The sequence below is a fragment of the Actinophytocola algeriensis genome (assembly GCF_014203735.1).
Classification (GTDB): Bacteria; Actinomycetota; Actinomycetes; order Mycobacteriales; family Pseudonocardiaceae; genus Actinophytocola; species Actinophytocola algeriensis.
Genome location: NZ_JACHJQ010000008.1, coordinates 229,168 through 286,838 on the forward strand (window position 1 = coordinate 229,168; position 57,671 = coordinate 286,838).

Below are 57,671 nucleotides of genomic sequence, written 5' to 3' on the forward strand. Positions count from 1 at the left end.
ATGCTGATGACGCCGGTGTCCCCGGCGTGGCTGACGGCGGTCGTCGAGGCGCACGGCGGGGTCGTGGTCGGTTGCGCCACCGCACCGGAACCGGACACGCACTGGGCGTCCGCCCGCTACGTGATCCACAAACCGGCCGGGGAGAGCTGACATCAGGGTCCTCCGCTCCCCCACCACGTGGATCGCCGCCGGGCTGGCACTGTTGTCGTTCCTCCAACTGCCCGGCCGCACCACCTTCGACACCAAGCTGGACCTGGTCGTCGACCCGGTCGCGTTCCTCGGCCGCGCGCTGCACCTGTGGAACCCGGCCGCGAACGGCGGCGAACTGCAGAACCAGGCGTACGGCTACCTGTTCCCGATGGGCCCGTTCTTCGTCGCGGGCGACGTCGCGGGGTTGCCGCCGTGGGTGACGCAGCGGCTGTGGTGCGCGCTCCTGCTGGTGCTCGCCTACACGGGTGCGCTGCTGCTGGCGCGCGCACTGCGGATCGGGTCCGAGCCCGCGCGGCACGTCAGTGCGCTCGCGTACGCGCTCGCGCCGAGGATGCTCACCGAGATCGGCCCGCTGTCCGCCGAGGTGCTGGCCGCGGTGATGCTGCCGTGGGTGCTGCTCCCGCTGGTGCGGGCGAGGGAGCTGGGGGCGCGGCGGGCCGCGGCGCTGTCCGGCGTGGCGGTGCTGTGCATGGGCGGGGTCAACGGCGCCGTGGTCGTGATGGCCATGGTCCTGCCGGTGCTGTGGCTGCTCACCCGGCAGTGGACGTGGCCGCACGTGCGGCTGGTCGCGTGGTGGTCCGGGGCGGTCGCCGCCGCCGTGCTGTGGTGGGTGCTGCCGCTGGTGCTGCTCGGCCGGTACAGCCTGCCGTTCGTCGACTACGTCGAGTCGGCCACCAACACCACCTCGCCGACCTCCCTGTTCCAGGTGCTGCGCGGCACGAACCAGTGGGTCGCCTACGTCGTGCAGGGCACGCCGTGGTGGCCGTCCGGGTTCCTGCTGGTGGACAACCCCGTGCTGATGGTCGCGACCGGGCTTCTCGCGGCGGTGGCGCTCGCCGGGCTCGCCCGCAGCGGTCTGCCGGAGCGGCTGTTCCTCACCCTCGGCGTAATCACCGGCGCCGTGCTGCTGACGATCGGGTACGTCGGCGCCCTCGACAGCCCGCTGTCCGAGGTCGTGCGCGGGCTGCTGGATGGACCGCTCGCACCGCTGCGCAACGTGCACAAACTCGAACCGGGGCTGCGGCTGCCGCTCGCGCTGGCCCTGACCTACGCGATCACCGCGCGGAAGCGGGCACCGGCGCCCGCACGGTCGTTCCCCGCGCTGAACCGGCGCCTCGCGGCCGGGACGCTGCTGGTGCTCGTCGCCGCAGCGCCCGCGTGGCTGCTGACGCTGCGCCCGGGACCGGGCTGGGACGAGATCCCCGGCTACTGGCGTGAGGCGAGCGCGTGGCTGGCGCGCCAGGACCCGGCGGCACGCACGTTGCTGGTGCCGGGCACCGGGTTCGCCGAGTACACGTGGGGCCGCCCGGTCGACGAGCCCATGCAGGCGCTGGCGGACGCGCCGTGGGCGATCCGCAGCCAGATCCCGCTCGGCTCCGAGGGCAACACCCGGCTGATGGACGCGGTCGAGGACGCGCTCGCCGACGGGCGCGGCGCACCCGGCCTCGCCGACTTCCTGGCCCGCTCCGGACACCGGTTCCTGTTGCTGCGCAACGACATCGACCGCGCCGACGCGCCGCCCGCCGCGGTGCTGCGCGCGGCCATGGCCCGGTCCCCCGGGCTGACCAGGGTGGCCGGGTTCGGGCCGGACGTGCGGCTGCCCGGTGCGGTCGACGCGGCGCTCGGCCCGGTGGCGTCGCTCGAGGTGTACCGGGCCGACCGGGACGTGCCAAGAGCGGTGGCCGTCGCGACCGCCGACCTCGCCACGGTGAGCGGCGGGCCGGAGTCGCTGCTGCCGCTGCTGGACGCAGGCCTGCTCGACCCGGGCCGCCCGGCGGTGCTGGCCGGGGACGGCGGCGCACCCGGCGCGCGGGACTGGTACGTCACCGACGGGCTGCGGAACCGGGAACGCAACGTGGGCCGGATGCGCGACAACCTGGGCCAGACCCTCACGGCCGGCGAGCGGCCGAGGCAGAACCGGCCCGCGCTCGACGTCCTGCCGTTCGACGACCCCGTGCACCGCACGGTCGCCGCCTACCAGGGGGTCCGGGAGGTCACCGCGTCGTCGTCCGCGAGCTTCGCCGACTCGGTGCGCGGCACGGACCTGACCGCGATGCCCTACGCCGCCCTCGACGGCGACCCGTACACCGCGTGGCAGTCCTCGTCGCTGCGCGACCCGGCCGGGCAGTGGCTGGAGGTCACGCTCGACACGCCCCGCGTCCTGACCGAGGTGCGCCTGCGGGTGGTGGACGACCGGCGGGTCGGCTGGCCGGTCACCCGCGTGCGGCTCACCACCGACGCGGGTTCGGTCGAGCACGAGGTGGCCAGGGGCGCGCAGGAACAGCGGTTCACCGTCGCCACCGGGCTCACCGGGCGGCTGCGGGTGACCGTGGTGGCGATGGCGGCGAACCGCGACACCGGCAACGTGGGCATCGCGGAGCTCGCGATCCCGGGCGTCGAGGCACAGCGCGCGATGCGGGTGCCCACGGACGTCCGACCTGATGACCGGCAGCGCACCGCGTTCAGCTTCACGAGGGGACCGCAGCCCCGGTACGCGTGCCTGCGCCTCACCGACGTCGTGCGCTGCGATGCGAGCCTGACCCGGTTCGGTGAGGAACCCGCGGGCGTGCACCGCCTGTTCACCACCACCGCGCGGACCACCTACGACGTGGGCGGCACCGTCCTGCCCGCTGGTGGCGCCACGCCGCCGCTGATCCTGCCGGGGATGGGGGTGTCCGCGTCCACCCAGCTCGCTGGTGATCCCGGCGCCGCGGCGCTCGGTGCGGTCGACGGCGACCCGGCCACCACGTGGATCGCCGACCACACCGACCAGCGGCCCGTGCTGCGGCTGGCGTGGGACGGGCCACGCGACATCCGCGGCCTGCGCCTGGTGACGACCGAGGGCGCAGGCGCGAGCGCACCCGCCGAGGTGCTGATCACCTCGGCGGCGGGCACGGTCCGGCGCGCCGTCGGCCCGGCCGGCTCGGTCGACTTCTCCGGGCGCACCGACCAGGTGGAGATCGAGGTGATCCGCGTCGCGCCCGGCGTGGCGGGGCCACCGGGGATCAGCACCGTCGAGGTCGACGGCGTGCCGTTCCCCGAGATCCGGCCGGACACGCCGGTGCGGATGCCGTGTGGTGCGGGTCCGGTGCTGCGGGTCGACGGCCGCGAGTACGACACCGCGGTGTCCGGCACGGTCGCGGACGTCCGGGAGCACCGGCCTCTGCCGCTGGTCCCGTGCCCCGACCTGGCCGAGGGGCTGGACCTGACCGCGGGCGACCACGAGCTGCGCACGACGCGCACGGCCGACTTCGTGGTGCAGGACGTGTGGCTGCGGCCCTCGGGCACCGCCCCGGTGGAACCGAGGGCGCGGACGGTCACGGAGGTGTCCTGGGACGCGGCGCACCGCGAGCTGCGGATCGCCGACGGACCGGCCGCCGTGCTCGCGGTGCGGGAGAACGCCAACGACGGCTGGGTCGCGAAGGCCGACGGGAAGGTGCTCGCCGGCACGAGGATCGACGGCTGGCAGCAGGCGTGGCTCGTGCCGGCCGGCGCGACGACGGTGGTCCTCGAGTTCACGCCGGACGGGTCGTACCGGACCAGGCTGCTTGCCGGCGCGGTGGCGGCGCTGGCGCTGCTCGTCGTGGCCGTCGTGCCGGGACGGCGCGGGCAGGGACCGCGCGGTCCATCGACGCGGCCCGCGCGGGGTGCGTGGGTGCCGTGGGCGCTGGCCGTGCTGCTGGTGGTGCTGGGCGGGATGGCGGGGCTGGTCGCGCTGCTGGCGTGCCTGTTCGTGCGCAGCGTCGTGCCGAGGTACCGGCGGGCGGTGTCGATGGGGCTGGCGTTCGGCGGGATGGCCTGCGCGACGCTGATCAGCGTGGCGGGCCGGCTGCTCGAGCACGGGCAGGACTGGGCGTACGGCACGGCCGCGCAGGCGTCGGTGCTGGTCGCGCTCGCCGCCGTGGTGTCGGTGCGGGTCAGGTGGTTCGACCGTGCCTGACCTCCACGAGCACGCCCGCCACGACGAGCAGCCCCGTGGCGGCCACGGCCGCGCCGACCACCTGTGCCGGCGAGTCGTTCAGCCACCCCATTACGAGACCGGTCTCGACGGCGACCGCCAGCCAGGTCAGCACGCTCGCCCGCCGGTCGCCGTCGGCGATCCGGGCGAACAGCAGGATCTGCGCCGCCGCGAGGAACGAACCCGTGACCGCGAAGGGCCACAACGGCAGCGCGCTATCCACATAGGACTGTCCACCGACGAGCGCGGTCAGCTCCGGTCCGAACAGGACGGACGCGAGCACGACCACGCCGTCGAGCGCCGCGCACACCGCGAGACCGGCCGCCACCGCCTTCGTGCGGCCTGCGCCGGTGAGCCTCGGCAGCACCAGCACGGCGACCGCGTGGGGCAGCCAGTAGGCGATCTTCGCCAGTACCGCGCCGACCGCGTACTCCCCCGACGCGGCGGGCAGGACGTGCCGCGCGAGCACCAGGTCCAGGTTGACCAGCACGACGACGGCCAGCAGCGCCTGCGCCGCGTGCGCGACCTCGGCCAGCCGGGCAGTGCCGAACCGCGCGGGCACCGGGCGCCCGCAGACCACCCAGCCCGCGCACGTGGACACCGTCACCCCGACCGCGATCCCCGCCATCGCACCGCCGCTCGTGCCGGTCACGGCCAGGCCGACGAGCGCGCCGCCCACCCGCCCCGCCGCCTCACCGGCCACCAGCACGCCGTACCGCGCGAACCGCTGCCGCCCCTGCGACAGGCCGAGCCACAGGCCGTTGACGGTGAGCGGCGCGACCGACACCGCGAGCCACACGACCGCGCCGACGTCGGACACGTGCAGCACGTGCGCGACGAGCGGCATGGCGGCGCCGAACACCACGGTCATGCCCGCGGCGACCGCGATACCGAGACCGGTGAGCGGTCCGCGTGGCTCGCCGGGGTGCGCGGCCACCCGCAGCGCCACCGCGGTCTGCACGCCCATCGCGGGGACGGCGCCGATCAGCAGCACCGCGAGCAGGGCGCTCAGCTCGCCGAACGCCACCGGGGCGAGCACCCGCGCCGCGATGACCGTCAGCAGGTAGCCCGAGGCGTTGGACGCCATGACCCCGGCCGTCACCGCCAGCGCGTGCCACCCCGTGCGCTGCTGGACCGGCATCGGGCTCCTCCACAGGACGAGAGTCCCCGCACTGTAACCGGACCACCGCACTGATGAAACCCTTGAACGCCAAGGTTTTCGCGCTCCCCGCACTGTCCGCCGCGCTCGCGCTGGCGGTGCTCGCGCCTGTCCTGACGCCAGGTTTCACGCTGGTCGGCGACATGGTGTTCTCGCCGGACCAGCCGCTGCTGCCCGCCGCCGTGGGACTGGGCACCACGCCGCCGCGCTCGGTACCCGCGGACGCGGTCGTCGCCGTCCTCACGTGGCTGCTGCCGGGTGACCTGGTGCAGAAACTCCTGTTGCTGGCCGCGCTTTCGCTGGGTGCGTGGGGCGCGGGGCGGCTCGCGCCCGCACGGTCGCTCGGCCCTCGGCTGGTGGCGGCGACCGCGTACGGGTGGACACCGTTCGTCGCCGAGCGGTTGTTCATGGGCCACTGGCCGTACCTGCTCGCGTACGCGTGCCTGCCGTGGGTCGCGGCGGCCGGTCTCGCGCACCGGCGCGGTGAGCCGAAGTCGTTGGCACGTCTGGTGTTGTGGTCGCTGCCTGCCGCGCTGACCCCGACCGGCGGGCTGCTCGCGGCCGGTACCGCGCTGGCGACGGCGGGGTGGCGGGCGCTGCCGGCGCTCGCGCTGCTCAACGCGCCGTGGTGGGTGCCGTCGGTGTTGCGGCCGGGGTCCGTCCTGTCCGCACCGGAGGCCGTCGACTGGTTCTCCGCGCGGGCGGAGAACTGGGGCGGCACCGTGGTTTCCGTGCTGGGCACTGGCGGGTTCTGGAACTCCTCGGTGACCCCGGTGAGCCGGGAGCTGCCGGTCACGCCGGTGCTGACGCTGCTCGTCGTCGCGGTCGCCGCGGCCGGGTGGCCGGTGCTGGTGCGCCGCCTGCCGGAGGCGACCCGCCTGTTGTGGCTCGGTGCGGCCGGGTTGCTGCTCGCGCTGGCGGCGCACCTGCCGTTCGGTGCGGCCGCGATGCGGTGGCTGGTGAGCGAGGTGCCGGGGGCCGCGCTGCTGCGGGACGCGCAGAAATGGGTGGCGTGGTGGGCGTTGCCGCTCGCACTGGGGTTCGCGCTCGCGGTGGAGGCGGCACGCAGGCGGGCCGTCGTGGCCGTGGCGGTGTTGCTGCCGCTCGTGGTGACACCCGACCTCGCGTGGGGCGGCATGGGCAGGCTGGACACCGTTCAGTACCCGGCGGACTGGGCCGTCGTGCGGGACGTCCTCGCCCGTGACGAGCACCCCGGCGACGTGGTGTCCCTGCCGTTGGGCGCTTTCCGCCGGTTCGGGTGGAACGAGAACCGGACACAGCTCGACCCCGCGCCGCGCTTCCTCCCGCGCACGACCGTCGTCGACGACACCGTCCACGTCGACGGGCGACCGCTGCCTGGCGAGGACACCCGGCTCCCGGCGATCCGGGAGGCGTTGCGCCACAACGCGGACCTGGGCCCGCTGGGCATCGGCTGGGTCCTGGTCGAGCACGGCACCCCCGGCCGGGTCGACCCGCGCACCCTCGAAGGCCTCGTGCCGGTGCACCGCGGGGAGTGGCTCGACCTGTACCGCGTCCCTGGCCGGATCACTCCACCGCGTGACACCGGACCACCCCGCGTGCCCGTACTCGCCGCCGACGCGGCGGCCGCCCTTTTCGTGGCCGGATGCCTGTTGTGGCAAGTGATACCGGCCGGTAGATTCACCCGCAACCGACGTCGAGGAGTCACACCGTGAGCAGCAGGATCATCGCCGCCGCAGTCGCCGTGGCGGCGGGTCTCGCCCTGGCCGTCGGCGGCGCGGCCACCCTGGTCAGCCTCGCGCGGCCCGACCGCGGCATCGACCTCCAGAACGCCCCGGCAGGCAACGGCGTCGACGGCGGCGTCGTCGACTACGGCACCAAGTAACGCCCAGCGTCGTTCACCGTGCACACAGCGACACTGTCGCGTTCGGTGCGGCTGTTCCGCGCGTTCCGCCACGAACAGACCGACCGGGACACCTTCTACCGCGTGCTGGCCGCGGATTCCGCCGAACAGGTCGCGGCGTCCACACCGCTGCGGGACCGGGTGCTGCTCGACGTCGGCGGCGGCCCCGGCTACTTCTCCGACGCCTTCGAGGCCAGGGGCGCGACGTACGTCGGCGTCGACCCGGATGTCGGCGAGCTGTCCGCGCGCGGTGAACCGGGCCGGAACATGGTGCGCGCCAACGGAACCCGGCTCCCCGTCCGCACCGGCTCGGTCGACGTCTGCTACTCGTCGAACGTCCTCGAGCACGTGTCCGCGCCGCACGCGATGCTGGCGGAGATGGTGCGGGTGACCAAGCCCGGTGGCACGGTGTTCGTGTCGTTCACACCGTGGTGGTCACCGTGGGGCGGGCACGAAACCTCGCCGTGGCACTACCTCGGCGGGCACTACGCCGCCCGCCGGTACACCGGGCGCCACGGTCACGAACCCAAGAACCGTTACGGCAGCAGCCTTTTTTCCTTCTCGGTCGGCGCCGCGCTGCGGTGGGCCGCCGCGTGCGAGGACGCCACGCTCGTGCGCGCGTTCCCGCGTTACCACCCGTGGTGGGCGAACTGGGTGGTGCGGGTGCCCGCGCTGCGCGAAGTGGTGTCGTGGAACGCGGTTCTGGTGCTGCGCAAGGACGGGGACGCCTGAGGCGGGGCGTCCCCGTCCTGTGTGGTCACACTGGTTGCTTCACCCGCGTGGGTGCCTGCGCGGACGCGTTGTGCCTGCCGCGACCGCCCGCCATCATCATCACGACGGACACCACGATCAGGACACCGCCCACGACGTACAGGATCACCGGCAGCACGGTGATGACCCACAGGCTGCCGATGTTCTCCTCCGCGGCCTGGACGTTCGCGGTGACCGTCTCGTCGGTGATGCTGAGATCGCCCTCGAACACCGTCGTCGCCTGCCCGTCGGCACGCAGTTCCTGTTTGCCGTCCTCGCCACCCCTGATCACCGCACCGGTGAGTGGCTCGACGTACAGCGTCCGGGTCGCCTCGTAGTACAGCTCGGCGCGGACCGTCGGCACGTCCGGCTGTCCCACCAGCGCACCAGGGACGTCCCGCTCCTCCACCTTGGTCGGCGAGATCACCTGCGTGAACTTGTAGGTCGTGAGGCCCTGGATCTCCTCCTCGCCGGAGTACTTGACCGGCAGTGCCTTCTTCAGGTTCGTGTCGAACCAGCGGTAGTCGCGCTGCTCGGTGTCGAACGGGAACTTGAAGTTCAGTCCCGGCTGCAGCAGCGAGCCGCGCACTCCGGTGATGCGCTCACCCTCGGCGTCCTCGTAGAACTGGTTCTCGCACGGCGTGACGGCCTCGCCGGTGTGGCGGTCGAGGCACAGTGAGCGCAGGCTGCCGTTCACGGTGGTGTCGGGCTCGCCGTCGACGGTGACGATGGACGCCTCGACCCAGACGGTCACGTCACCGTCCTCGGTGACCTCCTCGGCCCGCATGTTGCCGGTGACGTGCGTGGTGGAGGTGAGGCTCAGGTCCTCGCGGATCTCCGGGGTGTAGGTGTCCCCGTTCTTCATGTACACCAGCGCCGTGATGCCGTCCCCGTGCGCCACCGACACTTCGTCGACGTTGTGCGGGATCTTGGCCAGCCTTGGGTAGGCGAACAGCTGCAGCATCAGACCGGCGACCACCGCGAACACCCCCAGCCCGAGGATGATGAACGTGACGTAGCGATGCAAGGGTTTCTCCTCAGAGGGTCACGGCCGCGCGTGCGGCCGGGCGGGGGTGTCGGCCGGGATGGCTCGACCCAGCAGGCGTTCGGTCGCGCTCGCGGCGCGGACTTCTGCGTGCCGCGAGCCCGCGGCACGCAGTTCGGTGAGCAGGTCGGCGGGCGCGCACTGTTCGACGAGGAGCGGCCCGCCGGGGACGTGCTCGGCGACGGTCGCCTCCGGCATGCCGGGGAGCCACCCCGGTTGCCCGCCCTCGGCGAGGTGGCGCTCGAGCACGGCGGCGAACCGCGCACCCGTGGCCTCCCAGTCGAAGCACGCCCCCCACGCGCGGCAGTCCCGCGCGACCCGCGCGGCGAGTTCTGCGTCGGTCAGGTCCTTCAGCGCCCGGTGCAGGGCGTCGGCCATCGGCAGGTCCGGCGGCACGTGCCATCCCGTCTCACCGTGCCGCACCGAATCCCGCAGGCCGGGCACGTCCCGGCACAGGGTCGGCACACCGTGCGCCGCCGCCTCCAGCACGGCGAGGCCCCAGCCCTCGCCGTCGGACAGCGTGACGTTGAGCCACGCCCGGCCCAGCAGCCGCGACTTCTCCGTCTCGCTCACACGTCCGTGTACGACGACCGCGCCGCCAGCGCGTGCCGCGAGCGCGCGCAGCGCGGTCTCCTCCGGTCCGCCGCCGATGACGTCCAGCCTCAGGTCCGGGACGCGGTCCAGCAGTTCGGTGACCGTCTCGATCAGCCGGTCGACGCGTTTCTGCGGCACCAGCCTGCCCAGGCACACGATCGTGGGAGTGGCGGCGCGGGGCGGGAGGTCGTCCGGTGCCACCGTGTTGCCGTTGGGCACGACGTGGACGGCACCCCGCCAGCGCAGCCGGTGCCGCATCGCTTCCACAGTGGACGGTGACACCGCCACCGTGGCCGCGCCGCGGTAGACGCGGCGCGCGGCCGGTCCCTCCAGCCAGCGGCCGAGCGCGGCGAGCCACGCCGGGAAGTGCACGCCGAACTGGTCGGTGTGCACGTGGTGCACCACCTGCACGACACGGGCGCCGCCCACGGCGAGCGGGGTGAAGAACGGGATGCCGTTCTGGCAGTCCACGACGGCGCCGATCCGCCGCCTGCGGGCCAGCAACCACAGCAGCGCCAACGGGTACACCGTCCAGCGGCCGCCAAGGCGGCGCACCGCCACCGTGGCGTCGAGGTCCCTGGCGCGCTGCCCGGCGTCGCGCGCGGTCAGATAGGTGACCTCGTGGCCGCGCGCGGCCATGGCGTTGGCGACCCGGGTCGCGTAGGTCTCCGCCCCGCCGGCGTACCGGTGCCCGAGGTCGCGCCAGTTCACCACCACCACGCGCATCTACGCGGCCTCCGGCACGAGCAGGGCCGCCCGCCGCGGCTCGGCGTCGAGGACGGCGCGGATGCGGTTCAGGTCGGTGAAGCTGCGCAGGCCGTGGCGCCACAGGGCGAACGTGGAGCCCGCGACGTCGATCCACCGCACGGGCACCTCCTCGATGACCGCGCCGAGCCGCTGCACCCTGGCCAGCACCTCCACGTCGAAGGTGAACCCGGTGGTCTGGAGCGGTTCGAACGCCGCCACCGCGACGTCGTGGGTGAAGAACTTGAAGCCGCACTGGGTGTCGCCGACCCCGGGCACGAGCGAGCGGACGGAGCGGCGGAACGCCCACGCGCCCAGTTCCCGCAGCACGCTGTGCCTGGCCCGCACCTGTGAGCCGGGGTGGGCGCGGGAGCCGACCACGACGTCCGTGCCGTGCCGCAGCCGCCGCAGCACGGCGGGCAGCGCGTCGACGCTCGCCGCGAGGTCCGCGTCGCAGAACCCGACGAACCTGCCGTGCGCGGCGAGCACACCCGCGCGGACGGCGGCTCCCTTGCCCCGGTCCTGGCAGTCCAGGAGCCGGACCGGAAAACCCTGGTCGCGTATGACGTCCGCGGTGCGGTCGGTGCTGCCGTTGTCCACGACGATGACCTCGGCGGCCAGTCCGCGCAGCGCGAGACCCAGGCCGACGAGGCTGCCGGGCAGGCGCCGCTCCTCGTTGTAGACAGGCACCACCACGGACAGCTCCACACCCGCACGGCGCATCAACGAGCCTCCAACGCTGAGACACAGGTCACACGGGCCTGAAGGCGCTTACCGTAGAGGAAAGATGTGCCGCCACACGGCACACCTCCGACCCGGACTCCGAATTGCCGGTGTGAGGCCTAGTCCGTGCACCTGCTTGGCCTAGTCGCCGTGCATATCCCCGGCGCACCGGCACAACCAACATTGTCCGCGAGCACAAACCGGTCCTCAGCCGCCGAGCCGCACGCTTTCGACCGCGAGGTACAGCTCGGCGATTCCCCTGGGATCGCCGAGGTCGCGCCCGGTCAGCTCCTGCACCCGGCGAATGCGGTACCGGACCGTGTTGGGGTGCACGAAAAGGCGCTCGGCCGCGTCGCGGGCCGAGCCGTGCTCGGTGAACCACGCCCGCAGGGTGGCGAGCAGGACGTCGCGTTCCGCGGCGGGCAGGGCGAGCAGGTCGGTGAGCACGTCTCTGGCCAGTTCCCGCGCGAGTTTCGGCGCGCCGGCGACGAGGGTGCTCACGGGCCGTTCACCGAACCCGATCACGCCGGTCTCCCCTGCGGCGAGGCAGGCGCGGGCGATGCGTGCCCTGCTCAGCGCGGCCGGGATCAGCGGCAGGCCGGACACCGGCGGGCTGACGCCGACCGCGGACGCGGTGCCTTCCAGGGATTTCCGGAGTGCGCGCAGGTCGGCGGTGCGCCCGACGGCGACCACTCCCACCTCGCCGTCGGGCAGCCGCCGCCACACCGCGCGCAGGTCGCCGACCATGCGGGACAGCCCGGGCGCGGCGTCCGAGTCGCCGTAGACCACGACGAACGGGCCCGCGACCGGGAGCCGCAGCACCCGCGCGGCGTCCTCGAACTCCTCCGGCTTGGTGTACCGGCCCTCGATCAGGCTGTCGACGACCGCGAGCCGCGCCTTCTCGTCGTACCGCGCCGACTCCGTGGCCACCTCGGTGTAGGCGTCGGCGATCACGTCGGAGAACGAGTCGATGATCTGCCACACCATGGCGTTCACCGGGATCAGCTGTTCCGGTGTGAGCACCCGGGGCGGTGCGACGCGGTCGATGATGCCCTCGTAGGCGAACGTGCCCGCGATCCGGAACGCGCGCAGCACCGCGGAAAGCGGGATGCCGAGCCGGGCCTGCGCGCGCCCGGTCTTGCGGACCATCTCCAGGTCCACGGCGCGGGCCTCGATGAACGCGTCGAACGCGCGGCTGAGGTTCACCTCGCACACTTTGCGCAGCTCCCGGGGCGACGACGCGTCCAGCCTCCGGTAGAACTCGTCCTTCTCACCGAGGAGGCTGGCCAGTTGGTCGGCGAGCTCGGGCAGCCGGTGCAGTTGGCCGCGCACGATCTCGACCAGCTCGGCGGGGAGTGGCACCGTCGCCACGGGGGTGACCATCCGAGCAAGTTAGCTCTCGCGGCCGCCCCCGCGTGCCGCGACGCGGTCTGGACCGATGTAGAGAACGCGCAGCGCGGGTTTGATCACCAGTCGCTGTCGCGGTCCAGCGCGTTGTGGGCCGTCTCCAGCGGCGCCCAGCCGTTCACGGTGTCGTGCGACTCGCCCTCACTGGCGTGCCAGTACCGCAGGTTGAACTTCGCGCGGCCGGGGCCGAACAGGCGGATGTTCGTGTGGGAGATGTCGTAGTCCGCGTCGGGCAGGTAACCGAACTTGTGGTCGGCGTGGTGGACCTTGTCGATCCCGGAGTCGTAGTCGACGGTCTTGTCCTCCTTCGAGCCGACGAAGCTCCAGTCCGTGCTCGCGGCCCAGTCCTGGTCCAGGCGGTTCTCCGGTTCGTGGAGCACGTCCATGAACGTGGAGCCGGGGACCATCGAGTCCCACTGGGTGCTGTCGTACTTGTCTTCGTCGACGATCCCCTTGTGCGGCGTCGAGAGCGTGACGATGTCGCTGACTTTCAGCTTGCCTTTGGGGAAGCCCTCCCACCCCTTGGCCGAGCCGAGCATCGCGACCCGCGTCACCAGCCCGCCCATAGAGTGCGCGACGATCTCGATGGACTCGCCCTTGCTGGTGTGGTGGTCGTACACGTAGTTCGCGAACGCGGCCGCCACGTGCTTGATGCGCGTGTCGGTGGTGGCGTTCGCGACGTCGACGTCGCAGTTCTCGTCACCCTTGTAGTAGGCGACGGTCCTGAGCGACTCGCGGCCCTGCCGCGTGAAGTAGTCGACCGCGTTCGCCCAGATCGACTCGCAGTCCGAGCCCCCGCTGTCGTTGTACCCGTGCACGAAGTACACGGTCGGCGCGGCCGCCGCACTCGCCTGCGCGGGCACGACCAGGCCCGCGGCCACGAGTGCTGTGGTGAGCAGTGCTGTGCGCAGCTTCATGTCCCCTCCTGGAGGACGGGCGCATGGCTGCCACGAACCGACCGGCTCTGCCGTTGATGGCGAACACTGACGCAGACACTGCCGTTGACACCGACACACATCAGCCGCGGCAGGACTCCACACGGAACCCGTCCTCGGTCTTCGGTTGTCAAGGCGATCGTCTACGCCGCCTCCGATGATGGCACAGCCCACGCACGCCTCGTGCCACAACGACGAAGGTCGCCACCGCGCCCCCTCCCGAAGGTTCATCGACCCGACGGTGCGGGACTCGCTCACGACCGGGACCGGATGTCAGGATGATCGCGTGCGTGCTGATCACCGCGGGTGGTGGCGGGTGCCGGTCGTGGTGGCCGTGCTGCTCGGGTTGGGCGGTGTGGTCGCCTGGCAGGTGAACGACGCGCTCGGACTGTCGGTGCGGGACGTCGACGTGCCGGCCGAGCACCTGACCGCCGCGCCGCCACGGGCCATGGCGCCGCCGCCCGCCGTGACGGGCATCGTCGTGCCCGAAGACCGGCGGGCGCGGAAGGCGGCCGAGGCGGTGGCGGACGCGTACGTCACCCGTGGTGTGCCCGCGCCCGCGATCGGCACGGCCACCGGAGCGGTGCTGCGGGTGCGGATCGAGCCCGGTCTCACCGGGGAGGCGTACCGGATCGAACCCGCCGGCGCCGGGTTGGACGTCGTCGCGGGGACCGGGGGTGGCGCGGCCGCGGGGCTGTACGCGATCGCCGACCGCGTGCGCTCCGGCGGCGCGGTGGTGGCGGACGGCCGGACCACCGCGCCGAGGCTGGGCCTGCGGCTGACCGACCTCGGCGGTGTCGGCCTGTCCGACGACCCGGCGCGCTACCGCACCGACGACTACTCGCTGAACTCCGACGTCGTCGGCGACGCGATCCTGCCCGGCGCGCCCTACGTCGACGCGGCCGCGGTGGGGCGGATCGCGGAGCAGTTCCGCGCGCACGTCGACCACTCGCTCGCCCTCGGCTACAACGCGGTCGTCATTCCCGGTTTCCTGGAGTACGTCACGTTCCGCGGCCTCGACGTCTACCCGGACGGCGACCGGCACGTCGCGCGCGCGGAGGCGATGGCGGCCGCGTTCGGCCCGGTGTGGCGCTATGCCGACGATCTGGGCATGCGGGTGTTCCTGTCCACCGACATGCTCGCGCTCTCACCGCCGCTGCGGTCCTATGTGGAACGCACGGTCGGCGGTCTCGACACCGAGGACCCCCGGCTGTGGCAGGTCTACCAGGCGGGGCTCGCGGAGCTGTTCGACCGCATGCCGTTCGTGGCCGGGCTCATGGTCCGGATCGGCGAGGGCGGCGCGGTGTACCAGCTCCCCGGCTGGGACTACACGTCGGAGATCGCCGTCACCACACCCGCCGCCGTGCGGGCGATGCTGCGGGCGTTCCTGGCGGTCGCGCGGGACACCGGGACCGAGGTGATCTTCCGCAGCTGGAGCGTGGGCATCGGCGCCGTCGGCGCGTTGCACACCAGCCGCGACGCCTACCTGGAGGTGCTCGGGGACCTGCGCGACGACCGGCTGATCGTGTCCACGAAGTACTCGCTCGGCGACTTCTACAGCCACCTGCCGCTCAACGACACGCTGCTGGTCGGCGACCACCGGCGGATCGTGGAGTTCCAGTCCCGCAGGGAGTTCGAGGGCCTCGGCGCGCTGCCCAACGACCTCGGCGTGCTCCACCAGCTCGCCCTGCGGCGGTTCCTGGCGGGCAACCCGCACGTCGCGGGTGTGTGGACGTGGGCGCAGGGCGGCGGTCCCCTGCTCGCGGGCCCGCGTTCCCTCACGCTGCGGGTGGGGTTCTGGGAGCTGTACGACCTCAACACCTACGTCACCGGGCGGCTCGCGTGGGACCCGGACCTCGACCCGGCGCTGGCGACCGCGGACTGGGCGCGGCGTACGTTCTCCGACGACCCGGCCACCGTCGCGGCGATCGGCGAGGCGATGGCGCTGTCGCGGGAGGCGGTCACCACCGGGCTCTACATCGGACCGTACGCGGACAAGGCCGTGCGGGCGCTGGGACTCGAGCCACCGCCGATGATGTGGATCTTCGAGTGGGACATCCCGACCGGCGACAGCGCCGCACTCGGCACGATCTACCAGGTCGGCCGGGACCGGGTCGACGAGGCGGTCCGCGAGGGCGACACCGCGGTCCGCGACGCGCGCCGGATGCGGGACCTGGTGGCGGGCACCGACCCGGCGACGTGGCGGGATCCCTTGCTGCACAGGCGGTTCCTGGACACGCTGGACTACCAGGTCGACCTGTTCACCACGCTCGGCGCCTACCGCACCACGGTGCTGCGGCACGCGCAGTGGCTCGACACGGGTTCGGCGGCCGCCCGCGACGCGTGGCACGCCGCCGCGGACCGCTACGCCGAGGCGAGCGCCGGCCACGTCCGCCGCTACGGCGACGACCTGGACCTGCCCGCGTTCAACCTGACCGCCGCGGACCTCGGCCTCGAACGCGCGGACCGGGACGAGGCGATGGCGTGGCTGGCGCGGGGTCTGCTCGCCGCGATCCTGGCCATCTTCGCCGTTGGCGCGCTGTCACGCGAAGTCCGGCGGCCGGTCGCCCTGCGGGCGTTGTGGCTCGGCGCCACCCGGCCCTGGCGGCTCGCGACCGCCGGCCTCGTCCCGACGCGCCTGGACCGCGTGCTGGTGTGGGTGGTCCCGGCGGTCGCGGTCGTGCTCAGCCGCTCGGTGCTCACGTGGTTCGCCGCGCCCGCCCACCTCGTCGTCGTGCTCGGTGCGTGGCTGCTGTTCAGCCTCGTCCTGCGGTCGCTGGTCCGGCCGGCCGACCCGTTCGTCCTCGCCGCGGCCGTCGGCGGGCTCGCGCTGCTGCGCACGGTGCTGCTGCTCGCCGCGCTCGCGCTGCGCGGCCCGGGCCACTACTGGTTCGACTTCTGGACCGACCCCACGGCCAGGAGCCTGTACGTCACCGTGGCGTTCGCGGCGTTCCTCGGGGTGTTCGTCGTCGCCTACCGCGCCCTGCGCACCGGCATGGGCGGTCGCGCGGCGGCGGGGCGGGTGCTGATCGCGGCGGGCGCGCCGCCGCTGGTGCTCGGCGGACTGGTCGCGGTGCTCGGCCTCGAACGCGCGCTGACCATGTGGAACGACCAGCTGGCGCTCCTGCCGTGGGGCCTGTCGCGGATCCTCGGCATCACCGTCCACCTGGAGATCCCTGCCGTGCTGCCGGCCGTCGTGACCGCCGCGGGGGCCGCCTTCGTGCTGGCCGGGGTGCTCATCCGCTTCCGAAGCACACCAGCGGTGTCAGCGGCTCGATGACAGCGGCGTCGGCCAGTGCCCGTGCCGGCGGAAGGCCGCGGGACAGGCCGCGGTGGTAGGCGGTCATGACACCGACCGCCGCGTGGTCGTCCATGCGTGCCACGCTCGACACGACGGTCCGGGTGCCGCTGTACAGCAGCGCCGCGGTGAAGCCGAGGATCTCGTCACCCGCCCGCACGACCACCCGGCCGACGTCGCAGGAAGCGAGGATCACGTGGTTCGGCGCCGCGCCGAGCTGGTGGATGTCGTAGGCCATGAGCGGGCCGTCGGCGAGGTCGAGCCGGGAGAACAGCACGCTGTCCTGTTCGTGGTGGCCGTGCGCGGCGAAGTGCGCGACACCGCAGCCGTCGAGTGCCTTCATCGTCGACTCGACGGTGGCGTCCGCGCCGGACAGGGTCTCGCTGTCCGGGTAGATCGCGGCCAGCTGCTCGACCTCGTCGGCCGCGTAGTCGAGGTTCGGGCCCGCGACCAGCAGCGTGCCCGCGGCCGTGGGCCGGGGTGCGCGCCTGCCGGACAGCCACACCGTCGCGGACGGCGACACGGTCACCGGGCGGCCGCGCAGGTCCGGGATCAGTCCCCACGGCACGCCGGACAGCGGCCCGGTCGGCACCACGACCAGGTCCTCGTCGCCGAGGTGGGGGCGCAGCGGGGCGACGAGATGGTCGGTCAGGACGGCGAGCTGGCGCCGCGCGGAGGTGCGGACCGCGGTGTCGAGCGGGGCGGGCAGGGCGCGGCCGGACAGGACGTCCATGTCGCCGCGCAGCCGGGTGCTGGTCTCCGTGGTGGTCGGCAGGTCGCCGAGCTCGACGATCCGGGCCGTGCGTCCCGCGACCAGGAACGCGTGGATCCGCGTTCCCACGGTGAAGTAGCTGACCAGCGCGGCTCCCGCGGCGCGCAGCTCTGCCCGGACCTCCGCGAGCGAGGCCTGGGCGTGGTGCTCGCCGGTGCCGCTGGTCCGCCAGCTGTGTGCGCGGATCTGCCGTTCCAGTTCGGCGCAGCGCCGCGCGGCCGCCGTGTCACGGTGGCCCTCCAGCTCGCTCGCCCGCGCCACCCGGGACCGCTGGCGCAGCTCGGCGAGCGCGTCGGCGGTGACCGGGTCGTCGAGGGGGTGCACCGCCCTGGAGCGGAACGCCTGCGCGCGTGAGTGCTCCAGCCAGCGGAACACCGTCGCGGGCCTGCCTTCGGCGAGTGCGGCGTCGAGCCCGGCCCGTGCCAGCTCGGCGCCGAGCGTCGCGACGCCGGTCTGCAGGTCGATGCTGCCGAACAGGCCGCGGTGTGCGGCGAGCCGGGCCAGGCCGGTGCGTGCGTGCCGGAAGGTCGCGGCGTGGTCGTCGCGTGCGGCCGCGAGCCGCGCCCGGACGACCTGCCGCTGCAGCCGGGTGTCCAAGGTGGACCGTCGGCCGGGCCGGTCGCGGACGTGCGCGGCCGCCTGGTCGACCTCGCCCCGGCCGAGGTGCGCGCCGGCGGCCAGCAGTTCGGCGGCCTCCGCGTCGTTGTCCAGTCCCAGCTCACGCAGCCGCCCGGCGAGGACGGCCGCGGTCGTCGCGACCTTGACCGGTCGGTGCCCTCGGGACTGCCCGGCGGCGAACTCGGCTCGCAGCCCGGTGAGCGCGGCGACCGCGGCCCACGTCTCGTTGCGCCTGCGGCGGAAGCGGCGCTCCGCCTGGACCGCCCACCGGCGGGCGGTCTCGTGGTCCCCGACCGACAGCGCGATCTGCGCGCGGGTCAGCTCGGCCTCGGCGTGTTCCTGGTTCATCCCGAGCCCGGCGAACCGCGGCATGGCGGCGTCGAGCACGCCGGCGGCGTCCGCGCCGAGGCCGGCCGCGAGCATGGCCCGTGCCTTCTCCACGGCGAGGACGACGAGCATGCCGTCCGCGTCCGCCGCGTATCCCTCTTCTGCCTGGTCGAAGGCGCGCAGCGCGCCGGGGATGTCACCGGCGAGCAGCAGGCAGGAGCCCCGGCCGTGGAAGGACTTCGCCAGCTGGACGGACATGCCGAGCTCGCGGCTGATCTCCTCGCTGCGGGCCAGGTCGGCGAGCGCCGGGCGCACCTCGCCCGCGATCTGGTGGATGAACGCCCGGTTCAGCAGGGTCCTGGCTAGTGCGACCCGTTCGTCCGCGCGTTCGAGCAGCGGCACGGCCGCGTCGAAGCTGCGGACCGCGTCGTCGACGCGGCCGATCATGGTCAGGAGCAGCCCGCGCTGGAGCAGCAGCACGCCCCGGTTGTCGTCGGTGATCAGCGTGTCCATGCTGTCCAGCAGCCCGAAGCCCCGATCGCTGTTGCCGCGCGCGACCTCGGCGGCGGCCAGCGTGCCGAGGAGGCGGAACGTCAGCTCGCGGTGCGCCTGCCAGGACCCCGTGGCGCCCGGCCAGCCGAGCAGCCGCAGGCCCGCCCGCAGCGACCGGGCCCCGAGCAGCGGCCGGCCCCGGTTGAGCGCCTCGAGGCCACGCGCGTGCAGCTCGCGCGCGCGAGCACCACGGGCCTCCTCGGCCTCGACACGGGGCATCTGGCCAGTATCGGGGCCACCTGGCCGTCGTGACAGTGGTTTATGACCACTGGTTCATGGTCATTTGTTCATGGTCACCGGTCACTTGTCCTGTTTCGGGCATCGCGGGGTCGTCACAGCTCGATCGTCGGTGTGATGACCCGGTGGGCGCCGTCGGGGTCGTGCACGACGAGCCGCACGGTCCCGGCGGGCACCGCGTCGAGCGAGAACCGGCCGGTGTCGTCGGACTCGGTCGATCGCGGGCCTGCCGGGCAGCGCACCTCGATCCGGCGGCACGCGGCGGGCGTGAGCCACCCGTCGATGCGCGTGGTGCCGTCGACGCCCTGCTCGAGGGTGATCATGATCGTCAGGCTGTCGCCCTGGAACGTGACGAGCCGGGTGAACTCGTCGGAGCGGGCGCCGGCCAGCGACGACATCTCGACCAGCCGCGACAGCTCCACGTCGACGTCGTCCAGCTCGATCGCGAACCGCACGCGGTCGACGAGGCCGGGCGGCACCGGGTCGGCGGCGTCCAGCATCGCCGCCACGGCGGCGAGCAGGGCGACGTCGTCCTCGGGCAGACCCTGGGTCTCTGCCCGGTCGTCGGCGCGGTCCTGGCTCACCGCCGGTTCCCCGTCCTGCCGGCCGTCAGCGACCGGCGCACCTTGGCGAGCAACGGCGCGTCGACCTCCTTCCAGATCGTGGTGTGCACCTGTCAGCACTCCGTGCAGGTGTCGACCGCGCGGCGTGCGCGTTCCCGCATCGCGTCCTGGCTGACCAGCCCCATCCGTAGTCGCCCGGAGTCGGCGTCGGCCTGTTCGACCAGCTTGTTGGCGAGCGCGGCCGCGGCGTGGGGCCCGGCGAACGACGTGCCGTGCCACATGGCGAATCCGCTGGTGAAGTCGTCCGGGTCCAGCGACTCGCGGTCCAGCTCGCGGATCACGTTCGCGGGCCCGGTGCTCCCGCGCAGCCTCGGGAACGTGCTCACGACCGCCGCGCCCGTCGCCCACGCGTGCACCCAGGGCGCCTGGTTGGAGAAGAACGCCTTGGTGCCGTTGGGGTTGAGCGCGCCGACGCTGAGCACCGGCTGGCCACCGCCGGACGGTGGGGTGATGGCGAGCGCGGCCGGGAAGAACGGGCGGGTCGTGGCGTCGTTGCCCGCGGCCGCGACGACCAGCACGCCGAGGTCGCTGAGCTCGCCGAGCAGCCGGGCGAACTCGGTCGTCTCGGCCTCGTCCTGGACTGTCTCGACGTAGTAGCCGATGGAGATCGACAGGATGTCGACCATGTCGGCGGGGTTGCCGCCGGGGGCCTGCGCTGCCCGGACCTGCTCGACGAGCCGCTCCAGCGCGGCCAGCACGTCGCTCTCGTAGGCGACGCCGTCCCCGGCCATCACCCTGGCGACCGCGACCTCGGAGTCGGGCGCGACCTGCCGGATGATGCCCGCGATGAACGTGCCGTGCCCGACGTGCCGGTCCAGTTCGCCGGTCAGCGGGTTGGCGGGCACGTCGGCGTCCCAGTGGTCCTCGATCAGGCGTGCCGCGGTGCCTGCCTCCCGGCTGCTCGCGGTGATGGCGTCCTGGACCTCCTTGAGGACGCGGATGAAGCCGCCCGGGGGGATGTCGGTGTCGCGGTCGGTGATGCCGAACCACTCGTGCGGCGAGATGCCGGTGTCCAGGACCGCGATCACGGGCCTGCGGTCGAACCCGCTGCCGTTGACGAGCGGCCGTGCCCTCGGCGGCCGGACGGACATGGTGACCGGCACCGGCCCGCCCCGCGCGGACCGCAGGTAGGAGTCCCGGCTGAACCAGCTGTGCGAGTCCCACGGTGCGGGCCCGGCGCCATGGGAGTCCCACGGCGCGGGCCCGATGCCGTGCGAGTCCCATGGCGCCGGGTCGAGCCCGAGGAACAACAGGTGCTCCAGGCCGACCTTCTCCCCGGCGTTCGCGTCCCGCAGGTGCGAGAGCGCGTACGCGGCGTCCACTTTCGCGGGCTTGTCCGGGTCGCGGGCCTCGATCCGGACAAGCGGCGGCCGGTGCCCGTCCTCGGCCGTGTCGGCCCCCACGAGTTTGAGGTTGATGTCGGCGAGGGACTGCTCGACGGCGTCGCGGTCCGCGGTGCGCGCCACGCGCAGGACATCGGCGCGGTACGCCGTGCCCGAGGGCGCGGTTTCCGCCCGCAGCACGCGCGCACCGTGTCTGGCCAGCAGGTTCGCCGGTACGTCCGGCACGCTCCTGCCGAGCCCGTCGTCACCGGTGTCACGGCGTATGTAGAAGTGCATCGAGACCTCCCCGTCCCTTGGCACACAGCATCGTTCGTCACAGCAGTGCGGAATGATCCACCGGAGATACACTTTGGACATAACGAAATGGTCACGGCCACCTGTTCAGTACTTCCGGAACGAGCCGTACCAAGATCAACAACGGCGCCCGGGTGCCGCGTGAGGAGCAGGACTCGGGTTGCCCGGGCCGACGGGCTGATCAGGCGGGCACGACGACCTTGACCCCGCCCTTGAGCAGCGTGAACCGGGCCGGGTCGAGCTCGTGGAGGTCGCCGTCCACGTTGAACTCGGTGCCTGGCGGCACGTCGACCTCGATCTCGTGGCCTCGGTGGTGTGGGACGTCGTCCTGTTGCGTGAGCATGCCGCGCCGCATGTGGTAGCCGTGGCGTACGAGCGAGAGCCGTGACCTGGCGGGTACGACCGCGACGTCGAGGTGGTCGTCGTCGTGGCGGGTGCCGCCGATGTTGGAGCCGCCGCCGAACGCGCCGCTGACCGCCACGACGACCTGCCACGCCTCCCCGTCGAACACGGGTTCGCCGTCGACCAGCACGCGGCACGGGGTGTGCGGCGCGGTCAGCCCGGCCCGCAGCGCGCCCCACGCGTACGCGAGTGCCCCGAGCCGGGCCTTGTGCGGCTTGGCGAGCCTGCTCGCGACCGCGGACAGGCCCGCGGCGGCGGCGTTGACGAACGGGTGCCCGCCGACGAGCCCGATCTCCCGCTGCTCGGTCCGCGCGTGCGGGTCGGCGGCCAGCCGGCACGCCTGGTCCAGGTCCGTTGGCAGGCCGAGCGCGCCGGCGAAGTCGTTGGCGGTACCGGTGGCCAGCACCGCGAGCGGGACACCGGCGGCCGCCGCCGCGCGGGCCGCGGCGCCGACGGAGCCGTCGCCACCGGCGACCACGACCCGCTCGGTGCCGTCCGGCAGTGGGTCGCCGAGCTGGTCGAGGTCCCACGGTTCGACCTCGGCGCCGGCGTCGGTGAGCAGCCGCCGCACCCGGTCGGCGTCGGTGCGTCCGCTGCCGGAGAGCCGGTTTGCCACGAGGACGGTGCGCATCCGGACATTCTGCCCGGTCCGGCGCGGTCAGGGGATGGCGTAACCCTTGCACGCGGTCTCGGAGCACACGGCGAACCACGTGTCGCCCAGCCGGGCCAGCGCGCCGTACGTCCAGGCCTCGCCGGTTCCGAGGTCGTAGCCCACCACGTCGCTGCCGCTGTCGGTGACGAGCACGTGGGAGTCGGTGATGGTCACCCGCGAGCCGCCGACGCTGCCGGAGAACGGTGCGCGCCAGGCGGGTTTGGCGTCACCCACCCGGTAGGCGACCAGCTCGGCGTTGCCCGCCGCCGCGGCCTCGACGACGAGGAGGGTCGTGCCGGACGCGGCGATCGCCTCGCCGCCGACCGGTGCCGACCACTCGACGGCGCCGGTGTCGAGGTTCAGGACGCTGGGCGCGCCGTTCTGCGCGGTGACGCCGAGGCGCCCGTCGTTGTTGGACTCCGGGAAGCTCCCGCAGTACTTGCCGTCGTGCTCCTTGGCGGTGCGCGCGGTGTACTGCCACTTCTGACCGGCGCCTGCGACGGCGAACCCGGTCAGCAGCGCGGTGCAGCCGTCGGCCGGGTTGTCGTCCTCACCGTTGCTCGTGACGATCGTGCGTTCGGTGACGGCGTCGATCGAGCCGACGCGGTCGTCCCCGCCGTCGTAGCCGCGGCCGAGGGTGGCGCCGGTGGCCGGGTCGTTGGCGCTGAGGACGTAGGTGTCCGCACCGGTCGCGTACGCCCCCACCAGCAGGAACGGCGGGGTCGGGAGGGCCTGGGTGCCGTCGGTCAGGTGCTCCACCCGGGAGCTGGCGTAGGTCGGGACCTGCCAGCGGACCGTGTTGCTCGCCGGGTCGCGGGCGCTGAGGGTGCAGTCGCCGATGCGGTTGTTCTGCCCGCCGTAGCAGACCGACAGGTAGATCGTGTCGGCGGTGACCGACCACAGCGAGGCCTCGGTCTCCCGCCAGACCTCGGTGCCGGTGGCGGCGTCCAGCGCGATGATCACCTGCGGCTGCGGCCAGCGGTCGTCGTCGGGGTTGTTGTAGCCGATGATCACGTGGCGCCCGGTGACCCGGAGGGTGAAGTAGTCGACCTTCGGCGGGGTGAAGCGCCAGACCTCCTTGCCGGCCTTGTCCAGGCCGATGACCTCCTCGCGCTTCTCGAGGACGTACCCGGTGGCGGTGACCGCGAACCCGCTGACGTCGTACTCCTCCGTCCCCGCTGGCATCGTCACCGTCCACAGTGGCGATCCGGGGTACGCGGGCAGGTCGGCGGGCGCCGCGGGGGACGACGAGGGCAGGCCGGTCGGGGGCGCGGCGAACTGGCTGCTCAGCGCCGGGATCCTGCCGCTGGGCACCGGCCGCCCGTCCCCGGTCGACAGCGTCACCACGAGCGTCGCCACGACGGCGACCACCACGACCGCGGCCGCCGCGAGCAGCAGGACGCGTCGCTCGCGCCAGAACGCGGTCAGCGCGGCGCGGTGTCCGTTGTGGTCTCCGGTTCCGGCCGCGTCCGGCTCTGGTGCGCGGTCCTCGGCCGGGTCCGGCTGGTCCGGTTGGTCCCCGGCGTGCGGCTGCGTCATCGTGGCTCCTCCCTGCTGCCCGGGAGGATATTCGGCCAATCCCGCACGCGGCGGGCAAACGGCCGAATACGATGCTGCGCGTCCCGCCGTGCGGGGATCCGGTTGACCTGACGGTGAGGAGTCCGAAGTGGAGTCGTCGCGGCCCGGCGCGCTTCCGGTGCGGGAACCCCGCCGGCGCTTCGTCGCGCCGATCGTGTTCGGCCTGATCGGCGCCGTGGTCGCGGTGTGGATCACCGTGGCGGTGGCGACGAGCCGCGACCCGGAGGAGACGGTCGAGGCGTACCTCTCGGCGATCGCGGAGAAGGACGTCGACGGCGCGCTCGAGTTCGTGTCCGACGTGCCCTACGGCGACACCGCGGCGTTCCTCACCCCGGACGCGATCAGCGACGACTGGTGGGTGGTGTCGGTGACGGAGGTCGGCCGCGAGTACAGCTCGTCGGCGCGGGTCAAGGCCGTGATCGCCGGTCCCGGTGGCACCGCGGAGGGTGAGTTCGAGGTGAACGAGTACGACGACGAGTGGACCCTGTGGGATCCGTTCGTGACGGTGCGGTTCCCGGCGTCGCCCGTGTCCTACGTCCGGGTCAACGACAAGGTGGTGCCGAAACCGGCCGACTCCAACGGTTTCGAGTCCTACGACCTGTTCCCGGGGATCTACCGGTTCTACGGTTCCGTGCCGGGCGTGGTGGACACGCAGAGGACCGGTGCCGTGGCGGCGTTCCCGAGCGAGGACCCCGACGAGATCCTGGTCGTGCCGTCCACACTGACACCCGCGAAGGACACCGTCGAACGGCTGCGGAAGGCGGTGGACGAACGCATCGACGAGTGCGCCACGTTCACCACCCCGGCCCCGTACGGCGACTGTCCATTCGCGACAGACGGCGACATCGACACTCCCGACGGCAAGCGGGTGAGCGACCTGCACGGGCTCACGTGGAAGGTCTCGACCTACCCGGTGGTGACGATGACCGACGACCGTTCGCAGGAGTTCAGCCCGGCGTTCGCGCTGAGCGTCACGTCGCCTGGTTCGGTGGCGCTCAGCGGCAGCGGGGAGGACACCGACGGCAACCCGACCACGTTCACGGTCAACTGCGAGATCGACCTGACGGGCCTCCGGGCCACGGTCGACGCCCGGGGCGAGGTCGAGCTGACCCCGTTCGCGGGATCGGGTGACCCCAACCTGGGCGACTTCGACACCTGCAGGCGCGACACATGACGAACCCCACGGAGCCCCAGCCCATGCCCGGCACCGAACCGGCCCACCCCGCCGAGGATGGGGACGCCGCACCCACCGACGCCACCTCGCCGGAAGACCTTCCCGCCGACGACACCGCTTCGGGCGCCGACGCGCCGTCTACCGCCTCGTCCGATGAGGTCCCGGAGGACTCCGCCGCCGACGTCGCGCCCGCCGATGGCGCGCCTGCCTCCGAGGGCGTCTCCCCCGCCGACGAGCCGGTCGAGCCCGCTGACGAGCCCTCCGACGGCGCCGCTCCCGGTGATCCGGCGTCCGGCGAGTCCACTTCCGCCACCCCGCCCCCGGTCGGGGGAACCGTGCCGGCGTGGTGGCGGTGGGTCGGGCTGCACCGCAAGCCGGTGAGTCTCGTCGCCGGGCTGGTTGTCGTCGCGGTCGTGGGGACGATCGTCGCGGTGTCGGTCGGCGGGCAGGGTCCCAGGGACGTCGTCCAGTCCTATCTGGACGCCATCCGGTCCGGTGACGCGCAGGCGGCGCTGGAGATCGCCGGGGAACCCGACGACGAGGAGGACCGGCTGCGGTTCTTGTCGGCGGACGCCCTCGCCGACGACTGGACGGTCGACGCGGTCGTGGAGCGGAACGTGCGCGAGGACGAGGCGGACGTCGACGTCACGTTCCGGGCCGGGGACATCGCGCGGCAGGGCCGTTTCCACCTCGTGAAGGGTGACGACGGCTGGACCATGGAGTCGCCGTTCGTCAAGGTGGACCTGGCGGTGGGTGACCTCGACGTCGTCGAGCTGGGTGCCGTGCGGCAGGCCGCGGACCGGGACGTGACGACCCAGGTGGTGCCGCTGCTGCTGTTCCCCGGCGTGTACGAGCTGTACCCCAGCCTCCGGGAGCGGCTCGCGTTCGACCAGCCGCTGCTCGTCGTCCCGCCGACCGCGTTCAACGACGGGGCCGTGCGGGTCACCGCGGCCTACACGCTGACCGACGCGGGCGCCGCGGCCGCGCAGGAAGCGGTGAACGCCAGCGTCGACAGGTGCGCGACGCACACGCGGGCCAGGCCGCCCGGCTGCCCGTTCGACATCTCCGACGACTCCACCGTCCGGAGCCTCGAGGAGGTGACCGACATCGCGTGGACGATCGTGACCCACCCCGAGGCCCACTTCCCGGCCACGAGGACCGGCATCGAGCTCGTCGTCCGCAGGCCGGGCACCGTGAAGGTGACCGGCACCGGTGTGCCCGAGGACGGCGGCGCCCGCACCCCGTTCACGCTGACCTGCGAGTTCGGCGTCGACAACCTCATCATCGACGTGACCGCGGACGGCGTCGAGATCGGCAACGACGTCGGCGACGACTACTCGGCCGCGCTCGGGACCGAATGCTTCTGACCGCACACCGTGCGGTCACGACCCGGCGGGTGCTCGCCGCGGGCTGGTACGCCCCCGGCGGAAATCCGGATGACCGGTTCGCCCGGGTTGATCTACCCTGACCGACGTGATGCAGCAACTGCTCTTCCTCTGAGGGACGACGCCTCCACCGGCTCCGCGGACCGCGGCGCCGGCATTCGTCCTTTCCTGCTCATCACCTCTTGCTGGAGGCAGTTCCGTCATGTCGTCCCATCTTTCGCTCGCCCCTGCGCGCTCGGCGCACGTCCGCGCGACCGGAGTCCACGTCTCTTTCGGTGGGCGGCCCGTGCTCGCCGGGGTCGATCTCGTCGCCGCCGCGGGTGACCGGGTCGCCGTCGTCGGGGAGAACGGGCGTGGCAAGACCACCTTGTTGCGGGTGCTCGCCGGTGACCTGCCCGCCGACCGGGGCGAGGTGCGCCGCGCGGGTTCGGTCGGGGTGGCCGACCAGCAGCTCCCGCTCGGCCCGGCCGAGACCGTCGGTGACCTCGTCGACCTCGAGCTGGCGGCCGTGCGTGGTGCGCTGGCCCGGCTCGACCGCGCCACGGACGCGCTCACCGAAGCAGAACCCGGCGCCGACGAGGAGTACGCCGCCGCGCTCGCGGCGGCCGAGGCGCTGGACGCGTGGGACGCCGACCGGCGGGTCGAGATCTCGCTGGCCGCGCTGAACGCCGTCGACGACCGCGCCCGGCCGCTCGGCACGCTGTCGGTCGGGCAGCGGCACCGGGTCCGGCTGGCGTGCCTGCTCGGCGCGGGGCACGCCGTGCTGTTGCTCGACGAGCCGACCAACCACCTCGACGCGGGCGGGCTGGCCCACCTCACCGACCGGTTGCGGGCCTACCCGGGTGTGGTCGTGCTGGTCAGCCACGACCGGGCGCTGCTCGCGGACGTGGCGACCACCGTGGTCGACCTCGACCCGTCCAGTGACGGCAGGCCGAGGGTGTACGGCGGCGGCTACGCCGGTCACGTCGAGGGCCGCCGCGCGGAACGGGCCCGCTGGGAGGCGCTGCACGCCGAGCAGGTCGCCGAGAAGCAGCGGCTGGCCGACGACCTGTCCGCGGCGCAGAACCGGTTGCGGGACAACTGGCGGCCGGACAAGGGCCACGGCAAGCACACACGTGCGACCCGCGCACCCGGTCTGGTGCGGGCGGTGCACCGGCGCCAGGAGGAACTGGCGGCCCACGTGGTGGCGATTCCGCCGCCGCCGCAACGGTTCACGATGCCGGAGCTGCCCACGGGGGCGACCCTCGTGCGCGCCGACGGTGTGTCGGTGGCGGGGCGCCTCCTGACACCGGTCGACGTGGCACTGGACTCCGGCGACCGGCTGGTGGTCACCGGCCCCAACGGCGCGGGCAAGTCGACGCTGCTGGCTGTGCTTGCTCGTGCGCTGGCACCGGACACCGGCCAGGTCAGGCACGCCAGGAACGTGCGGGTGGGGTGGCTGGGTCAGGAGTCGGCCCCGCAGGGCGGGCGTACCGCTGTCGAGCTGTACGACGAGCGGGTCGCCCGCGCCGGGGTGTCGTCGCCGGGGCTGGGCGCGCTCGGTCTGCTGGACCGCCGCGACACACACCGTCCGGTGGCCGACCTGTCGGTCGGCGCACGGCGGCGCCTCGATCTGGCGCTGGTGCTGGCCGAGCGGCCGCACGTGCTGCTGCTCGACGAGCCGACCAACCACCTGTCGGCCACCCTGGTCGACGAGCTGACCGCCGCACTCGGCGCCACGCGGGCGGCGGTGGTCGTCGCGACGCACGACCGGCAACTCCTGCGCGACACGGCCGGGTGGCCGCGGTTGGCCCTGTGAGCCGGAACGGTGGACCAGAACGGTGCCGGTAGTTTCGGAATGTTTCGCATTCCGAGGGTTCCGAAACATTTCCGAAAATTGTTGACAGTTCATCAGCGGGCTACTCATACTTTTTCAGCGACACCCTCCTCAGCGAAGAGGAAGTACGCACATGAACGGCACTTTCGTGCGCCCGAAAAGACGTGGACACCGGCTCGCATTCGCGTTCTCCGCGATACTGACGCTGGTGTTCTCGATATTACTCCCACCCGGTATCGCCAACGCGATTACCACCAATCAGACGGGGAACCACGGCGGTTACTTCTATTCATTCTGGACCGACAGCCAGGGCACGGTCTCGATGGACCTCGGCTCCGGTGGCAACTACTCGACGTCCTGGCGCAACACCGGAAATTTCGTGGCGGGCAAGGGCTGGCAGACGGGTGGCCGCCGGAGCGTCACCTACTCCGGCAGCTTCAACCCGTCCGGCAACGCCTATCTGACGCTGTACGGCTGGACGCGGAACCCGCTCGTCGAGTACTACATCGTCGACAACTGGGGCACCTACCGGCCGACCGGAACGTACAAGGGCACGGTCACCAGTGACGGCGGCACCTACGACATCTACCAGACCACCCGCTACAACGCCCCGTCGATCGACGGCACGCGGACTTTCAACCAGTACTGGAGCGTCCGGCAGCAGAAGAAAACCGGCGGCACGATCACGTCCGGGAACCATTTCGACGCGTGGGCCCGCAATGGCATGAGCCTCGGCACCCACGACTACATGATCATGGCCACCGAGGGGTACCAGAGCAGCGGCAGCTCCAACATCACCCTGGGTAGCGGCGGTGGTGGCGGGGGCGGTGGTGGCGGAGGCGGAGGCGGAGGCGGAGGCGGTTGCACCGCGACGCTGTCCGCCGGCGACTCGTGGTCCGACCGCTACAACCTGAACGTCGCGGTGTCCGGGTCGAGCAACTGGACCGTGACGATGAACGTCCCGTCGCCCGCGACGATCATCGCGACCTGGAACGTCAACGCCACCTGGCCCTCCGCCCAGCAGATGGTCGGCACGCCGAACGGCAACGGCAACAACTGGGGCGTCACCATCCGGCACAACGGCAACTGGAACTGGCCGACCGTCTCCTGCGGCAGCGGTTGACCCGATCGCACGCGTCGCGTCGCCCACCCGGCGGCGCGGCGCTGGATCACGTGCTGAGCCCTGCTTGTCCGCTCTGTCGTGAAACCCGTGCCGTGACTACGGTTTGGGCCATGGCGCACATCGATCTCGGCCTCGACGAGACCAGGTACCCGGGCATCACCGGCCCCATGAAATACCGCCCGGAGACGGGGAACCCGTTGAACGAGCTGGCGGAGGTGTTGCTGCGCAAGGAACCGCACCCGCTGACCCGGGGTGAGCGGGAGCTGATCGCGGCGTACGTGTCGGGCCTCAACGAGTGCACCTTCTGCTGCTCGTCGCACTCGGCGTTCGCGGCCGCGCAGCTCGCCGACGGCATGGACCTCGTGGACCAGGTCCGCGCGGACCTCGACAGCGCCCCGGTCAGCTCGAAGCTGCGTGCCCTGCTGCGCATCGCGGGCGCCGTGCAGGAGTCGGGCCGCAAGGTCACCCCGGACCTGGTCGAGGCGGCCCGCGCCGAGGGCGCGGTCGACCTCGAGATCCACGACACGGTGCTGATCGCGGCGGCGTTCTGCATGTACAACCGCTACGTCGACGGCCTCGCCACGTTCGCCCCGCCGGGCAAGGACGTGTACGCCGGGATGGCGACGATGATCGTCGAGCACGGGTACGCCATTCCCGAGTAGCGGCTACTGGTCGGTGTCACGGGCCTTGCGCCGCTGCTCCTCGGCACGTTCCCGGCAGCGGCGCAAGAACTCCGCGTCCGCCTCGGCGTCGGTCGCCGCGAACCGGCCTGGCCGGTCGTACTCGGGGTACGCGGGCATGTCGCGTTCCAGGTGCCTCGGCCGGGCGACCGCCCGCGCCGGCCTGCCGGCGACCAGCCAGGCGATCGAGCCGACCAGCGGGAAGAACAGCACGATCAGCAGCCAGCCGATCTTGGGCAGGTTGCGGACGTCGCCGTCGTTCGTGGTGATGACGTCGACGAGGCAGAACAGCCACAGGCCGAACGTGAGCACACCGAAGAGGCCACCGAAGTACAGCATTCCCACCATCCCCAGGTTTCGTCGGCGGAGATTAGCGCCTCGCCGCAACGGGCTCAGCGCCAGGTGCGCGTCCGGTTCCGCACCGCATCGCCCGACCCCGACTTGTCAGGCAAGTGTTCACTTGCCTATGGTGTGGTCATGGAAGAGGATCTGTTCAAGGCACTGGCCGATCCCACCCGCAGGCGCATCCTCGATGGGCTGGTGGAGCGGGACGGCCAGACCCTGTTCGAGATCTGCGCGCGGCTGGCGACCGACCACGGTCTCGGGCTGACGCGTCAGGCGGTCAGCCAGCACCTCGCCGTGCTGGAGGCCGCGGACCTGGTCCGCACGCGACGCGAGGGCCGCTACAAGTTCCACGACCTGAACACCGAACCGCTCGAGCACGTCGTCACGCGATGGCTCAGGCCGACACCACCGGGGAGCACACCATGAGGATCCATCTGACGAGCGTCTTCGTCGACGACCAGGCCAAGGCGGAGCGCTTCTACACCGACGTGCTGGGTTTCGTGAAGAAGCACGACATCCCGCTGGGCACCGCCCGGTGGCTGACCGTGGTGTCGCCGGAGAACCCCGACGGCACCGAGCTGTTGCTGGAGCCCGGTGACCATCCCGCGGTGGGGCCGTATAAGGACGCGCTGGTCGCCGACGGCATCCCGGCCGCCGCGTTCGCGGTGGACGACGCGAACGCGGAGTTCAAGCGGCTGACCGACCTCGGGGTGCGGTTCACGCAGGAGCCGCTGGAGATGGACACGGTGATCACCGCGGTGCTGGACGACACGTGCGGCAACCTGATCCAGCTCCAGCAACTCCGGTAGGCGCTAGGCCGGGCGGGCCGCCGACAGGATTCCCTGGACCTGCTTGAGGAGCGTGTCGATGTCGTCTGCCTGGTACATCAGGTCGACGAGCACGTGCCGCACCTCGGTCTCGCCTTCGACGCGTTTGATCACGTCGGTCACGTCGTCGACGACCGAGCCGGTGCGCACGGTCGGGTAGATCCGCAGGATCATGTCCAGCGCGCCCGGGTCGCGGCCGGCCTCGGCGGCCATGGCGCGGATCGCGGCCAGGGGCTGGTTCACGGCGCCGTCGAGGTCGACGGTGCCCGGCAGCACGACCGCGGGCAGCCACCCGTCGGCACGGCGCGCCACCCGCCGCATGGACGCCGGCGCGAACCCGGCGAGGTAGACCGGCGGCTTGCGGACCGGCTTCAGCGCGGCACGGGTCTCGGGCACCCGCACGTGCTTGCCCTCGTAGGACGCGGGGTCCTCGGTCCACAGCCGGTCGAGCGCGTCGAGGGTCTCGTCGAGCCGGGCGCCGCGTTCGGCCATGGGGACCCCGACGGCGTCGTACTCCTCGGGTGACCAGCCGACGCCGAGGCCGGGCACGAGCCTGCCGCCGCTGAGGACGTCGAGCGTGGTGAGGGTCCTGGCGAGCAGCGCGGGTGGGTACCAGGGCGTGTTGAGGATGTTGCTGCCGATCAGGACGCGTTCGGTGGCGGTGGCGGCGACGGCCAGCAGCGCGAACGGGTCGAGGATGGCGCGGAACTCCTCGGGGAACGTGTCGGCGCCGTTGTAGCCGATCACCGGGTTCGGCGGGGACAGCAGTCGGTCGATCACCCACAGGCTGTCTCCGCCGAGCTGCTCGACCTCGCTCGCGTACCGCGCGACCTGGTCGGCCTGCCAGGCGACGGTCCCGGTCTGCGGCAGCGTGAATCCGATCTTCATGAAGCTCCTCCAGGAGAAGTGACTTCTTCCACAATAGCCACTTCGAAAAAGCTAGCAACTAGGGCTGTTAGGCTCCTGGGCATGGCTGACGAGGACTGCGTACGCGGCGACGCCGCGCTGACGCGCGCGTTCGCCATCCTGGGCACGCGGTGGACGGGGTTGCTGCTCGGGCAGCTGGGCCACGGCGCGGCCGGGTACCGGGAGCTGTCCCGCGCGATCGGCAAGGTGAGCGACTCGGTGCTGTCGGAGCGGTTGACGACGCTCGCGGAGGCGGGTCTGGTGAAGCGGACGGTCCTGGAGGGGCCGCCGGTCGCGGTGACCTACGAGCTGACGGACGCGGGGCGCGCGTTGATCCCGGTGCTGGGCCAGATCTCCGACTGGGCCGAGGAGCATCTGCCGGCATGAGAAGACAGGCCCACCGACGGCGGGCCTGTCCCGGGTGTGCTGTTCAGCTCCGCTTGTACTTCTCCCACCACGTGAGGGCGACGCGGTAGGCCTCCGGGGTGTTGTCGGCGGCGTTGTTGGCGAGGCCGTTGCGGCCGAAGTAGTAGTCGTTGACCTGGTTGCGGGCCGGCCGGGACATGTCCGGGTCGGAGATGCCGTTGGCGTGGATGTGGTAGGCGAACCCGTCGCTGGGGGTGCGCAGCCACGCGGCGAACCCGACGGTGCGCAGTGCGCGGACGGTCTGCCACCGCTGGGTGGTGGTGAGGCTGCTGACGCTGATGTCGACGACGCCGCCGCCGTCGTGGGTGCCCGCGGAGTCGGGGTTGCTCGACGTGTACGAGCCCTGGGTCAGGGTGAGGCTCCAGGAGAGCATGCCGTCGGCGGCGCGGAGCATGTCCGCGGTCCTGGTGTTGACGCGTTTGCCGCCGTAGGAGGCGGTGCGGGACCCGACGGTGACCGTGCGGGTCACGTCGAACCGGCCGGAGCCCAGCTGGGTCAGTGAGGTGCGGCCGGGGACGCCGTTGGCGTCGAGGCCGGAGAAGCCGAGGCTGCGCTGCCAGGCGGCGTACGCGTCGAGTGTGGACGTGCCGTAGTGCCCGTCGGTCTGGGCGGACGCGAGAAGTCCCTTGGCGTGCAGTGCTTGTTCGACGGCGAGGACGTGCGACTCGCAGCCCGGTGTGGTGCCGGTGCCCGCCTTGGGCGGGTCGACCTGGCAGGCGAGCAGCACCAGCTCCATGTCGACGGTCGCCAGCGCGGTGGTGGCCGCGGCGGTCTGTGTGCCGGCCAGGGCAGGCACGGCGAGCGCCGTGCCCGCCGCCAGACCGCGGGTGAGCAGTTGGCGCCTCGTGTACCGGTTCATCAGCACGCTCCGTTCGTCCGTTGCGCGGGATGGTGGCAACCGGAGGTACAAGAGACGTACAAAGGGCGGGCGTTCCGGCTCTGATCGGCACTGGTCGGCACTCACCGTGCTGGTCACGCCTTTCGGCGGCTTGACGGCGTGGCGGCGACCGGCTTGTTTGAAAGAACCACACAAGCCGGGAGGCGCCATGCCGGTCGGGGCGAAGCTGTCGATGGTCCTGCTCGCGGCGGTGGTCGCGGGCGGCGGCGCTCCCGCGCCCGCTGTGTCCGCTGCGCCGGTGGCGCCCGTTGCCGGTGCGGCGAGCGAGTTCCTCGGCGCGGTCACGTTGGTCACCGGCGACCACGTGACCGTGCGGCGGGTCGGCGCGCAGCTGGTGCCGCAGGTGCGACCGGCGGCGGGCCGGGAGCACGTGCACTTCGCGACGACGGCGGTGGACGACTCCTTGCTGGTGGTGCCGGGGGACGCGTGGGCCGCGGTGCGGACGGGGCAGGTCGACCGGCGGTTGTTCGACGTGGCGGCGTTGCTGCGGGACGGGTACGGCGACGCCGGGCGCGCCGACATCCCGTTGATCGTGCAGGGTGGGCAGGCGGGCGCGGACGCGACCGTCACCGCCCGGTTGTCCACTGTGGACGCTGTGGCGGTCAGCCAGCCCAAGGACACCGCGGCCGGTTTCTGGGCCGCGCACCGCGGCCGGATCTGGCTGGACGGGCTGCGGCACCCGAGCCTGGACGTGAGCGTGCCGCAGATCGGTGCCCCGGCGGCGTGGGACGCCGGGTTCACGGGCTCTGGTGTGCCGGTGGCGGTACTGGACACCGGGATCGACGACACGCACCCGGATCTGCGCAGGCAGATCACGGCCACGAAGAACTTCACGTCCGGGCACGGGGTGCGGGACACGGACGGGCACGGCACGCACGTGGCGTCGACGATCGCGGGCACGGGCGCGGCGTCGGGCGGCAAGTACAAGGGTGTCGCGCCGGGCGCGAAGCTGCTGGTGGGCAAGGTGTGCGGGGGTGCGGGCTGTCCGGAGTCGGCGATCCTGGCGGGGATGGAGTGGGCCGTCGGGCAGGGCGCGAAGGTCGTGAACCTGAGCCTGGGCGGCCCGGACACCGCGGCCGACGACCCGCTCGAGCTGGCGGTCGAACGGCTCAGTGCCGAGCACGGCACGTTGTTCGTGGTCGCGGCGGGCAACGACGGTGGTTACGGCGCGGAGACGGTCTCCTCCCCCGCGAGCGCCGACGCGGCGCTGGCCGTGGGTGCGGTGGACGACCAGGACGCGCTCGCGAGTTTCTCCGGCCGGGGGCCTCGGGTGCACGACGCGGCGTTGAAGCCGGAGATCACCGCGCCGGGGGTGGAGATCACGGCGGCGCGGTCCCGGTACTCGACGCGGGGCAAGCGCGGTGACCGGTACGTGGCGATCAGCGGCACGTCGATGGCGACGCCGCACGTGTCGGGGTCGGCGGCGATCCTGGCGCAGCGGCATCCGGAGTGGACGGGTGCGCGGCTGAAGGCGGCGTTGGTCGGTGCGGCGGAGCCGGGTGCCGAGGGTGTGTACGAGCAGGGTGCGGGCCGGGTGGACGTGGCGCGTGCGGTCGGGCAGGACGTGGTGGCCGAGCCTGCGACCGTGTCGGTGGGCCGGATGAGCTGGCCGCACGCGGACGACGAGGCCGTGACCAGGACAATCACCTACCACAACGACGGCGACGAGCCCCGCACGCTGCGGCTCGCGCTGTCTTCGGGCACGCCGGAGGGGATGTTCGGGCTGTCCGCGTCGAGCGTGACCGTGCCTCCGCACGGGACGGCGGGTGTGGCGGTCACGGTGGACACGGCGGTGCCCGCGGCGGAGGGCACGTTCGGGACGTGGGTTTCGGCGAGCGACGAGACGGGCGGGCGCGTGGTGACGCCGGTGGCGGTGGACCGGGAGCCGGAGAGCTACGACCTGACGCTCGAGACGCTGGACGCGAAGGGTGCGCCGACCGATGCCCACTACTCGTTCGTGTTCGGTCTCGACGAGTCGCGGTTCCGGCCGGTGCCGGGGATCGGTGATGCGGGGACGTTGCGGGTGCGCGCCGGGCGGTACCACGTGGACGGCGCGATCAGCACGCCGAGGCCGGGTGGCACGTTGTTCGACTCGGCGAAGGTGGTGCACCCGACGGTGGAGGTGCGGGCCGACACGACGGTGGTGCTCGACGCCCGTTCGGCACGGCCGGTGTCGGTGACGTTCGACCGGGCGAACGTGGTGCCGAAGGCGGTCGCGGTGGCGTACACCAGGTTCACGCCGAGGAGCTCGCTGAACACGGGCGTGCTCGGGGACACGTTCGACCGGATCGGGGTCGGGCAGGTCGGCGCGCGGGTGCCGGAGGAGGAGATGATCACGAGCCTGGGCGGGGTGTGGGCGGTGCCGGACGCGCAGGGGGACGTGCTGCGCAGCGCGGTGACGTACAACCTGTCCTGGTTCGGCTACGGCGACGTGCCGACCGGGTTCACCCGGCACGTCGTGGACGGCGAGCTGGCGCGGGTGCACGCGGTCTACCGGGCGCAGGCGGATCGCAAGCGGGGCACGAAGGTGTGGGTGGCGCAGGAGCCGCGTGCGCAGGTGAGCAACGGGTTCGGGTTCGGTTTCCGGTTGCCGTTGGAACGCACGGAGTTCCACAACGTCACCGACGTCACCGACGGCGCTGGGGTGCGGTGGTCGGGTGAGCTGCAGCAGTGGGCGATGGTGAACAAGCAGGTGCACACGGAGACGGTGCTGACCGGCGGCGTGGTGGACCACCAGCCGGGGACGGTGACCGAGGAGGAGTGGAACACGGCGGTGTTCGGCCCTGGCTTCACGACCGACGGCGAGTTCGCGACCCGGTCGGGGGATGTCGTCGCGTTCAACCTGCCGCTGTACGGCGACGCGGGTCTCGACCGCGCCGGCGTGTCCGAAGTGGACGCCGGGAGCACGGCGCTGTACCGGGAGGGGGTGCTGGTCGGTGAGACGGCGCAGCCGGGTCTTGGTCAGTTCGAGGTGCCCGCGGCGGCGTCGTCGTACCGGCTGGAGGTGAGTTCGCGGCGCAGCGACGTCTCGGAGTTCTCGACGTTGGTGTCGTGCGTGTGGACCTTCACCTCGGCGCGCCCACCGGACGAGGACCCGAAGCCGAAGGGGAAGGGCGGTGTGGGTCTGCCGCTGCTGGCGGTGCGTTTCGCGCCGCCGGACCTGGACCGGCGGAACTCGACTGCCGCCGACGAGGTCCGGGTGCCGGTGACGGTCCAGCGCCCGTACAACGCGCCGCCTGCCGGTCTGGCGTCGCTGACGGTGGACGCGTCGTTCGACGACGGCCGCACGTGGCGCCCGGTGCCGGTGACCCTGGACGGTGCCGACGGCGGCACGGTGGAGATCACGCATCCGAGGAGCGCGCGGTTCGTGTCGCTGCGGGCGCATGCCGCGGACTCGGCGGGCAACACGGTGACGCAGACGGTGATCCGGGCGTACGGGAGCCGGTGAGGTGCGGGATCGATTCCGTTGTGGTGCTGATTAGGCCACGCGGGCGGTTCTGTGGGGTCCTTCAGCCCTTCCCGTTCCCAGATCGTTGAGATTTGTCCGATCCGTGGGATTGGATGTGGAGGTATCACCACACGGTGGTCCGACCGTGCGCGGTGCTCCTGAGGGCGGGGTGCCGTGTGCGCCCTGCAGCTAGGAGGACCGGGCATGAGACGTCCGTTGGACGGCAAGACGTTGAAGGTGGGGTTTGTCGCGGCCGCGGTCGTCGCGGCGGGCCTGAGTTTCGGCACGACCGCGAGCGCGGCCGAGGGCAAGATCCTCGGCACGGACGCCGAGGGCGCGATCAAGGGCAGCTACATCGTCGTGCTCAAGGACGGGGCGGCCACGGCCGCGAGTGTCGCCGCCACGCACAACGCGAAGGTCACCCACACCTACGGGTCGGCCTTGCGCGGGTACGCGGCGTCGATGTCGGAGGCGGACGCGAAGCGGACCGCGGCGGATCCGGCGGTGGCCTACGTCGAGCAGGACCGGGTGATCTCCGCGCTGGAGACGCAGCCGAACCCGCCGTCGTGGGGGCTGGACCGGGTGGACCAGCGGACGTTGCCGCTCGACAGCAGCTACACCTACCCGAACGCCGGGGACGGGGTGACCGCGTACATCATCGACACCGGTATCCGCACGACGCACGCCGACTTCGGTGGGCAGGCGACGTGGGGCACCAACACGGTCGACTCGAACAACACCGACTGCAACGGGCACGGCACGCACGTGGCGGGCACGGTCGGCGGCACCGCGCACGGTGTGGCCAAGAACGTGGACCTGGTCGCGGTGAAGGTGCTGAACTGCCAGGGTTCCGGCACGCTCGCCGGTGTCGCGCAGGGCATCGACTGGGTGACCGCGAACGCGGCGAAGCCGGCCGTGGCGAACATGAGCCTCGGCGCCTCCGGCACGAACGCCACGCTGGAGAACGCGGTGCGCAACTCGATCAGCTCGGGTGTGACGTACGCGATCGCGTCGGGCAACTCGAGTGCCGACGCGTGCAACTTCACCCCGGCACGCACGCCGGAGGCGATCACGGTCAACTCGACCGACCGCACCGACGCGCGGTCCTCGTTCTCGAACTTCGGTTCGTGCACGGACATCTTCGCGCCGGGCCGGGACATCACGTCGGCGTGGAACACCAACGACTCCGCGACGAACACGATCAGCGGCACGTCGATGGCGACCCCGCACGTGGCGGGTGCGGCCGCGGTGTACCTGGGTTCGCACCCGGACGCGTCGCCTGCCGCGGTGCAGACCGCGCTGAAGGACTTCGCGAGCATCGGCAAGGTGACGAACGCGGGCGCGGGTTCGCCGAACAACCTGCTGTACGTCGGTGAGGGCGCGGACCCGGACCCCGGTGACCCGGGCGACCCGGGTGAGCCGCCGGCGTGCGACGGCACGACCGCGTGGAGCGCGTCGGCGCTGTACTTCTTCGGCGACGAGGTGAGCCACAACGGCCACGTGTGGATCCTGGCGGCGTTCTTCTCCTACGGGGAGGCGCCGGGCAGCACGACGTCGTGGCTGGACCTGGGGGCGTGCTAGCAATATTTTGAGCTGAACACGACGGTGGCGGGTGCCGGACTGGTGCCCGCCACCGTTTCCTTCCAGCGCCGGGAGCCGACGTGCCGAGGTACCGGGTTCTGACTGTGTGCACCACCTTCGTCGCGGGGCTCCTGGTCGCGCCGGTGGTGCCGGCGGCCGCCGACCACACCGCGGCACCGAACGCGGTGTCGGTGCCGGGGTCGCACAACAGCGAGATGGGCTGCCCGGGCGACTGGCAACCGGACTGTGCGCAGGCGCAGCTGGTTCTCGACCCGGCCGACGGGCGGTGGAAGGGCTCGTACACGTTGCCCGCGGGCACCTACCAGTACAAGGCCGCCATCAACGGTTCCTGGGACGAGAACTACGGCGCGGGCGGTGTGCCCGGCGGCGCCGACATCACGTACACGACGGCGGGTGGCCCTGTCTCGTTCTCCTACGACCCGACCTCGCACGTGGTCTCGGTGTCGGCGGTGGGGGCACCCGATCTGCGGTTGGCGCGGGCGCAGTGGCTGCGCCGGGACGTGCTCGCGTTCGACGTGCCCGCCGGGGCCGCGGACTTCCGGTTGTTCCACGCACCGGAGGGTGGGCTGGTCGCCACGAGTGAGGGCGTGTCGGGTGGCGAGTCGTTGCCGCTGGCGCTGGACCCGGCGGGGTTGCCCGCCGAACTCGCCGGGCGGTTTCCGCACCTGGCCGCGTACGAGGCGCTGCGGGTGCCGAGGACCGCGGTCGGCGACCTGCTGACCGGGCAGCTCGCGGTCGCGGCCTTCGACGGGAGCGGGCGGCTGGTCGACGTGACCGGGGTGCAGATCCCGGGTGTGCTCGACGACCTGTACGCGGGTGCGGCCGGGCAGCGGCTGGGTCCGGTGTGGCGGCTCGGTCGGCCGTCGCTGGCGTTGTGGGCGCCGACGGCGAAGGACGTCGAGCTGGTGCTGGGTGCGCGGCGGCTCCCGATGACCCGCGACGGGGACGGGGTGTGGCACGCGAAGGGTGACCGCGGCTGGCGGGACGCGCGGTACGCGTTCGCGGTCACGGTGTACGTGCCCGCGCTCGACGATGTCGTCACGAACGTGGTCACCGACCCGTACTCGCTGGGGTTGACGACGAACTCGGCCCGGTCGGTGCTGGTGGACCTCGACGATCCGGCGCTGGCGCCGAAGGGCTGGGACCGGCTGCGCAAGCCCGCGCTCCCCCGCCAGGAGGACTCGACGATCTACGAGTTGCACGTGCGGGACTTCTCGGTCGGCGACACGTCCGTGCCCTCGGCGCACCGCGGCACGTTCCTGGCGTTCACCGACCGCGACAGCGCGGGGATGCGGCAGTTGCGTGACCTCGCCGGCGCGGGGCTGAACACGGTGCACCTGTTGCCGGTCAACGACATCGCGACGATCGAGGAGCGCCGTTCGCAGCAGCAGGCGCCGCCGTGCGACCTCGCGTCGTACGGTCCGGCGGCCGAGGACCAGCAGGCGTGCCTGGACCCGGTCCGGGACGCGGACGGGTTCAACTGGGGCTACGACCCGTTGCACTACACCACGCCGGAGGGGTCGTACAGCACGAACCCGGACGGCACGCGGCGCACCCGTGAGTTCCGGGAGATGGTCGGCGGGCTCAACGGCGCGGGCCTGCGGGTGGTGCTGGACGTGGTGTACAACCACACCCCGGCGTCGGGGCAGGACGAGCACTCGGTGCTGGACCGGATCGTGCCGGGCTACTACCAGCGACTGTCGGCGACGGGCGCGGTCGAGACGTCGACGTGTTGCGCGAACACGGCGACCGAGCACCGGATGATGGGCAAGCTGATGGTGGACTCGGTCGTCACGTGGGCCCGCGAGTACAAAGTGGACGGTTTCCGGTTCGACCTGATGGGCCACCACACCAAGGCGAACATGCTGGCGGTGCGGGCCGCGCTGGACCGGCTCACCCCGGAGGAGGACGGTGTCGACGGCAGGAAGGTCTTCCTGTACGGCGAGGGCTGGAACTTCGGCGAGGTCGCGAACGACGCGCGGTTCGTGCAGGCGACGCAGCTGAACATGGCGGGCACCGGGATCGGCACGTTCTCGGACCGGTTGCGGGACGCGGTGCGTGGCGGTGGCCCGTTCGACGAGGACCCGAGGATCCAGGGGTTTGCGACCGGTCTGTACACCGACCAGAACGGTGCGGCGGTGAACGGGACGCCGGAGCAGCAGCGGGCGCGGCTGCTGCTGTACCAGGACCAGATCAAGGTGGGGCTGGCGGGGAACCTGCGGGACTACCGGTTCACCGACCGCAGCGGCGCGGTGGTGACGGGGTCGCAGGTCGACTACAACGGTCAGCCCGCCGGGTATGCGGCCGATCCGGCCGAGACGATCACCTACGTCGACGCGCACGACAACGAGACGTTGTTCGACGTGATCCAGTACAAGGTGCCGCGGTCGACGTCGATGGCGGACCGGGTGCGGATGAACACGGTCGCGCTGGCGACGACGGCGCTGGCGCAGGGCCCGTCGTTCTGGCACGCGGGCACGGACCTGTTGCGGTCGAAGTCGTTGGACCGCAACAGCTACAACTCGGGTGACTGGTTCAACCGCGTCGACTGGACGGGCCGTGAGTCGACGTGGGGGTCGGGGCTGCCGCCTCGTGCGGACAACGAGCCCAAGTGGGACTTCATGCGTCCGTTGCTGGCCGACCCGGCGCTCGAGCCGGGGCAGCCGGACCTGCGTGCCGCGCACCGGCAGGCGCTGGACCTGCTGCGGATCCGGTTCTCCTCTCCCCTGTTCCGGCTGGGGTCGGCGCGGGAGGTGCAGGCGCGGGTGAGTTTCCCGGCCGGTGGCCCGGACCAGGCGCCGGGGGTGATCGTGATGGTGCTCGACGACCGGGTCGGGCCGGACCTGGACCCGAGGTGGGAGAGCATCGTGGTGGTGTTCAACGCCTCCGACGAGGCCACGACGCAGCCGGTGCCCGGGCAGGCGGGGGCCCGGTACCGGCTGCACCCGGTGCAGGCGGGCGGCGCGGACCCGGTGGTGCGCGGGTCGGGGTATGACCGCGCCACGGGTGCGTTCACGGTCCCGGCGCGCAGTGTGGCGGTGTTCACGAGCCGGTAGCGGTCACATTCCGGCGCGCTCCCTCGTCGGGGATGTGTAACCACGACGACGACAGAGGGGCCGGTCCATCATGGATGCCCGTTTGAACCTGTTCGGCAGCCCGTTCGCCATGAAGTTCCTGAAGCACGTCACCGCGGCGGGCCGGGTCATCGGCGAGTCGACGCTGCCCGCGGCGACGCAGGAGCTGGTGCGGTTGCGTGCCAGCCAGATCAACGGCTGCGGGTTCTGCACCGACATGCACACCAAGGAAGCCCTGGCGGCCGGGGAGGACGTGACGCGGCTGAACCTGGTCGCGACCTGGCGGGAGGCGACGGTCTTCACCGACGCCGAGCGTGCCGCGCTGGAACTGGCGGAGCAGGGCACCCGCATCGCCGACGCGGCCGGTGGTGTCCCGGACGAGGTGTGGGCGAACGCGGCCAAGCACTACGACGAGGAGCAGCTCGCGGCGCTGGTCGGCGTGATCGCGGTCATCAACGCGTTCAACCGGGTGAACGTGCTGGTCGCGCAGCCCGCGGGTGACTACGAGGTCGGTCAGTTCGGCTGACCGTGTAGCCGGGCGCCCATCTTGGCGATGAACGCCAGGACGGCGTCGGAGTCCTTGTCGGGCACGCCGATGACCACCTCGTCGACACCGAGCGCGGCGAGGTGGTCCACCCGTTCGGGATCGGCGCGTCCGCCGAGCGCGACGACGTAGGGTTCGCCGGTGCGGCCCGCGTCGGCCCAGTGCTTGTTCAGCAGCCGCATCCGGTCGGCGTGGTCGGTCTCGTACGGGGTGGTGATCCAGCCGTCGGCGTTGGCCGCGATCCAGCTGAACGTGCGTTCCGTGCCACCCGCGCCGACGAGCAGCGGCACGTGTTCCTGGACCGGTTTCGGGTAGGCCCAGCTGCCGCCGAACGAGACGAACCGGCCGTCGTAGGACGCGACGTCGTCGGTCCACAGTGCACGCATCGCCTCGACGTACTCGCGCAGTGCGGTGTACCGGAGTTTGGCGGGGACGCCGTGGTCAGCGAGCTCGTCGGTGTTCCACCCGAACCCGGCGCCGAGGGTGACCCGACCGCCGGACAGGAAGTCGAGGCTGGCGATCGTCTTGGCGAGGGTGATCGGGTCGGACTCGACCGGCAGCGCGACGGCGGTGGCGAGCCGGATGGTCGAGGTGACCGCGGCGGCGGTCGAGAGCGCCACCCAGGGGTCGAGGGTGCGCAGGTAGCGGTCGTCGGGCAGGTCGCCGGTGCCGGTGCGCGGGTGCGCGGCTTCCCTGCGGACGGGGATGTGGGTGTGCTCGGGCACGTAGAAGGAGTGGAACCCGGCGTCTTCCGCGGCTTTCGCGCAGGCGGCGGGCGTGATCCCGCGGTCACTCGTGAACAGCACGATCCCGAACCGCATGCACCCTCCCCGCGCCGAAAGCACCACCGAAAGTAGAACGTGTTCTACCACACGGTAGCGCCTGTCGCCCGTCCGCCGCCAGCGGGTGGCCGGTCCCGGCGGGGGTGCCGCCGGGACCGGCCGGGGAGGTCACTTCATCGCGGGCAGTGCGTGTTCGGTGAAGGTCGCCGTCTTCGCGGCGGCGAAGGGGTATGCCGCGCGGACGACACGGGGTGTGCCGTTGACGCCGCGGTACACGATGACCCAGGACTGGCCGCCGGATGCGGAGATCACGCCCACGGTCGGGTCGACGACGGTCGGGTCGACGTTGCCGGACCACCCGGTGTAGAGCTCGTAGGTCTCGGTGCCCGCGGCGGTTTCGTCCCACAGCAGGATCTGGCCGCCCTCGTCGCGGGTGACGATCCAGGTGCGGCCGTCGACCGGGTCGATGACGGCCGTCGGGGCGCCGGTCACGCCGGTCTGGCCGGTGGGGGTCCAGCCGGCTGGGAACGCGCCGGCGGCGTCCTGTTTCTTCATCATGACCGCACCGTCGACCGTCCTGGCGAACAGCCCGACCCGGTAGCCCGGATAGGTGACCGCCGCCGGGGTTTCGGCGATGCTGCCGCCGAGGTCGCTCCACGCGGTGACGGTGAGGTCGTCGCGGAACACGAGGGTCTTGACCGTGCCTGCGGCGGTGCGGGCGAAGACCTGCACGCCGTCGCGGACGGTCGCGGTGGACGGGGTGCCGACGAGGTCCTGGTCGCCGAGGTTGCGCCAGTACGGGGTGGTGCCAGCGCGGACGAACGCCCACAGCTTGCCGTCGGCGTCCACCGCGAACAGCACGGTGGTGCCGCCTGTGAGGTTGGCGGCGGCGGGTGCGGCCGCCATGGAGCCGCCGAGGTCGGTGAACGCGGTCCAGGTCGGCAGGTCGGACTTGGTCTGCTGGGTGGTCCACACGTCGCCGCCGTCGCCGTACTGGGCGGCCACCTGCACGACACCGGCGGCGCCGTGGGTCAGCGCGGCCGGCCCGGAGAACGCTTCGTTGCCGGAGATGGTCTGGTACTGGACGTCGTAGGTGTTGTTGGGGTCGGGCTGGTGTGCGACGACGACCTTGCCGAGGTTGTCGACGTAGGCGTACTCGACGGTCGCGAGGCTCTGGCCCGGCTGGATCTTGGCCTGCAGCAGCCGGATCGGCGTGTTCTGCCGCGGCGGGACGACGGTCTGCGGGTCGGAGAACCAGCCTTCGAGGTCGATGTAGATGAGGGTGGCGGCGCTGCCGTAGTTCTTGATCCGCACCTTCCCGTCGGTGCCGGGTTTGACGACGACCGAGGCGCGGTGGTGGGTGGTGGCGTTGTACTGGGTGTGCGCGACGCCGGGTTCGGTGCCGCCGGTGGACCAGGCGCGCAGGGCGCCGTAGGAGGTGCCGCCACCGGCCTGCATGCTCAGCATGGCGCCCGCGATGCCGCGGGTCGGCAGGCCGTTGGTGCCGCCGACTTGGACGTCGACGACGGCGTTCGCGCCGAGGGTGCCGCTGTAGAGGCGGGTCGTGACGGGCCGCATCCCGGCGCCCGCGGTGGCGGTCCTGGTGAAGTAGCCGAAGATGTCGGCGACGAGGTGCGCGGGCGCGGATCCCTTGTTGGTGAACGTGATGCGGGTGTCGGTGGTCAGCGGGAGCACGGCGCCGGTGGCCGAGTTCTGCCGGTTCTCGTAGTTGATGACACCGACGGTCGATGCGGCCGCGCCGGTCGGGGTGGCGGTGAACCAGCCGGTCGCGGTGGCGCTGGAGGGCACGGTCAGCTCGACGAACGCCGCGGACGCGCCCGCGGGTACGCCACCCGCGGCGAGGTCGAAGGTGCGCGACCCACCGGCGGGGACGATCGTCGTCTTCGTGGTGTCGACGACCCGTCGCTGGGTGACGGGCACGAACCCGCCGTTGGTGGCGCCGGTGGAGGTGGTGAAGTAGCCCTGCACGTCGACGACGACGTGGGTGTCACCGTAGGCGTTGAAGATCGTGATCTGCCCGTTGGCCCCTGGCCGCACGACAGCGGTGTTGGACAGCGTCTCCCCGGGCCCGACGTTGAGCATGGAGACGCCGGGGCGGGTGGTGTTGTGGGGGTAGGCGGTGAGCCAGGTCCCGGCGGTGGGCGCGGCGGCGGTGAGCCGGATGAGGACGGCGCTGACCCCGGTGGCGGGCACACCGCCGACGTTGACGGCATTGATGGACGCGGTCGCGCCCGCCTTCAGCTTGACGTTGTTGGTGCGGGTGTCCCAGATCTTTCGTGGCGTGGTGAAGGGGACGAAGTCCCCGCCGCGGGACGCGGCGTCCGCGTGCGCCACGGGCTGGTGCGCGGCCGGCGCGACGACGAGCGCGAGCGCGGCCACGAGCGCCGCGACCGCGGCCACCCAGCGCGCCGGTCTCCGGCGCGAGCTGTCTTTCATCATCGGTTCCTCTCTCACGATCCTGGCGGAAGTTCTCGTGGCGTATCCCGGCCGAACAGGTTCCTGACTTTCTTGGCACCCGCCACCACACCCTTGGCTGTCCCCCTGGCGGCCTTGACACCGAGGCGAACCCCCACGTCGACGACCGCCGCGGTGCCGAGGATGATGCTGTCGATGCCTCCCAGGGTCGGCGTGACCTGCCCGACGGCGGGTGGCGCCCCCTTCGCGACCGCGACGAGGGCCTGGACACGCGCCGCGGTGACGGACTTCTTGGCAGTGACCTCCTCGACGGACTTCTTCGGCATGCCTGCGCCGGCCCGGTTGCACGGGTCCTCGTTGTGCACCAGCAGATCGGAGTCGCCGGCGACGACGAAGTAGGTGTGGAGCTCGTCGACCGTCAGGTTGTAGACCGTGTGGTGTTCGGCCCACTCGCGGGTTCCGGTGACGGGCGCGGCACCCAACCGGTCACCTGGTGCCAGGTCACCCGCGCCGACCCAGTGCCCCCGGGTGGCACTCCACACCGGATGGCCTTGTGTGGCAACGATCTCCGCGCCATCGATACCGATCTCGACGAGGTCCTTGAGGCCGGTGCCTTCGATGACGGCTGTCACCGCACGCGGTCCACCGCGGCCGGTTGTCGGGTCGGTCGCGAGGACCAGGTCACCGACCTCGACGTCGTCGATGCGTTTGGTGGTGCCGTCGGCCATGCGCACCCGGGTGCCGCCGGTGAAGCTGTTGGCGGAACCCACGGCGAAGGCGCAGCTCGCGACGTCATCGACATTGTCGGTCAGGCGCCTGCCCACGCGGGCGGCGTCCGCGACGTCGTCGCCGTGTTTCGCGGCCAGGGACGCGACTCTCGCCGCGCGTACCGCTCCCCCGCCCGCGCCACCCAGCAGGTAGCCGCCGATGGTGGCGGCGGTCCAGGCGCAGGCTTCGAGGTCGCCCTTGGTGACGCACTTGACCAGGTCGGTCACGCCCGACATGTCCGCGGCGACCTTCAGCGCGGCTTTCAGGTACGGCGCGGCCGCCTGCGCCAGGTCGGCCGCCGCGTCGACGGCCTTGGACACGTTCTCCACCACGGCACCGGCGACGTCGACGGCCTTCTGGTACACGGCCGTGGCGTTCTTGACGGTGTCGGCGACGACGTCCCGGGTGGCCGTGACGACCTTCGCGGGGAGGTGGGCGGCCGCGGACACGAGCTTCTTCGACGCCGACAGCACCGGTTTCGCCGCGGCCATCAACGCCTTCACGGGGCTGTTCTTCGCGACGAACGCGGCCGCTTTCTGGGCTGCCTTGGTGACCTTCTTGGCCTTGGCGACCGCCGCCTTGCGGGCCTGTTCGGCCTTGCGTGCGGTCCAGTTCACCGCCTGGCTGGCTTTCTTCTTGCTGTACGAATAGAACTTCTTCGTTCCCTTCGCCAGCCACTTGGTGCCCTTCGACAGGCTTCGGCCGACGGATTTCAGGCCGGACGAGACCTTCTTGCCGACCCACTTCACCGCCGACTTGGCCTTCTTCGCGACCCATTTGGCGCCGGAGGCGACCTTGCTCGCGGTCCAGGTGACGGCGCTCCACGCCTGCTTCGCGAACCAGGAGATGCCGCTGGACACGGTGGACACGGCGGACGAGACGCTGGAGACCACACTGGACACCGCGTTGGAGACCTTGTTGGCGACCTTCTTGCACCAGCCGCAGCCCCAGTTGCCGTCGGGGTCGGTGACGTTCACCGGGTCGGCGTTGCCGTAGGTGTAGCGGTTCGCGAGGACCGCGTCGCCGCCCGGGTGGTCGACGGTGTCGCGGGCGGTGAACGCGCCGGTCTTCGGGTCGTACCAGCGGGCACCCATGTTGACCTGCCCGGTGCCCTCGTCGGTCCAGTCGCCCTGGTAGCCGAGGTTGCCGGTGTCGCCCGCACGGTCGGTGACCTGCCCGAACGGGTCGTAGGCGGTGGAGTCGGACAGGCCGGTGAGCGCGGTGTCGCCGGGACTGAACCCGCCGACGACGTCGCCGTGTTCGTCGGCCAGCGCCAGGGTGGCGGTGCCGGCGTTGTCGGCGACAGCGAGCAGGTCGTCTTCCGGGCCGCGGGCGAACTTCTCGACCCCGTCGGCGACGACCTCGTCGGACAGGCCCGCGTAGGTGAACGTGCTGCCGCCCTTGGACGTCAGCCGGTTCAGCCCGTCGTAGGTGTAGGTCTGGCCGAGCGCGCCGGTCATGCGGTCGAACGCGTCGAACGCGAAGTTCTCGGTCAGCCCGGAGCTGGTGCGGGTGGCCCGGGTGCCGCGCGCGGTGTAGGTGTACGTGTAGTCGCCGTCGGCCAAGAGCCGGTTCCGCTGGTCGTAGGTCGCGGTCTTGCCGGCGGTGCGGGTGCGGTTGCCTGCCGCGTCCCACTCGTAGGCGACCGTCCCCTTCGGACCGGTCCACGACGTGAGCCTGCCGGCGAGGTCGTAGCCGTAGGTGTGTTCCCCCGCGCCTGCGGTGCCGGTGGTGGTCTTGCCGGTGATCTGGTCGTTGGCGTTGTAGCGGTAGGCCACCGACGACACGACGGTCCCGGCCGCGTTCTTCAGGGTGTCGGAGGTGTTGCGGGCCAGTTCGTCGTAGGTGAACGTGCGCACCCGGCCGGCCCCGAAGTCCATGGTGGACAGCAGGCCCGCGCTGTCGTAGCCGTAGCTCTGCACGGTGCCGGTCAGCCCGTCCGCCACGGTCGCGAGGCGCCCGCCCGCGTAGGTGAAGGTGGCGTCGCCCGCGGCGTCCTTGCGGGACAGGACGTTCCCGTCGGGGTCGAAGGTGTAGTCGGCGGACCCGCCGGGGCCGCGGGCGGTGAGCAGGTTGCCGCGGTCGTCGTAGGCGTAGGTGTTGGTGCCGCCGGGCGCGCTGACCGAGGTGATCCGGTCGGCGAGGTCGTAGCCGAGTACGCGGGTGGCGGTGGCGGTCTCGGCGCCGGCACCGGTTTCCTTGGTGAGCCTGCCCGCCGCGTCGAACGTGGCCGCCCGGGTGACACCGCCCGGGGCGGTGGCCGACACGGGGTTGCCGCCCGGGTCGTAGCCGATGGTCCAGGACCGGTCCGCGAGGTTGGGGTGCGCGGTGGTGGCGGGTTCGGTCATGGTCTCGGGCAGGCCGAGGGTGTTGTAGGAGTACAGGAAGCTGTTGCCGAGCCCGTTGGTGAGCCGGGTGCGCCTGCCCGCGGCGTCGTAGCCGAACGTGGTGGTGATCGACGAGGTCGCGGTCACCGGTTCGACCTGGCGGACGAGCTGGTCACCGGCGTCGTAGGTGTAGGTGGTGGTGGTGCCGAGGCCGTCGGTCGCGGCGACCAGGTTGCCCGCCGGGTCGTAGGTGGCGCGGCGGGTCTGCTTGGCGGTGCCGTCGGGCGCGATCTCGTTGTAGGTGACGGGACGGCCCGCGGTGTCGTACACGGTCTGGGTGGTGCGGCCGATGTGGTCGGCCTGCCGGACGAGGCGGCCGGTGTGGTCGTGGCCGTACTGGGTGGACACCCCGGCCGGGTCGGTGACGCGGGTCGGCTGCCCGAGCGTGTCGTAGGTGGACCGCACGGTGGCGCCGGTCGGGGACACGACGCGCACGACGTTCCCGGAGTCGTCGTACACGGTGGTGGTGGTGAGGTTGTTGGGCAGGGGCCGCCGTTCGACCTGGGTGGTGGTGACGGGCCGGTCGAGGTCGTCGTAGGTGGCTTGGATGCGGGCGCCCGTGGGGTCGGTGGTGGACAGCGGCTGCCCGGTGCGGGTGTAGGTGTAGCGGGTGAGGGCGCGGGTGTCGTCGCTGGTGGCGGGTTCGTCGAGGGTGACGAGCCTGCCGAGCTGGTCGTGGTCGTAGCGCACGGAGTTGCCGCGCGGGTCGGTGACCTCGGTGACGTTGCCGAGCCGGTCGTAGCGGGTGCGGGTGGTCGGGGTGACCGGGTCCGCGGCGCCGGGCGCGCGGTAGGCGGGTTCTGCCTCGGTCACCGGCCTGCCGAGCCGGTCGTAGGTCCAGGTGCGGACGTTGCCGACCTCGTCGCGCACGGCGGTCTGGTCGCCGAAGGTGTTGTACCCGTAGGTGGCGGTGGGCCGCACGGTCTGCGCCTGCGCTTGTCCGCCTGTCTCCGCGGACACCGGCGCGCCGGTGTCGCGGATGAGCTGTTCGGTCTCGTCGTAGGCGAAGTTCGTGGTGTAGGCGGCCGGGTCGGCGCCTGCCACGTTGCCGCGGGGGTCCGTCGTGGACAGTTGCAGGCCGCGCCGGTCGTAGGTGGAGGTGGTGGCGAGCGACTCGGTGCCGGTGGAGATGGTCTCGCGGATCGCGTTGCCCGCGTCGTCGTAGACGTAGTCGACGACCTCGGCGGTGGCGGGCACCGGCCAGGGCACGTTCGACGGTGTGCCGGTGCGTCTGACCCGCAGGACGTTGCCCGCCTGGTCGTAGGTGTAGTTGGTGGTCCGCGCGAGACCCGCGGGGTCCTCGACGGTGGTGACGAGGTCGCCGCCGCGGTCGAAGGTCTGGGTGAGGGTCATCGTGCCGTTGCCGGTGACCTTCTTGACCGGATTGCCCGCGTTGTCGTAGGTGTTGTCCTCGAGGACGTAGTCGCGCTTGGTGCCGTCGGGGTCGCGGAAGTCCTTCAGCACGACCTTCCACAGCCGGTCGTCGCCGTAGTACTGGTACTCGACGCGCCTGCCCATGGCGTCGGTGGCGCTGGCGCGCCTGCCGGCGAAGTCGTAGGAGTAGGACTCGAGCACGAGGTGGTCGCCGACGAGCCCGCCCTGGTCGTCGCCTCGGTAGGCGCGGAGGCGGACCTCGGCGAGCGCCTGCCGGGCGGTGTAGGCGTAGTCGTACCGGTTGCCTTCCGCGTCCACGGTGGACACGACGTTGCCGAACCGGTCGTAGGTCGAGGTGGTCTCGTTCCCTTCGGCGTCGACCACGCGGATGGGGCGGCCCGCGTCGTCGTACTCGGTGGTCGTGGTGCGGGTGGTGTCGCCGCCGAGCTTGTCGCGGTCCTCGACCTTCACCGGGTTGCCGTCGACGTCGTAGGTGGTGACGGTCTCCTGCTGGTGGCGGGTGCCGGTGATCGCGTCGGTGACGACCGGGCCGGTGACGACCGTGGGCCGCGACAGCGCGTCGTAGGCGTTGGTGGTGGTGACCCCGGCCGGGTAGGTGTCGGACACCTCGGTCTCGCTGACCTGCCTGCCCAGCACGTCGTAGGTGTACTTGGTGACCAGCCCGGACGGTTCGGTGGTCTGCGCGAGGTCGCCGTTGGCGTAGTACTGCTGCCGGGTCACCTTGCCGCGGGGGTCGGTGGTGGTGAGCAGCATGCCGGGCGGGATCACGCCGCCGCCGACGGCGGGTTCGGCGCCGGTGCTGTAGGTGTGCCGCACGATCGCGCCGTCGGGCTCGGTCTGCGTGGCCAGGTCACCGTGGGCGGTGTAGGTGTAGCTGGTGCGGTAGGTGGTGTCGGTGGCGCTCGCCGACCGCGCGTCGCGGGTCTCGGTGGGCTGTTCGTTGCGCGGGTCGAACGGGTTGGTGACGGTCGCCGGGTAGGTGGTGTAGCTGGTCTGGCAGGAGCCCGCGCGCCGGCAGGTGGTGCGGGTGACGACGTTGCCGCGCGCGTCGTAGGTCATCCGTACCGCGTCGCCGTTCTCGTTGGTGACGGTCACCAGCGCGCCGACGTCGTTGTACTCGTACGTGCGTATCGCCATGCCTTCGAGCGGGTGCTCGACGAACACCGGCCCGCCGGAGCCGCCGGGCACGACCGTGCAGAACTCGGGGTCGCCGGGGTCGGGCACACTGCATTCCTCGACCTCCTCGGGTGGTGGGGGCGCCGGGTAGCCGGGCCGGTCCTCCTCCCGCAGTTCGAGGCCCAGCGGCAGCCCGGACCTCAGCAGCTGACCGGTGACCGCGTCGTACTCGTACAGGTTGGGCCTGCCGGACGGGTCGTTGACCTGCACGGTCCGCAGGAGCTGGTCGGCGCCGCCGGACACGATCGGCGCACCGACCTTCCAGGTGCCGCCGTCGCGGTCGGTGTAGCTCGCGACCCGGTCCGCCAGCACGTCGTAAGTCGCCTGTACCGCGACCGAGCCGCTCGGCAGCGTCACCTTCGACAGCTGGTCCGCGGCGGTCGCGCCGTAGCGGTGGTGCGCGGTGACCGCGGCCGGGCCGAGCGGGCGGGAGTAGATCGCGACCTCGTCGATGGCACCGTTGAAGAAGCGGGTGGCGGCGGTGCCCCACGCGGGCCACGAGCCCGGTGTGGTGGCGGTGGCGGCACCGAGCTGGTTGACCGTGAGCTGGGTGTGGTCGAGCGTCGCGGTGGTCTGCCCGATGCGGGTGCCGTCGAGGTAGAGGGTCTGTGTGGTGCCCATGGCGGACAGCACGACGTGGTGCCAGCCGCCGTCGTTGACGGCGAGCGGTGAGGTCATCGGCGCGATGGTGGCGGTGCCGAACTGGCCGCGCAGCTTGCCGTCCATGCCGACGTAGAGCACCGGCACACCCCGGGCGGGGGTGGTGCCGAACGCCTTGTCCTGGTAGCCGAGCAGCGGGCCGCCGGTGCCGGTGGGGTTGGCCTTGAACCACAGTTCGACCGCGCCGTCGCGGGTCTTCTTGACCACACCCTTGGGCAGGTCCAACCGCGAGGAGGTGCCGTTGAACGTGGCCGCGGTGCCGCCGCCGCCCGCGAGCGCGCCCGCGGCGCCGAGCGTGACGCCTGTGTAGGTGGCGGCGTCCGCACCGAGGTTGACGGCGATCTCGCTGCCCGCGCTCGTGCCGTCGGCCTCGCCGAGCCGCCAGTAGGATTCGGGTTTGGAGTCCAGCACGGCGCTGCGGTAGTGGGAGCCGGGTGTGTGGTCGTAGGTGGTGCAGGTGTCGCCGGGCGCGCACACCTTGGTGAGGACGTCGCCCGAGTAGGTGTAGGTCCACGCGGTGCCCAGGTCGGTGGTGACCGTCGTGACGTGGTTGCCGGTCCACGTGAACCGCAGTGCGCGGCCCGCGGTGTTGGACTGGCTGTTGGACACCTGCGCCTTCGCGAGCTTGCCGCCGGTCCCGTAGGTCAGCACGACGGCGCGCTTGGCGGCGTCGGTGATCTTCATCAGCCGCCCGCCGGTGTCGAACTGGTAGACCACGCCCGCGCGGTCGGCGAGCGTCCACACCCCGCTCGCCAGGCTCAGGGCGGCCGAGCGGGTGGACGGGGTGGTGTAGGTGCCGTCCGCGTTGCGGCCGAACCGCACGGCCTGCCCGTCCGGGTAGGACACCACGACGTTGCCGGACCCGTCGTCGTCGGCGGCCAGGCGCATGTCGTAGCGGGTCGTCCAGCCCGCGCCGAACGCGCCGTCGCGGCGCGGGTCGAGGCTGTTGTAGGTGCGGATCACGTTCAGCTCGGGACCGACGGTGGCGACCGTGGCGTCGACGGCGACGGTGGAGAGGTTGCCGGTCTGCGGGTCGTACTCGCGTTCCTGCGCGGCCTGCGCGGCACCCGCGACGCGGGAGGTGATGTCGGGCTGCGGCACCTCGGCGAACACCGTCGAGTACGGGGACGCGACCTCGTTGGCGCCGTCCTTGACGAACACCCGCCACAGATATCCCTTGCCCCACAACAGCCTGCCGCCCGGCGGCGCCCACGCCTGGCTCGCCTGGTACCCGGAGGTGGTGCAGCTGACCGGGTCCCCGGCCGCGTTGCGGTCGCAGACCTCGAACTTGTAGCTCAGCGCCGACCCGGCCGGTGCGTCGAGGTCGAGCGCGCGGCCCCACAGCAGCGGGTTCAACGTGGGCGCCTGGTAGCCGTTGGGCGGGTACAGCTCCTGCACGACCGGCGGCAGGTCGGTGATCTCCAGGACGATGCGCGCGGGCGCGACCTGGTGGTCGGTGAACACGATCCCGCCGGTGCGGACCATCGTGAAGTCGAGGAAGTACTGACCGGGCGGCAGCGCCTTGATCGTCGCGGTGAGCGTGACCCGCCCGCCGCGCGCCACGGTGGCGGCGAGGTCGGCGGCGCGGAACTGGCCGACGGACGCACCGGTGCGCCGGTTGTAGGCGCGGTAGGACAGGTAGTAGGAGCCAGGGGCCCACGCCTCCGCGCCGCGGTTGGTGACGGTGACCTTCACCTTGCCGTTCTGGTTCTGCAGCACGGGCGGGTCGGGCACCGGGTCCGGGATCGCGTACGCCGCGTTGTACGGGCTGTGCGTGACCCACAGCGTCGGCCGGTTCGCACCCGCGGCCGTGCCGACGAACCGTTTGCCGCTCGACGCGTCGGACACGTTGCCCCGCAACGAGATGCCGTTGTTGGCGGTGGTGCCGTTCACCCAGCCCTGCACGAGCCGGGTGCCCGCGTCGCCGAGGTCGAACAGCTCCGCCGCGGTGGGGCAGGCCGACTGCGACTGGCCCTGCGCGAAGTAGCCGTGCGAGAACGACCGGCTGGCCATGGCGGCGCCGACGGCGGGACCGGGGTAGGAGTAGCTGCCGGTCGGGGTCCACGACCCGGTGACGGGGTGGACGGTGACCGGGCGGGCGGCGCAGGTCTGCGCGTAGTAGTTGACGAGCTGGAGCTGCGCGCCGTAGATCGTGTGGAACCGCAGGTTCTCGGTGAGACCGCCGAACTTCAGGTACGAGGCGGTGGACGCGCCCTCGACGTTGCCGGCCTGCAGCTCGGAGCCGCCGCCGGTGGAGGTGGCACCACGGACGTACATGCTCGCGTCGGCGGTGCCGGACGCCACCGGCAGCGACACGGTGGGGTCGACGCGGACGGGGAAGGCGCGGGCCGGGTCGGCGAGCCACGCGTCGTCGAGGGTGACGACGAGGGTGGTGCCGTCGAGCTTGTAGGTGACCGCGGTGCTGAGCGCGGCACCCGCGTCGACCATGTTGCCGGGCGGGATCACGGCCTGGGTGGCGCCGTCCCGGTCGGAGAGGACGAGCTGCCCGTCCTCCAGTGCCGGCGTGAGATCGGTGCGCAGCGGGAAGCGGAACGTGCGGGGTGCGGAACGGTCGTGCAGGACGAGGGTTTCCTTGATACCGCCGGGACGGGCCGCCAGCTCGAGGTCGACTCCCGGGTGGATGCCCGGGTAGGTGACGGTGCTGCCGTCGACCGTGCCCGGCGCGGGTCTCGCCCCGTCGAGGCCGTAGGCGAGTTCGTGGTCGCCGAAGCTCATCGTGGTGAGCGCGTCGGCGTCACCGGTGGCCGCGAACCCGATGGCCGCGACGTTGGTGTCGTTGCGCCAGCCGTCACCGGTGGACCTGAGCCCGGTGTCGATGGGCTGCCAGTCCCCCTCGGCGTCGCGGTAGTGCATGGGGGTCGCGGAGAACTCGGTGGTCTCGGTGCCGTCGGTGTTGCGGTAGGTGCGCTGGTGGGCGTCGCGGCGGTCGGCGCGTTCCCGGCTGGTGGCGCGGTCGAACCCGGTCCGGTGCACCGGCCCGGTCTCCACCGTCGCCCGGTTGCGGTGGTCGTCGGTGGTGAGCGTCGACGGGTAGCGCGACCGGTAGGACCGGGGCACGACCCGGTTCTCCTCCCCCGGCTCGATGTGCGCCTGCCCACCGGCCGACCCCCATCGCTGACCGGGCGCGTCGAAGTAGCGGTAGCCTGCGACGCCGTCCGGCAGGGGGTCCCGGGCGACGTCGCCGACCAGCCCGGCCACGAGCGCGACCGCGACCGCGAGGGACACCGCGCGCACGGCCCGTGCCCGGCGCCGGCGCGACAACAACGAAGACGACATCTTGGTCCACCTCGGGGAAGTAGAGCCGGCACACGTCGAGCCGCTGAAGCATCCCTGGGCGTTCTAACAAGGCTCTAACAAACGCTTCTGTCACGTTGTGCGACAGGGCCTCCGGACACGCAGAGGTGGCCCGCCTCCACGAGACGGGCCACCTGGCCGGACTTGGTTCCAGCCCGCTCAGCGGGACCGGACGAGCGCGGTGCTCACATCCCCGTGTCCACGACACCGGGCGTGGCCAGTTCGTCTGTCACGACCGCGACTCTCCCATTTTTCTGAGTTCATGGACGGTACCCGACCATAAACTGTCCTCAGGTACGCGGTCAACTGAGGTGAAGACAACCAGGTCAGCGGCTTCATCCGTGCTGGTTGGGCCACGCGGCGATATCCTCCCCCCATGCCCGAGGACGCCGCCGACACCACACTGGCCGCGAAGGTCAACCGCCTCTTCAGCACGGTCACCCCACGCGGCGGCGGCGAGTACACCTTCGAAGAGGTCGCCCAGGCCATCCGCGCCAAAGGCGGCCCCACCATCTCCGCCACCTACCTCTGGCAACTACGCAAAGGACTCCGCGACAACCCCACCAAACGCCACCTCGAAGCCCTCGCCGGCTTCTTCGGCGTCCCACCCGCCTACTTCTTCGACACCGCCGAAGCCGAACGCATCGACGCCGAACTCGCACTGCTCGCCGTACTCCGGGACGGACCCGTGCGCCAGATCGCCATGCGCGCCAACGGACTGTCCACCAAAAGCCTCGAGGCCATCACCGAAATGGTCGACCGGGTCCGCGAACTGGAAGGTCTGAACCCGTCACCGACGGACCCCCAGCCGTGAACACACTCCGGAAACGGCGACTGCGCAAGCGATGCCTCGCCCGCCTGCGCGACCTCCCCCTACCCACCCCGTTCGACGTCCACACCCTCTGCGCACGCGTCGCCGAACAACGCGGACGACCCATCCTGCTCGTCCCCGCCCCCGGCCTCACCGGCGTCTGCGGCCTCTGGATCGCCACCGACACAACCGACCTGATCTGCTACGAAAGCGACACCACCCGCCCCCACCAGGACCACATCATCCTGCACGAGCTCAGCCACATCCTCTGCGACCACTACCCCATCTCACAGACCGGAGAACTCGACACCCACACCCTGTTCCCCCACCTCGACCCCACCATGGTGCGCGCCGTCCTCGGCCGCGCCGGCTACACCACCCACGAAGAACGCGAAGCGGAAACCCTCGCCTCACTCATCCGCCAGCACGCCACCACCCGCCCCGACGGAACACCCCAGACCCGCCTCCACGACGCACTCGACGACACCCTTGACGACACCCTCAACAACGACCACCGCAACCACGATGGGTGAGCTCGTCCGCCAGTACCTCCCACCACTCCTGGCCTGGCTCCTGCTCCTCATCCGCAAACCCGGCAACGACCACGCCCGCCGCGACGTCCGCCGCATGCTCCTCGGACTCGCCATCGCCCTCACCGCCCTCACCCCCGGCGGCCACACACTCATCAACACCCTCGCAGGCACCCACAACCTGCCACGCCTCATCGCACACGCCGGCATGCTCCTCGCCGCATGGGCAGGCCAGGAACTCCTCCTGCACGTCAACGGCCTCCGCCGCACCTGGCACACCTGGTGGATGACAGGCATGTTCTGCCTGCTCTGCACCCTCTTCGCACTCACCCCCGACCTGCTGCCCCAGTCCCCATGGGTGTTCGAGTACGTCCTCACCTACACCATCGCCCAACTCCCCGCCTACGCCGACATCATCCGCCTCTGCCTGCGCCACACCAGGATCGCCGACACCACAGCACTCCGCGTCGCCCTCCGCATGGTCGTCACCGGCATCACCCTCGCCGCCACCTACCTCGTCAACAAAGTCATCGTCGGCGCCGCCTCCCGCATGGACTTCGACTACGCCTTCGGCCGCACCACCATCCCCGGCAAGATCCTCCCCACCACCGCCTACCTCCTCGTCCTCATCGGCGCCGTCCTCCCCGCCATGCTCGCCTGGCTCAGCCGCCACCGCCGCTACCGCCAACTCGGCCCTCTCTGGCGCGCCCTCTACCGCGCCGACCCCGCCATCGCACTCGACCCACCCACCGTCCCCGACATCCTCGTACTCCGCCGCATACGGCTACGGCTCTACCGCCGCGTCATCGAGATCCGCGACGGCCTCCTCGCACTCCGCCCCTACCGCGACCCCGGCATCGCCACCACCGCACACCACCGCGCCACCCAGGCCGGACTCCACGGCCAACGCCTCCACGCCACCGTCGAAGCCACCGTCATCGCCGCCGCACTGCACGCCAGAGCCGCCGACCACCCACCCCGCACCACCGACGACACCACCATCGCAGGCGGCGACGACCTCGCCACCGAAACCGCCTTCCTCGGACTCGTCGCCCGCGCC

The 57,671-nt window shown here is 72.1% G+C and carries 38 protein-coding genes (2 of these 38 only partly in view); 21 read left to right on the forward strand and 17 right to left on the reverse strand.

The features are described 5' to 3' along the window. A protein-coding gene (locus FHR82_RS34730) for a class I SAM-dependent methyltransferase (protein ID WP_221464660.1) crosses the window boundary here: on the forward strand, positions 1 to 150 show its final stretch. The gene continues 597 nt to the left of window position 1, outside the view; only the last 150 of its 747 coding nucleotides appear in the window; the start codon falls outside the window, past its left edge; its stop codon occupies positions 148 to 150. Positions 151 to 202: 52 nt separating this feature from the next. Further along, on the forward strand, positions 203 to 4,150 hold the full coding sequence (locus FHR82_RS34735; protein ID WP_225943847.1) for an alpha-(1->3)-arabinofuranosyltransferase: 3,948 nt from the start codon (positions 203 to 205) through the stop codon (positions 4,148 to 4,150). Here the strand turns inward: FHR82_RS34735 and FHR82_RS34740 are convergent. Next, a complete protein-coding gene (locus FHR82_RS34740; RefSeq protein WP_184814847.1) occupies positions 4,128 to 5,309 on the reverse strand; it encodes a lipopolysaccharide biosynthesis protein in 1,182 nt (393 codons plus the stop codon). The two genes, FHR82_RS34735 and FHR82_RS34740, sit on opposite strands and share 23 nt — an antisense overlap. A gap of 53 nt (positions 5,310 to 5,362) precedes the next feature. Here FHR82_RS34740 and FHR82_RS34745 point away from each other — a divergent pair, with 53 nt between their 5' ends. From FHR82_RS34745 to FHR82_RS34755, 3 genes are read left to right on the forward strand one after another with little or no spacing between them, the layout of a single operon-like run. Continuing rightward, the gene (locus tag FHR82_RS34745; RefSeq protein WP_184814848.1) at positions 5,363 to 7,021 is read left to right on the forward strand and encodes an MmpA family trehalose lipid delivery protein; all 1,659 of its coding nucleotides are present in this window, start codon (positions 5,363 to 5,365) and stop codon (positions 7,019 to 7,021) included. Beyond that, entirely contained in the window at positions 7,018 to 7,191 is a 174-nt protein-coding gene (locus FHR82_RS34750; protein ID WP_184814849.1) for a hypothetical protein, read from the forward strand. The genes FHR82_RS34745 and FHR82_RS34750 overlap by 4 nt, the downstream gene beginning before the upstream one ends. Before the next feature lie 45 nt (positions 7,192 to 7,236). Then, entirely contained in the window at positions 7,237 to 7,941 is a 705-nt protein-coding gene (locus FHR82_RS34755; protein WP_184815083.1) for a class I SAM-dependent methyltransferase, read from the forward strand. Positions 7,942 to 7,966: 25 nt separating this feature from the next. On the opposite strand, the gene pgfA is transcribed toward FHR82_RS34755, so the two are convergent. The 5 genes from pgfA to FHR82_RS34780 form a co-directional block, all read right to left on the reverse strand. Then, positions 7,967 to 8,986, reverse strand: coding sequence for a cell envelope lipid trafficking protein PgfA (gene pgfA / locus FHR82_RS34760; protein ID WP_184814850.1), 1,020 nt, complete (start codon positions 8,984 to 8,986; stop codon positions 7,967 to 7,969). 18 nt (positions 8,987 to 9,004) lie between these two features. After that, positions 9,005 to 10,324 (reverse strand): glycosyltransferase family 4 protein, encoded by a 1,320-nt coding sequence (locus tag FHR82_RS34765; RefSeq protein WP_184814851.1) that lies wholly within the window; start codon positions 10,322 to 10,324, stop codon positions 9,005 to 9,007. Further along, a complete protein-coding gene (locus tag FHR82_RS34770; RefSeq protein WP_184814852.1) occupies positions 10,325 to 11,065 on the reverse strand; it encodes a glycosyltransferase in 741 nt (246 codons plus the stop codon). Between the two features lie 207 nt (positions 11,066 to 11,272). Then, positions 11,273 to 12,448, reverse strand: coding sequence for a PucR family transcriptional regulator (locus FHR82_RS34775; protein ID WP_184814853.1), 1,176 nt, complete (start codon positions 12,446 to 12,448; stop codon positions 11,273 to 11,275). An 83-nt stretch (positions 12,449 to 12,531) separates the two neighbouring features. Next, entirely contained in the window at positions 12,532 to 13,389 is an 858-nt protein-coding gene (locus FHR82_RS34780; protein WP_184814854.1) for an esterase/lipase family protein, read from the reverse strand. Positions 13,390 to 13,693: 304 nt separating this feature from the next. Between FHR82_RS34780 and FHR82_RS47720 the strand changes: the two genes are divergently transcribed. Continuing rightward, on the forward strand, positions 13,694 to 16,687 hold the full coding sequence (locus tag FHR82_RS47720) for a hypothetical protein (protein WP_221464661.1): 2,994 nt from the start codon (positions 13,694 to 13,696) through the stop codon (positions 16,685 to 16,687). Here FHR82_RS47720 and FHR82_RS34790 read toward each other — a convergent pair. The 5 genes from FHR82_RS34790 to FHR82_RS34810 all read right to left on the reverse strand — a co-directional run bounded on the left by FHR82_RS34790 (position 16,644) and on the right by FHR82_RS34810 (position 24,064). Next, the gene (locus tag FHR82_RS34790; RefSeq protein ID WP_184814855.1) at positions 16,644 to 19,193 is read right to left on the reverse strand and encodes a CHAT domain-containing protein; all 2,550 of its coding nucleotides are present in this window, start codon (positions 19,191 to 19,193) and stop codon (positions 16,644 to 16,646) included. The two genes, FHR82_RS47720 and FHR82_RS34790, sit on opposite strands and share 44 nt — an antisense overlap. A gap of 113 nt (positions 19,194 to 19,306) precedes the next feature. Then, positions 19,307 to 19,795 (reverse strand): hypothetical protein, encoded by a 489-nt coding sequence (locus tag FHR82_RS34795; protein ID WP_184814856.1) that lies wholly within the window; start codon positions 19,793 to 19,795, stop codon positions 19,307 to 19,309. A gap of 92 nt (positions 19,796 to 19,887) precedes the next feature. Next, a complete protein-coding gene (locus FHR82_RS34800; protein WP_184814857.1) occupies positions 19,888 to 21,453 on the reverse strand; it encodes a S8 family peptidase in 1,566 nt (521 codons plus the stop codon). Positions 21,454 to 21,652: 199 nt separating this feature from the next. Continuing rightward, complete coding sequence (locus FHR82_RS34805; protein ID WP_184814858.1) at positions 21,653 to 22,504, reverse strand: diacylglycerol/lipid kinase family protein; 852 nt, start codon at positions 22,502 to 22,504, stop codon at positions 21,653 to 21,655. A 27-nt stretch (positions 22,505 to 22,531) separates the two neighbouring features. After that, entirely contained in the window at positions 22,532 to 24,064 is a 1,533-nt protein-coding gene (locus FHR82_RS34810; RefSeq protein ID WP_184814859.1) for an outer membrane protein assembly factor BamB family protein, read from the reverse strand. 127 nt (positions 24,065 to 24,191) lie between these two features. On the opposite strand from FHR82_RS34810, the gene FHR82_RS34815 reads away from it, so the two are divergent. The 5 genes from FHR82_RS34815 (at position 24,192) to FHR82_RS34835 (ending at position 30,263) form a co-directional block, all read left to right on the forward strand. Then, a complete protein-coding gene (locus FHR82_RS34815; protein WP_184814860.1) occupies positions 24,192 to 25,277 on the forward strand; it encodes a hypothetical protein in 1,086 nt (361 codons plus the stop codon). Beyond that, positions 25,274 to 26,644, forward strand: a complete 1,371-nt coding sequence (locus FHR82_RS34820) for a hypothetical protein (RefSeq protein ID WP_184814861.1) — start codon at positions 25,274 to 25,276, stop codon at positions 26,642 to 26,644. Before FHR82_RS34815 ends, FHR82_RS34820 begins: the two co-directional genes overlap by 4 nt. A 220-nt stretch (positions 26,645 to 26,864) precedes the next feature. Next, complete coding sequence (locus FHR82_RS34825) at positions 26,865 to 28,460, forward strand: ABC-F family ATP-binding cassette domain-containing protein (protein WP_184814862.1); 1,596 nt, start codon at positions 26,865 to 26,867, stop codon at positions 28,458 to 28,460. A gap of 151 nt (positions 28,461 to 28,611) precedes the next feature. Beyond that, the gene (xynA, locus tag FHR82_RS34830) at positions 28,612 to 29,601 is read left to right on the forward strand and encodes an endo-1,4-beta-xylanase XynA (RefSeq protein ID WP_184814863.1); all 990 of its coding nucleotides are present in this window, start codon (positions 28,612 to 28,614) and stop codon (positions 29,599 to 29,601) included. 110 nt (positions 29,602 to 29,711) lie between these two features. After that, positions 29,712 to 30,263, forward strand: coding sequence for a carboxymuconolactone decarboxylase family protein (locus FHR82_RS34835; RefSeq protein WP_184814864.1), 552 nt, complete (start codon positions 29,712 to 29,714; stop codon positions 30,261 to 30,263). A gap of 3 nt (positions 30,264 to 30,266) precedes the next feature. Here FHR82_RS34835 and FHR82_RS34840 read toward each other — a convergent pair whose 3' ends face one another. Further along, positions 30,267 to 30,620: a PLD nuclease N-terminal domain-containing protein gene (locus tag FHR82_RS34840; RefSeq protein ID WP_184814865.1), complete on the reverse strand. Its 354-nt coding sequence runs from the start codon at positions 30,618 to 30,620 to the stop codon at positions 30,267 to 30,269. 138 nt (positions 30,621 to 30,758) lie between these two features. On the opposite strand from FHR82_RS34840, the gene FHR82_RS34845 reads away from it, so the two are divergent. Both FHR82_RS34845 and FHR82_RS34850 read left to right on the forward strand, forming a co-directional pair. Then, a complete protein-coding gene (locus FHR82_RS34845; RefSeq protein ID WP_184814866.1) occupies positions 30,759 to 31,052 on the forward strand; it encodes an ArsR/SmtB family transcription factor in 294 nt (97 codons plus the stop codon). Next, positions 31,049 to 31,435: a VOC family protein gene (locus FHR82_RS34850; protein ID WP_184814867.1), complete on the forward strand. Its 387-nt coding sequence runs from the start codon at positions 31,049 to 31,051 to the stop codon at positions 31,433 to 31,435. The genes FHR82_RS34845 and FHR82_RS34850 overlap by 4 nt, the downstream gene beginning before the upstream one ends. 3 nt (positions 31,436 to 31,438) lie before the next feature. Here FHR82_RS34850 and FHR82_RS34855 read toward each other — a convergent pair whose 3' ends face one another. Next, on the reverse strand, positions 31,439 to 32,341 hold the full coding sequence (locus tag FHR82_RS34855; protein ID WP_184814868.1) for a TIGR03619 family F420-dependent LLM class oxidoreductase: 903 nt from the start codon (positions 32,339 to 32,341) through the stop codon (positions 31,439 to 31,441). Positions 32,342 to 32,422: 81 nt separating this feature from the next. Here FHR82_RS34855 and FHR82_RS34860 point away from each other — a divergent pair, with 81 nt between their 5' ends. Continuing rightward, positions 32,423 to 32,746, forward strand: coding sequence for a winged helix-turn-helix transcriptional regulator (locus tag FHR82_RS34860; protein WP_184814869.1), 324 nt, complete (start codon positions 32,423 to 32,425; stop codon positions 32,744 to 32,746). 43 nt (positions 32,747 to 32,789) lie between these two features. Here FHR82_RS34860 and FHR82_RS34865 read toward each other — a convergent pair whose 3' ends face one another. Continuing rightward, the gene (locus tag FHR82_RS34865; RefSeq protein WP_184814870.1) at positions 32,790 to 33,644 is read right to left on the reverse strand and encodes a peptidoglycan-binding protein; all 855 of its coding nucleotides are present in this window, start codon (positions 33,642 to 33,644) and stop codon (positions 32,790 to 32,792) included. 187 nt (positions 33,645 to 33,831) lie between these two features. Here FHR82_RS34865 and FHR82_RS34870 point away from each other — a divergent pair, with 187 nt between their 5' ends. The 4 genes from FHR82_RS34870 (at position 33,832) to FHR82_RS34885 (ending at position 42,333) form a co-directional block, all read left to right on the forward strand. Further along, a complete protein-coding gene (locus FHR82_RS34870) occupies positions 33,832 to 37,131 on the forward strand; it encodes a S8 family peptidase (protein WP_184814871.1) in 3,300 nt (1,099 codons plus the stop codon). Positions 37,132 to 37,335: 204 nt separating this feature from the next. Continuing rightward, complete coding sequence (locus FHR82_RS34875) at positions 37,336 to 38,712, forward strand: S8 family serine peptidase (protein ID WP_184814872.1); 1,377 nt, start codon at positions 37,336 to 37,338, stop codon at positions 38,710 to 38,712. Between the two features lie 104 nt (positions 38,713 to 38,816). Next, positions 38,817 to 41,789 carry a pullulanase-type alpha-1,6-glucosidase gene (gene pulA, locus FHR82_RS34880; RefSeq protein ID WP_221464662.1) on the forward strand — a complete coding sequence of 991 codons (2,973 nt, stop codon included), beginning with the start codon at positions 38,817 to 38,819 and terminating at the stop codon, positions 41,787 to 41,789. A 70-nt stretch (positions 41,790 to 41,859) separates the two neighbouring features. Continuing rightward, complete coding sequence (locus FHR82_RS34885; protein ID WP_184814873.1) at positions 41,860 to 42,333, forward strand: carboxymuconolactone decarboxylase family protein; 474 nt, start codon at positions 41,860 to 41,862, stop codon at positions 42,331 to 42,333. Here the strand turns inward: FHR82_RS34885 and FHR82_RS34890 are convergent. The 3 genes from FHR82_RS34890 to FHR82_RS34900 all read right to left on the reverse strand — a co-directional run bounded on the left by FHR82_RS34890 (position 42,321) and on the right by FHR82_RS34900 (position 55,252). Next, entirely contained in the window at positions 42,321 to 43,172 is an 852-nt protein-coding gene (locus FHR82_RS34890) for an LLM class F420-dependent oxidoreductase (RefSeq protein ID WP_184814874.1), read from the reverse strand. The genes FHR82_RS34885 and FHR82_RS34890 overlap by 13 nt on opposite strands. A gap of 129 nt (positions 43,173 to 43,301) precedes the next feature. Continuing rightward, entirely contained in the window at positions 43,302 to 45,590 is a 2,289-nt protein-coding gene (locus FHR82_RS34895) for a PLL family lectin (RefSeq protein ID WP_184814875.1), read from the reverse strand. 14 nt (positions 45,591 to 45,604) lie between these two features. Then, positions 45,605 to 55,252, reverse strand: coding sequence for an RHS repeat-associated core domain-containing protein (locus tag FHR82_RS34900; protein WP_184814876.1), 9,648 nt, complete (start codon positions 55,250 to 55,252; stop codon positions 45,605 to 45,607). A gap of 394 nt (positions 55,253 to 55,646) precedes the next feature. Between FHR82_RS34900 and FHR82_RS34905 the strand changes: the two genes are divergently transcribed. The 3 genes in view from FHR82_RS34905 to FHR82_RS34915 are tightly spaced (each overlapping or abutting the next) and all read left to right on the forward strand, a layout consistent with a single transcriptional unit that may run on beyond the window. Continuing rightward, positions 55,647 to 56,084: a helix-turn-helix domain-containing protein gene (locus FHR82_RS34905; RefSeq protein ID WP_184814877.1), complete on the forward strand. Its 438-nt coding sequence runs from the start codon at positions 55,647 to 55,649 to the stop codon at positions 56,082 to 56,084. Then, positions 56,081 to 56,614, forward strand: coding sequence for a hypothetical protein (locus FHR82_RS34910; RefSeq protein WP_184814878.1), 534 nt, complete (start codon positions 56,081 to 56,083; stop codon positions 56,612 to 56,614). Before FHR82_RS34905 ends, FHR82_RS34910 begins: the two co-directional genes overlap by 4 nt. Continuing rightward, positions 56,607 to 57,671: the 5' portion of an MAB_1171c family putative transporter gene (locus tag FHR82_RS34915; RefSeq protein WP_184814879.1), read on the forward strand. Its footprint extends 39 nt past the window's final position; 1,065 of the gene's 1,104 nt are visible here — the first part of the coding sequence; its start codon is at positions 56,607 to 56,609; its stop codon lies off the right edge, out of view. Before FHR82_RS34910 ends, FHR82_RS34915 begins: the two co-directional genes overlap by 8 nt.

What these genes read in the sequence shown, in the direction of transcription:
- FHR82_RS34820 (WP_184814861.1), top strand. Translation starts at nt 25,274, where the DNA reads ATGACGAACCCCACGGAGCCCCAGCCCATGCCCGGCACCGAACCGGCC.
- FHR82_RS34840 (WP_184814865.1), bottom strand. Translation starts at nt 30,620, where the DNA reads ATGCTGTACTTCGGTGGCCTCTTCGGTGTGCTCACGTTCGGCCTGTGG.
- FHR82_RS34805 (WP_184814858.1), bottom strand. Translation starts at nt 22,504, where the DNA reads ATGCGCACCGTCCTCGTGGCAAACCGGCTCTCCGGCAGCGGACGCACC.
- FHR82_RS34870 (WP_184814871.1), top strand. Translation starts at nt 33,832, where the DNA reads ATGCCGGTCGGGGCGAAGCTGTCGATGGTCCTGCTCGCGGCGGTGGTC.
- FHR82_RS34845 (WP_184814866.1), top strand. Translation starts at nt 30,759, where the DNA reads ATGGAAGAGGATCTGTTCAAGGCACTGGCCGATCCCACCCGCAGGCGC.
- FHR82_RS34885 (WP_184814873.1), top strand. Translation starts at nt 41,860, where the DNA reads ATGGATGCCCGTTTGAACCTGTTCGGCAGCCCGTTCGCCATGAAGTTC.
- FHR82_RS34825 (WP_184814862.1), top strand. Translation starts at nt 26,865, where the DNA reads ATGTCGTCCCATCTTTCGCTCGCCCCTGCGCGCTCGGCGCACGTCCGC.
- FHR82_RS34780 (WP_184814854.1), bottom strand. Translation starts at nt 13,389, where the DNA reads ATGAAGCTGCGCACAGCACTGCTCACCACAGCACTCGTGGCCGCGGGC.
- FHR82_RS34850 (WP_184814867.1), top strand. Translation starts at nt 31,049, where the DNA reads ATGAGGATCCATCTGACGAGCGTCTTCGTCGACGACCAGGCCAAGGCG.
- FHR82_RS34770 (WP_184814852.1), bottom strand. Translation starts at nt 11,065, where the DNA reads ATGCGCCGTGCGGGTGTGGAGCTGTCCGTGGTGGTGCCTGTCTACAAC.
- FHR82_RS34810 (WP_184814859.1), bottom strand. Translation starts at nt 24,064, where the DNA reads ATGACGCAGCCGCACGCCGGGGACCAACCGGACCAGCCGGACCCGGCC.
- FHR82_RS34775 (WP_184814853.1), bottom strand. Translation starts at nt 12,448, where the DNA reads ATGGTCACCCCCGTGGCGACGGTGCCACTCCCCGCCGAGCTGGTCGAG.
- FHR82_RS34835 (WP_184814864.1), top strand. Translation starts at nt 29,712, where the DNA reads ATGGCGCACATCGATCTCGGCCTCGACGAGACCAGGTACCCGGGCATC.
- FHR82_RS34890 (WP_184814874.1), bottom strand. Translation starts at nt 43,172, where the DNA reads ATGCGGTTCGGGATCGTGCTGTTCACGAGTGACCGCGGGATCACGCCC.
- FHR82_RS34905 (WP_184814877.1), top strand. Translation starts at nt 55,647, where the DNA reads ATGCCCGAGGACGCCGCCGACACCACACTGGCCGCGAAGGTCAACCGC.
- FHR82_RS34900 (WP_184814876.1), bottom strand. Translation starts at nt 55,252, where the DNA reads ATGTCGTCTTCGTTGTTGTCGCGCCGGCGCCGGGCACGGGCCGTGCGC.
- FHR82_RS34765 (WP_184814851.1), bottom strand. Translation starts at nt 10,324, where the DNA reads ATGCGCGTGGTGGTGGTGAACTGGCGCGACCTCGGGCACCGGTACGCC.
- FHR82_RS34895 (WP_184814875.1), bottom strand. Translation starts at nt 45,590, where the DNA reads ATGAAAGACAGCTCGCGCCGGAGACCGGCGCGCTGGGTGGCCGCGGTC.
- FHR82_RS34745 (WP_184814848.1), top strand. Translation starts at nt 5,363, where the DNA reads ATGAAACCCTTGAACGCCAAGGTTTTCGCGCTCCCCGCACTGTCCGCC.
- FHR82_RS34740 (WP_184814847.1), bottom strand. Translation starts at nt 5,309, where the DNA reads ATGCCGGTCCAGCAGCGCACGGGGTGGCACGCGCTGGCGGTGACGGCC.
- FHR82_RS34855 (WP_184814868.1), bottom strand. Translation starts at nt 32,341, where the DNA reads ATGAAGATCGGATTCACGCTGCCGCAGACCGGGACCGTCGCCTGGCAG.
- FHR82_RS34860 (WP_184814869.1), top strand. Translation starts at nt 32,423, where the DNA reads ATGGCTGACGAGGACTGCGTACGCGGCGACGCCGCGCTGACGCGCGCG.
- FHR82_RS34800 (WP_184814857.1), bottom strand. Translation starts at nt 21,453, where the DNA reads ATGCACTTCTACATACGCCGTGACACCGGTGACGACGGGCTCGGCAGG.
- xynA (WP_184814863.1), top strand. Translation starts at nt 28,612, where the DNA reads ATGAACGGCACTTTCGTGCGCCCGAAAAGACGTGGACACCGGCTCGCA.
- FHR82_RS34865 (WP_184814870.1), bottom strand. Translation starts at nt 33,644, where the DNA reads ATGAACCGGTACACGAGGCGCCAACTGCTCACCCGCGGTCTGGCGGCG.
- FHR82_RS34875 (WP_184814872.1), top strand. Translation starts at nt 37,336, where the DNA reads ATGAGACGTCCGTTGGACGGCAAGACGTTGAAGGTGGGGTTTGTCGCG.
- FHR82_RS34790 (WP_184814855.1), bottom strand. Translation starts at nt 19,193, where the DNA reads ATGCCCCGTGTCGAGGCCGAGGAGGCCCGTGGTGCTCGCGCGCGCGAG.